Below are 57,671 nucleotides of genomic sequence, written 5' to 3' on the forward strand. Positions count from 1 at the left end.
CTTGCAACTGATGCTGGTATACATCTCGACAATGCGGCCATGCCAGTTGTAAGAAGGTTCATCTGGATTGTTGCCAGCCACCTTGTCACCAACTCTGAAGGCTTTGAGCGGGTCAGAGCAAGGGACGCCTGTGAGTAGTTCCACCAGTTTTTGCTTGTCCGAGAGGGTGAGTTTTGCGATTCCATTGCACAATTCCAAAACAGTTGGGTTTTCATCCGCAGAATCCGCAGTCGCCCTCAGTGTAAGGATTGTTGCCACAGAGGCATCCGCAGAAAAAGTTGTTTTCTGCGGATGTTCTGCGGATGTTTTAACGACAGAACAAGGTTCTGCGGATTCTGCGGATGATTTCTCACTGTGTCGCTTGCGGATACCTAAATAATAGGCATTACCCATTTCTCGCCCATTTAGTTGCGCTTCCGTGTGCCGGTGCTTCTCCAGTTTAGGGAAAATCTCACAAAGCCGAGCGTACAACTGGTTTATAGCCTTCACCGGCTTATCCCACTGGTTAGGTAGCTCGTTCCAGACTAATTTCTCCTTGCCCTTCTCGTTCCACTCAAGCTCAAGTATCCCCGCTTCTTGATACCACTCTTGTAACTCGCTCCATAAGTCTTTGGCATAAACCCGCTCACCCTTACCAGCTTCATACCCCAAGTCTCTGACAAACTGCCAAAGGTGCCGGCTCTCTTCCTGAGCTTCCCGCATCGCCTCACGAGTCGCCTTGTAGTCAATACCCTCCGCCAACAGCTTCGGCATCCGCTCCAACATCTTGTTAAGCATCGCCGGCGCAATCCGCTCAAGGATAAAGTTCTCATCATCCTTAAAGCGCGGGTCAGCCTCTAGCTCACCCTGAGACGCATCAGCGCTGTGTTTGTAGGTTTTCTTAAAGCTCAAGATGCCGTAGCGGTCATCAATTGCAGCCGTTCCCCCGGTGATAGAGGGTAGTTTGTTGCAGTTGGCAAAAAAGATAGCAGCAGGCTTGTACTCATAGCTGTCCTTACCCTTGCGTTCAATGTCTACCGGGTCGCCCGTAATTAGCTGCTTGAGGCTCTGGATGGTATCTAAGTCTACTTTTGCGGTATTTTCCGAAGCCCAATTACAGATACTTCCTTCAATCCCAGCCAGAGAAAACTTGCGGCCGTTATCGTAGGACTTGAAATCTGACAGCGACTTGCCAGTCATACCCCGCCCGAACACAGCGGCCAACACAGCCCGCAGCGTATCCTTGCCATTAGACCCCTCGCCGTAGCACAGCAAGCCTTTGACACCCCGTCCCGTCAGCTTCGAGCGAACCAGTTTCAAATTCAACGCAGCAGCAGCAGTTCTCAGAAATATCTCGCGCTGTGACGGCTCAAGACACTCCAACAGGCGATCGCAATCCGTCGCGTCAATATCGGGGTCATACGTGCAGCCGACATAGGTATAGACCTGCTTGGGGTCATGTGGCACAAGCGAATGAGAGCCATCAGGATTGATTTTCAGCACCCCTTTAGTAGTGTTCAACCCATCAGGGTTGATGGTGTTGGGGTCTACGGCCACCGCTAAGAGTTCATAGCTGTAAACCTCGTTGACACTAGCAGGGTTGGCACGGTTGCAGCGATATTTCCCTTTCACCAATTCAGAGTAGGTGCTCAACCACTCAAGAATGCGCCGCTTCTCGGGAGCTTCCGGTCGCAACTCATAATGAGTCCCGGTGAACTCAAAAAGCTGTCCTGCTATTGAAGCCCAAGGTGTTCCAGAATACAGCGCATCGACAGCCTTTTGTACGTAGTTTCGCTCTGGAGTCGGCGCTGTGTCTGGGATGTAGTCGTTGTAATACTGTCATACTTCTGGCATACTACTTCTTCTCGCGTGCGCGGGTGAGGAGTAATAGAATTTATTAGATTTTCGGCGGTTAATTTTTTACTCGAAATCCAGTCAGCAATGTCTAACCCCTGACTCTTTGGTAGGTTGTCCCAAGCGGGTGATTCCGGGTAGGGGTACAGCCATTGAGCGTCAGGGAAGTCTTGGGCAATTTGTTCGGCGTGTTTGATTCCTGGTACGTCGCGGTCGGGGCAAATTATTACCTTGCCACCGCACAAATCCATGCTGTTTGTTTTGTCCCATTTCCCAGAACCGCCGATATTGCATGTGGCGGTAAAGCCTAGGTTCCGCAGTACATCCGCACAAGGCTCGCCCTCAACTATGAAGATGAGCTCATTTTTGGCGATCGCCTTTTGCACGTCGGCGTAGCGGTAAACGGGGATGCGTCCGCGCTTGATTTCCCCAAGTCCTGAAACCCACTTGCTACCATCCCAGTGCTGTTGGGTAATTTTTTTATTGCCGTTGCCATCGTCAACTCGCTTGACCCGAACTAGCGGCGAACCGTCACGCGCTGGATACTCCCAGTAGCGAGTTTGCGCCGGGCGAATTTCCTTTTGCTCTTGAATCGGAGCGTAGTAGAGCTTGCCCTCGCCGTCTGTCTTGGTGGTAGCTGTCCAGCCTTCTGCCGGGGGGTTCTCACGATTGCAGACTGACAGTTCCCCAATGCTGTAGCACCAGTCGTGTTTACCGCAGTGCGGACAAGGGTTTTCTTTGGAAACGGTGACAAGTCTGGAGTTTAAGGGGTATGATGGTGTGTACATAAGACAAGTTGCCCGTCCTCTGGACAGGCTGCGAGTTTACAAAAAGCCGTTGCAGTCAGGTCTCAATTGAGTAGCAGCGGTTTTTTCGTGTTTAGTTTTTAGAAAATTCAGAGCATAGAAGAGACCGCTCGCTAGAAAATTAGCGAGCGGACAAGTGAGTCGCTGCGTGCACAGCCACCCGTTTCAATCTTGGGGATAGGGATAAAAGATTTAGGAGGCCCACGAGTGGCGTGGGACTGTTCTGATTCTCCAGCAATAACTTTGCAGACATAGACAGTCATGGCGCATGGGATGCTCCAAGAATATATCAACGCCATAGTCTCATCTTGAAGCCAGGGTATGCCCATCACGGCGGCGATTATTTTGCTCTCTTCCTCTTCGGTCTCCCCTCTTGCAGGTAAACCCATGAGCCGTCTTAGTCTGTCCAGATATGCTTTGATCTCCATTTTTAAATGCTATCCCAAGACCCGCTCACTGAATACGTCGTCGAACGCTTTTACCTTTAAATCCGACGAGTGATTTTCTGGACGTAAACGCCACGAAAATCACCCGTCTTTTTCGGCTGCAGCTCACTCCCCAGTCAGTCGCCGATACTCAGCCTCAGCAGCCTTGTATTTCTCTGAGCCACCTTTGGAAACCTGCCAGATTTCGCTGATGATTTTGCCCTTACCGTACCCCCGAGCCTGCAATTGCAGAATCCGTTCCAGAAGTTCTGAATCGGCGTTCTGAGCTAGTTGAACGTTCTCTGGTTCCTCTTCTTCAGAATTCAGTGCTAGAGCGCGTTCTAGAAGTTCTCTGTCACCGTTGGATGCGATGAGAAGTTCTGCCTCGTTCCGTCGCTGTTGTTCGGACACGTAAACCGACGTGCTGATTTCATCCACCAAATCAGCAGCCACGGCGGCATCTTTCATAGCCTCGAATTCTTCAGCTTTGGCTACCTTCAGAGCACAGCGCCGCGCTTCAAAGCAGCAAGCAAAGCCGGACACCAGGGCAACACCTTGCATGAAATTGTGCAGGGGGATTTTCCGGGAAAAGATGAACGGCGGCGCCAGCCACAAACAAACCCCAGAGATGGATAAAGCCGAAACTTTCAAGAGCGACACAGCATCACCCCCAGTCCGACTAAGGCCCCGACTGTACTTGCGATTAGCCGAAAGCGAAACTGTAGCAGGTCTATTTTCAAGATTGCGATGATGGCATCATCCAGTAGCCACGCGGTAGCGCTGACGATGAGTTTAAGGACAAAGAGTGCCTGCACGAGCAGCAGCAGGTTTGGGTGAAGCGATGCCATCCAGCAGAGGAAGCTGGAGGCAATCGCAGTCAGCAAAAAGTTGTTACCAAGTGCGATCGCCTTTATCATTCTGCTGCCTCCGGCTCCCACAGGCAATTATCTATGTACTCCTGTGCCGAGCGATGCGCTGCACATAGAGATTCACACAGCCCGCCATCAATCAAAGCCACAAATCGCCCGCCACGGTGGACAAACTTGTTATCGCGGTAAACTTGCCAAGCTACGCCGTATTCTTCTCTGAAAATTCGGATAAAGTATCCGCTGTGCCAGTATCGCTCGTCTTTCATTCCAGGCAGTCGCTTGCCTTTTTCTTCAGGCAGTGGCATCAATGCTTCCAGCAATTGCAGAATCACTTTTCAGTACCCCCTAAAAGCTTGGTTTTGATGGCTTCAATCCGCGCGGTAGCATCGGTTTCAGCTTTCTCTAATCCAAAACCCAATCGGGCATAACCAGGGCGCAACCCTTGCAAATGTTTGCCTAGACCTGCATCAGCGCGCTTCTTTTTTAACTCGTTGTCGGCGACACTTTTTTCGTAGCCCCGGTGCAATTTGTGGACTTTTGCATCGGCTTCTTCAATCTTGGTCATGGCGCTGTAGGCTCGCTTTGATTGGCGCGCGCCGTCGGTCTTTTCCTTTGCTAATTCCTTCATGGCGTCCGCTTCCTCGGCGGTGAAGTAGCGCGGGGTATCGCATACCGGAACAGAGCGGATGGAGCTAAACTTGCCGGGATTTAGCGGCGTGATGACGCTGGCATCGGTTGGTTTGCTAATCGCTTCTGATTTGTGGCTGATGGCATCGCTACTGCCACCGCCGAATAGGGTTGTCATTACTCCCATGGTTATTTGGCTCCTATTTGAATGTTGATGCGGATAGGGGGGAATAGATTTAAGGGATTGATTTGTTGCCACATAGACATAGCCAGCACAAACACCCCCGCCGATGCGAGTACAAGTGCGAGGAGTTGTCCGAAGTCAACCCAGTCTAAAAAGTTGGTGGAATTTTGGCGGGTGAAACACACAGGGAATGAACCGTCGTTAGTCCAGTCAATGGTGTCTACACTGTCTACAGCTTGTAAATCAAGCGGTTTAGGTGTTGTGTCTACAGTGTCTAGCGCTATGTCTAGCGGTGTGTCTAGCGATTCACCGTCAATAAGGTGCAACTCTAGCAGCGCTTCCCATGTGGCAGTTTTGCTGAGTTTTCCGAACTGTCTGGCGTCTTCATTTGTGAAGCCACGGTTAAAAGCGATCGCTCTAAGTTGGTCTATGCGACGGAAACTGACAGCGGGCTTAGTCATGGCTAATTCCCGCCTCAAACGTAAAGAGTTGCGATCGTCCCATAGGAAAATCGTCTAAAAATGTCATAATTATTCGGCTCCAAACGTTGTTAGATAACGGTTTGGGGAAGTCGTGACTTGGTTAGCGGTGGTACGCTAGTCAGTCGCGCATCAATCTTCCTTAGTTACTCACGATTGCAGGTTTGCAGCCACTTGTCAACAGGTGCGACTGTAAAGTTTTGTTTCGCAAAAGTTGCCCGTAGAATCAACATATTAACAGCATCAAAGCGGGCGCAGTTGTTCTAAAAGTCTGCCGTCCAAATACGTGGAATTAATTATTTTTTCCGACGTATCGCACCACTTAGCTATCACCGCACTCGGCACACCTTTTGAAATTTGCTCAGTCATAAAAGTATCCCGACACGAGTAAGGAGTAGTCTTTTTGTAGCCCCGCTCATTTTCGCGAGTGCGGTCAGTAATCGGGTCAACCAGTGTATCCCAAACCCGCCGACTGAAATTGTTGTAATTAATAGCTTTCCCCCTCGGTGATGGAAACACCAACTCACCTTTGTCGGTCAGATTTTGAGGTTTTATACTTTGTAACAACTGGCTGAGTTCTTGGTTGCAGGGGAACTTGCGCCGCTTGTTGTTCTTGCTACCCTCAACTCTTGTCTCCTTCCCGGCTGGATGCTGCACGCTCCCGTTAAAAACAATGTGAGAGAAGTCATTTGCAATATCGCACCATCTTATTCCAATCGCCTCAGAAGGACGACACCCAGTTGAAAACCAGAACTGAACCATAGGGTAATAAAAGCAGAACTTTTGCCCGCTTTCTCCCCTGCCGTTCCAAGTGCCTTTGTGACTTTTGAAAGCTTCCAATACCAGAACCTTTTCTCGGGCTGTAAAAGCGTTTGGTTCTGGGTCACTTTCCCAGTTGTGCTTTGGCAATTCCGCTGCCATTTCCTCAAACGGGGATACAGCTAAACCGCTAACTATTTTAAACTTAATTCCCCACCTTACCGCTGCATTCAAATGGGTAATAATGCGCTTAGTCATACTGTTAGTAGTATTCTCTAGCAGCCACGCACGTATTTGTAGAGCGCTATCCTCGGACAAAACTTGGCAGGGGCAACGGTCAACGTAAGCTTGAACGCTTGCCACCATGTAATTCAAAGTCGTTGGCTTCCAAGTTGGCGTCTTAAAATCCAAATACCTAGAAAACAACTGGGAAAGGGTTAAGCCTGGGGCTGGCTTGATAATGTCAACGACAGTCAAGTGGGTTTGTGGTTTGTACTTTTTGAGCGTGGGGTCAAACCTCTCAAACTTGATATCGGATTCTATCAATTGTGCTTTAGCTTCCGCTAGTTCGCGATTATGGGGAGTATCCGGCATTCCGAGGGATAAGTATTTTTGCTCTCCTCCATAGAGTTGTCTCGGCATTTGCAAGCGCAATCTGCCCTTAATTGTCCCAACGACAACAGAACCTTTGGAAGCTTTGTTGCTAAATCTAGGGGTCTCACTCATGTCCTGCTACCAAAAATCAATCTCTAAATTTTACTCGAATGACTATGGAATGACTATCAACACAGTCCAAAGGTTAAAAAACTACTCTTACAACCCTTACAGGGCAAGCGTTATACCAAAATAACCTTTTAGCTTCCCATGCTGAACGTCGTGGGTTCGAGTCCCACCGTCCGCTTGCGAAAAAAGTATTTAAACCCTTGAGAAATCAAGGGTTTTGGCGTTTCTAGGGCTTGACCTCTGTGGTTGCACAGGATGTTTTTGGAGACAAACACAGGGTTTTTGAGGGCTGTTTGGAGACAATTTCGAGACAATTTGGAGACAATAACAGCCGAAACCGCTGTTATGAGGTACAATCAATAATAATGAAATATCATTGTGTAATCAAACCTAATGAAAGCATATTCACTCCCTCTTATAGAAAAAATAGTGACAGCATATTTAGTAGGAAAAATGTCCATCAGGAAAGTAGCAACCCAATTTGGTGTCACTAAAAGTCTAGTTCAAAAACAGGTCAAGCAACAACTCTCCTGAGGGGAATTTACAACCTAAACAAAGAGGAAAACCGCAATTGGGTAATCTGACTTCTTCAGATGTAGAAATCAAAGCGCTGGTGGCAGAACATCCCGATGCAACTTTGGTTGAGTTATGTGAATTATTTGCAGAAAAGACCGGAAATTGGGTGAGCCGGGCAGCAATGTGTCGGTATTTACAAAAATTAGAGCTAAATCGCAAAAAAACCTGGTACAGTAGCCAAGCTACGACAGAAAGAGTCCAAAAATTGACAGTAGAGTATTGGGAAAAAATCAAGGATATCGAGCCAGAAAACAAGCGTGTTTTTGGATGAAACAGGTATTCTATTGGTTTAGCCAGAAGTCATTCTCGTTCTCCGTCTGGAACAAGAGTTGCCGATATTACACCATTTTATCGAGGGGCAAATGTCACAGCTATTGGCGCAATTAGTATTAATACAGTGCTAGCCTTGATGACAATAAATGATTCAATGGACGGATAAGCATTTGCCGTATTTTTTGAGAAATTTTATGTCCTGAATTAGGGAAAGGATCGGTAGTAGTTATGGATAATTTACCCGCCCATAAATTAGCATCAATTGTGCAAATGATTGAAGCTTGCGGTGCGAGTGTTATTTGCTTATCTCCGTATTCTCGCCTATTTTAACCCCATTGAACTGTGGTGGTCACAACTCAATTTTTTTTTACGAAGTTTCGCTCCAACTACCACATCAATGATTGATAAAATCATTGCAGTTGCCCTCAAGCTAATGAACCCTAAACATTTAAGAAATTGGGAAAGCTAATTGCTGCTACTGTACCTCATAACAGCGGGAACCGCTGTAAATAAGGAATGAAAATTTAATAACATCAGCGATGTATAATAAATGAGTGAATATGAATAGGTTTATGTTTCGGTAGAGATGTCAAATATTATACCTACCTGGTTCTTCTTAGGTCGCCCAAGATTTTTTGATTTAAATCATTTATTACTAACTTAATTTATGTGTTACTCAGACGAAATTACTGATTTAATGCGAAAATATCATCAGTCTTTATCTGAAAAAGAGCCAAGAAAATATGCAGCTTTCTTAAGCCGTAAAACTTGGTCGTGGTGGAATTATTTACATAGCCAGAGTTTTGGGAGTAGACAGGAATACAATAGCCAAGGGAATTAAGGAATTAAAAACTGAATCAGACACTACTTTTAATCAACAGAGAATTCGCCGACGTGGAGGAGAAAGAAAAACTAGGGAGTCTGAGATACCTGATTTAAATGAGCGTTTTTTAGAAGTCTTAAAAAACCACACAGCCGCAGCTCCCATGTCGGAAAAAATTAAATGGACAAATCTTACCCAGCAACAAATAGTTGAAGGTCTGAAGGCTCAGGAAACAATAGTCAGTACAACAGTTGTTAAAAAACTGTTAAAAAAACATGAATATGTGAAACGTCAAGCTCAAAAAAAACAAACAACCGGAGTAACAAAAAGTCGTAATGAACAATTTGAAAATCGGGTCTGAATTACGGCAGAGTATGAGTTACAGGGAAATCCAATTGTTAGTATCGACACGAAAAAGAAGGAATTTATTGGAAATCTATATCGAGCAGGAAGTCTATATACTACGGAAGCTATTACGACATTTGACCATGATTTTTGGAGTTTAGCTGACGGAAAAGTAGTACCTCATGGAATTTACGATCTGCAACATAACCGAGGATATTTAAATTTGGGAATCAGTAAAGACACGAGTGAATTTGCTTGTGAATCGATTAAATTATGGTGGGTTAATTACGGAAAATTTATCTACCATCAAGCCGATTCAATTTTGATAAAATGCGATAGCGGTGGCAGTAATAATTCCAATCATCATATCTTTAAATCGGATTTACAAAAATTAGTTGACGAGCTAGGAATAGAAATTAGGATCGCACACTATCCTCCCTATACATCGAAGTATAATCCGATTGAACATCGTTTGTTTCCTCACGTAACCAGAGCCTGTCAAGGAGTAATTTTTACTTCTCTTGAGTTAGTGAAAAAACTCATGGCAAAAACTCATACTAAAACCGGGATTTCTGTGGTTGTAAATGTGAACGATAAAATTTATGAAAGTGGTCGAAAAGTAGCTAAGAGATTTAAAGAAACAATGAAAATTATTTTTGATTAATATCTACCAAAATGGAATTATCATGCAGTTCCGACTATTTAGCAGACGCTAAAGTTATTAAATTTTCATTCCTTATTAACCTAGGGTGCTTGTGGCGTATCTAACCCAACTTTGAACTCTGGGTGTCCACTGTGCACCTGATTTATGCTGGGAAAGAGCGATCGCCCAACTGCTATTTTGAGCCACATACACAGTATTGCGGAAGAATTCTCTCATCTCCGAAAAGAAGGCTTCCAATAAAATTGGTTCGCAGCATCGGAATGCGAGTCCGCATCATCCGAGGACTCACATTCCGATGCTGCAAACACGTTTTATTACGTTAATACAACAGGCATGAGATGAGTTATTGCAACTAATCTACACAAATATGACTTTTATGAACTCAATGACATGACTTTTATGAGTTTATCCAATGACTTTATGAATTGACTTTTAAAAAGCTTTTATTGATAATCATCATATGAACCTAGGACAGGACCGAGTAAATGTCACCCAAGCCTAGCAGCTAATATTGCGCTCGTCGATCTAAATCAAATATATGTAGATATTTCTACAGGTTGCAAGCCGGAGCATTTTCTGGTCAGTAACAGATTTATTATACTGTGCTAGAAAATGCTGACAGAAATCAAAGTATCTAAACAAAATCTAGTCTAGGAGAACTAATCATGTATCAAGAACCTCAAAAAAGAAAAGGCCCGCCGCCAATTGTTTTTATTGCATTTCCTTTGATTGCCTGGGGTGCATTCACGTTTATTCCACAGATGTTAAATGGCGGAACTTCACTTAGATTAGTTTCTGGCAATAGTCGCCTCAGTTTGGGAGATAAGATATTGATGCAATCTCAAACAACAGCAGGAAAACAAGCAGGTGTCAAAGCTTTTGCTGAGGGTAATTACAAAGAAGCTGTCAAAAACTTTCAGGCATCGCTGCAACAAAATCGCAACGATCCAGAGACTGTAATTTATTTAAATAATGCCAAAGTAAACAATGATAATTCTCTGAAAATTGGCGTCAGGGTTCCGATTGGTAGTAACCCGAATGTAGCCCAAGAAATGCTCCGAGGAGTTGCCCAAGCTCAAGAGGAAGTCAATGCTGGGGGAGGGATTAATGGTGCGAGTTTGCAAGTTTTGATTGCCAACGATGATAACAGTCCAGATTTTGCCAAAGAAGTTGCAACCGAATTCGTAAATGACCCGAAAATTTTAGCAGTCGTCGGACACAATGCTAGCAATGCTTCTCTAGCTGCTGCTCCCATTTATCAAGAAAAAAAACTGGTGATGGTTACGCCAACTAGCTTTGCTAACAATTTATCAGGTTTTGGTAGCTACATTTTTCGGACAGTCCCCCCGATTCAATCGATGGCGGCTCCTTTAGCAGAATATATGGTTAAGAAAGCTGGCAAAACTAATGTTGCTATTTGCTATGACTCTCAAGCTCCCGATAACGTATCGTTTAAGGATGAATTTGTTTCGTCATTTTCGGCTTTGGGTGGCAAGGTGGTGCCTGCGGTTTGTGACTTTTCAACGCCAACTTTTAATTCTAGTGCTAGCATTGCTGATGCTGTTAGCAAAGGTGCACAAGCGTTAATGTTAGCGCCTCATATCGATCGCATCGATCGCGCGATCGACCTAGCTCGCCTCAATAGTGGCAAATTAGCGCTCTACGGCAGTACGACACTGTACACCTTTCAAACGGTAAAAGAGGGGAACAAAGACGTTGACGGGCTTATTTTGTCCGTTCCGTGGCACCCTGACACTAATCCCAACAACCCATTTTCTAAGAATGGAATTCAAAAGTGGGGAGGTGTCGTGAATTGGCGCACCGCCACGAGTTTTGATGCGACTAAAGCTATTATCAGCGGTTTGCAGCGCAGCAATACGCGAGAAGGATTGCAACAAGCACTTAGGACTCCGAATTTCGTTACCTCCGGTGCGAGTGAAGATGTGAGGTTTTTGCCAACGGGCGATCGGTGGAACAAACCGATTTTAGTACAGGTTCAACGCCAAGGCAACGATTACAGGTTTGTGGCGCTGCCTTAGAGTTATTGCGTAAATCTTTGATTGAGATAGCAACCGCAGATGTGAGGCTCCTTAACACAGATTAACGCCGATAATTTCCAGAATTGAGAGCGAATGCTTGGAATTCGAGTTTATTTGGAGCGCTGTCAACGGAAATGCCCGATCGCCCTATAATGAGAATTGTTATTATTCGCAAATTAGCAATTTTCCATGCAAGGGAACTCAGCAAAGATACCGCCCCAAATTGATTTAGCTGTCATTGGCGCCGGGCCCCACGCCCTGACTCTGATTGCACACATTTTGAATAAACGCAAGAGTCTGCGGGATAAAATTTTTGCATTCGATCCGAGCGGCGAATGGCTGACTCAGTGGCGGAGGCAATTTGCAGCTTTAGAAATTGGGCATTTGCGATCGCCCGCAGTGCACCACCCAGATCCCAACCCTTACGAATTGCGGAGGTTTGCTGAAAATCGCTCCTCCGAATTGTTTCCACCCTACGATTTGCCGGGAAGTCGGTTATTTGAGGAATTTTGCGCTGATACAGTTAAACGGTGGGATTTGGGCGATCGAGTTATCAAAGCAAAAGTAACTCGCATTCAGCCTAAATCCGGCTGTTTTCGCCTGTGGTTTGAAGATGGAAAAAGTGCGATCGCCCGCCGAGTAATTGTCGCCGCCGGGAGTGGGAAACCGCATTTACCAGCGTGGGTAAATCAAATTCAAACACAGCATCCCGCCGAAAGAATTCGCCACTCCCATCAAGTAGATTTGCGAAATTTGGAATTATCAGGAGAACAAATATTAATTATCGGTGGCGGGCTAACTAGCGGACATTTAGCAGTAGGAGCAATTGCTAGGGGAGCAAAAGTCCTGTTAATGACTAGGCGCTATTTCCAAGAAAAACTATTTGATGCCGAACCCGGTTGGTTGGGGCCAAAATACCTGAAAGGATTCGCTGCCGAGCCTGATTGTCAGAAGCGTTGGGAAGCTATTCAACAAGCTCGCAACGGCGGCTCGATGACACCGGAAATTATGACGCAGTTGCGCCGGTTGTCCTACAGCAAACAACTGACATTTCATGAAGAGTGCGAAGTTGTTGGCGTTCGGTGGGAAAATAACAGATGGACTGTTGATTGCAGCGATGGGGAGATGTTATTTGTCGATCGCATTTGGCTAGCAACCGGCACTAAATTAGATATTACAGCCGAGCCTTTGTTCAAGGAAACGCTAGAAACCCATCCTATTGAAATAGTTAAAGGTTTGCCAGTTTTAGACAAACACCTGCGTTGGCCCGGATGCGAATTATTTTTGACTGGTGGTTTAGCAGCGCTGCAAGTTGGCCCAGTGGCGAGAAACCTTTCAGGGGCGAGAATGGCGTGCGATCGCATTGTACCGGCGATCGTCAAATCCAGCGTTGCACTCTCGCCCGCAATAATTAGAGCAACAGCTTAACTATTGCAACTTAACCGCAGCGCGTTGAATTGGCAAAACTTCATCTAATGTCAATTCGCGATCGGCTGTTAGGTGACTGGAACAGCAAATTGTGCTGAAATAAAGAGGACGACCGACAACTTGAGAAAAATGCTGTTCCAAAAGTAAGCGAGAAGTGATATCGCCCAAAAGTTCAGAGATATCTTTTGTCAATTGTTCAGTATCGTCGCGGTGAGTAATTCTGAACCCAAAAGGCGTTTTGCCGATCGACTTTTTAATCTCTGCATCAAAAGTATCATCTTTACCGGCCACAAAAGCCGCAGACTGATCTGTCAAAAATTGCCAAGCTTCGGGAAATATCTTGCGAATGTTTTCCAGGGGATTTCCTGTTTCGTAAACTAAAGTAGCAGTTTTGCAATCCATGAATCCGACCTCGGGTAGTTAGTAGTGTGTCTCAACTATTTTGAGTTTTTGACCTTGATTATTATCTTCCATAGCGGTAACTGAATCAAGGCTTTTTGATAAAAGTTGATAAAACTTTATAACTTTAAAAAAGTAATGTATCTCTGTTGACCAATTACCAATTACCAATGATGTCATGTGCGATCGATTACCATCATAAAAACGGTTTGTAGTGCGGACTTCAGTCCGCAGTCCGAAAGCGGACTGAAGTCCGCACTACGAGACAATCTTACACGGTTTGTAGTGGAGGATTTTGCGGACTGAAGTCCGCACTACGAACTAATCTTACTGCGGTTAATTGATTGATCGGACACGATATGACCAATGACTAACGATCAATTTGTTCATTTCCAATATCTGCGCCAGTGAAATAAATTTTCCCACAAATTCTGCATAAAAGTATTGCTGCGGAGACGCTGCGACTCCCAAACAGCAGCAGTTTGACCGTTAATTGCCGAAAAACTCGACCAAATATAAGGAAGTTCGGCGATCGCCTCAACCTTCATTCCGTGACGCACAGCAAAGGCGATCGCCTGAATCAACTCCGCAGCTTGCGGGCCGACAATAGTCGCTCCCAAAATCTCCCCGTTGCGGCGCCCGACAATCTTACAAAAACCCGTTGTTTCACCAGACATTTGAGCTCTTTCAACATTCTTGAAATATTCCCGAGCCACAATCAGATCGTCTCCAAAACGGCGCCTTGCTTGCGCTTCTGTCAAGCCAACCCTCGCCAACTGCGGATCGGAAAAAATTACCCAAGGAATGCCGCGATAATCTATGTGAAACAGCGGCAAAAACAAAGCATTTTTCACAGCCACCGCAGCTTCGCAATTGGCGATGTGAGGGAACGAATAACCGCCAGCAACATCGCCGATCGCATAAATTCGAGAATTAGTTGTTTGCAGCTTTTCATTTAAAATCAACCCGCGATCGCCAAATTTAACCCTAACAGCTTCTAGATTTAACCATGCAAAATTGTGTCCGCGGCCAGCGGCGAGAAAAATCTCCTCAGCTTCGATCGCCCTTGGCCCACCTTGAATCCACTTTTTACCGTCAATCATCCTAGCTTGTGTCACCTCAGTCGCAGTCAGAATCCGTACTCCTTCAGCTTCCATTCCAGCTTGCACCAAACCAGCAGCCTCGCGGTCTTCTTTAGCCAAAATCTGCGAACTTTTTACCACCAAAGTCACAGCACAGCCCAGCCGAGAAAAAGTCTGAGCAACTTCAACACCGCTGGGATCTGCACCGATTACAGCCAAACTTTTCGGCAACACTGGCAGTTTTGTTAATTCTCCGACTGTTTCGGAAGTAAAAAAGCCGACTGATGAAAGTCCTTCAATATTGGGAATTGCAGGCATTGTTGGACAAGCTAGCAAATAACAGCGCGATCGCAATGGACGATCGCCCGCAATCAAAGCCAAATCGGGTTTGGCAACAAACTCGCTGTCACCAAAAATAATATCAACCCCGCGAGCAGCTAAAACGGCGAGATCGTCAATTTCTGACAAATTAGAAACAACGCCGTCAGCCCACTTTTTAACCCCGTTAAACTGCAATGCGATCGGCATTTCGGAATTAGCCACATCTGGGCGAAGTCCGAACTGTGGGAGGCTCATCTGGTGAGCAAAACGAGCAGCCTCTCTCAAAGTTTGGCTGTATTTCAAGCCCAGGGCGATCGACTCTTTCCCCCCCGCCGGCAAATCTTGCGAATCACTTAGCGGTTCCACCAAAGCAACGCGGGCCGGGAAATTAGTTGCAGTCAAAGCAGCATAGCGTCCGGCCGCAGTTCCACCAATAATCACTAAATCATAATCAAGCATAAATAAAGAAGTCAGTAGTCAGTAGTCAGCAGTCATTAGTCATTAGTCAGTAGTCATTAGTCAGTAGTCAGTAGTCATTAGTCATTAGTCATTAGCGCGAGCGTCCCCGCTCGCGAACGTCAGCAGTCAGTAGTCAGTAGTCATTAGTCATTAGTCATTAGTCATTAGTCAGCAGCAGTGGAAGCATCCCGATGAGTATAAAAAGCGTTTTTTAGGAGTGGTCTGGCACAGCGATTTATGCAATAAGTCTAATAAAATTGGTTCGTAGTGAGGACTTTAGTCCTCATAAAAATCAGAGGACTAAAGTCCGAACGATCAAACACTTTTTACGATCCGTAATTTCCGAGTTAACGGCTAATGACATCAGCAAGTCCAGCAATCAGCCGCAGATTGTCCGCCCTCTCGCGCACGGCGACTCGGAAAAATCGATCGCCCAACTCAGGAAAACTCAAACAATCCCGAATCAAAATCCGGTGTTGTTGCAACAGACTTTTTTGAATTGCAGCCACCGACACCGACGACTCAACTAACAAGAAATTAGCCGCCCCAGCCATTGGGCGCAAACCGGGTAAATCAGCCAAACCCTCAAATAGCTCTCGGCGAGCCCCAGGCAGCCAATCCCAAGTTTGCTGCTCAAAAGCGGTATCTCGCACCGCAGCAGCAGCAGCCGCCGCAGCTAAGGCATTCACAGGCCAAGGATCGCGCAGCAACTGCCAGCGGCGGAGGATGTCGGGATGCCCGATCGCACATCCCATCCGCAGTCCCGGCAGAGAATAGAATTTGGTGAGCGATCGTAAAATCACCAAATTCGGAAATTCCTCAACTTGAGCGATCGAACTTTGCTGCTCTGCAGGCGGTAGAAAGTCCATAAAGGCCTCATCCACCACCACCATACCCAACTGCTCAAAATAAGGCCGAATCGCCTCCCTCGCGAACAACAAACCCGTAGGATTGTGCGGGTTGTTTAGCAGCAAAGCTCGATCGGCCTCTAGAGCAAGAGGAACCGGGAGAGCGAAAGAAGGAGAGACAAGGGAACCGTTAGAAACCGATAAATCATCCCTTACTAACCCGTTACCAGTCTCCGCGTTCAACGATTTCAGATCCAAAGGACAATCCAGCACCTGCGCGCCGAAAGCCTTCAGAGCCCGCCAGTAATCGCCAAAAGCCGGAGTCACCAAATAAGTGCCCTCCAGCTCCGACAAATCCCAAGCCGCCCAAGTCAACAATTCCGCCGAACCATTCCCCGGCAAAATCCAATCCGGGTCAACATTCAAAGCCTCACCCAAAGCAGTCCGGAGCTCCCCATAATCCGGGTCTGGGTAAGCCGTAAGACTGCTCAAATGAGCTTGAATCGCAGCCAGGGAAGACTCAGGAGGGCCCAAAGGACTGATACTGGCAGAAAAATCGAGAATAGCAGAGGGAGGGCAGCCAGCCAGTGCGGCTGCCCAAGCTAAATTCCCACCGTGTACAGGTCTAATCAAGACTCAGTTTGCCAGTTATTGGGGGTTTTTCGGCGGTGCAACTCTGTCCTTGAACAACTTACCTGCGGAAAATGCAGGAACTTTAGTTGCCGGGATTTCCATCTTGTCGCCAGTTTTGGGATTGCGACCCTCCCGGGCCTTGCGTTCCCGCGACTCAAACGAGCCAAAACCGACCAATGTCACCTTGTCGCCGTCGGAGACAGCTTTCATGATTGCTTCCAAGGCTGCACTCAAAACGGCATCTGCCTGTTTTTTCGTGACACTAGCATTTTCGGCCACTACATCAACCAATTCACCTTTGTTCATTCCGAACTCCTTCTGGGATTTGCAAAATACGTTAAACAGAGTTCAACTATTAGCTGTGAGTTGTAACTGTATTGGAGTTTGGGTTGGGAGGTTTGGGTTGTCCCCTATTGCTCCAGCCCGCTTCCCAATTAAGAACTCCTGCTGAATACTAATTACCCTAGGATAATTGGTCAGAAAAGGAATTTTTGTTTTTAGTTGCTGAAAACCCGACAGCATCTAATTTTCACTGCATTATTCTAAAGTCTTGCCGACCGTTATGGATCGGTGGAACCTTTAATTTATATGGAACTTGCCCATTTTTAGAATTAATACCTAAATTTTGGTAAAAAAATACCTCTTTGGAGAGAAGATTTCTCACCGGGAGTGGATTTGCAATTTGAAAACAAGTAAAAATGGAAGGAATAAAATGTCATTTGTCAAGAGTTAAACATTTTTTTTTCCTGAGTTCTTCTTGCTTGTGAGAGAAAGAAGGTGAATTAAAAGGAATAAAGTCTGAATTGTCAAGGGTCAAAGAAAAATTTCTTTCCCTCGAACCTCTTCTCTCTTCCCATTCGTGTCACCAATCGCCTAAAAACCTTTGTATCTCTATCTCTCGTTTATAGCCGAGGCCCGATCCCCCTCTCATCCCCCTTCTTAAGGGGGACGAAAGAGAAGAATCCTGTCCCTCTCCCCGGATAGTCGGGGGACTTGGACGACGCTCTTCTCTCCCGGATAGTCGGGGGACTTGGACGACGCTCTTCTCTCCCGGATAGTCGGGGGACTTGGACGACGCTCTTGTCCCCCCCGACTATCCGGGGGGTTAGGGGGGATCTAGACTCGGCAAATCGTCAGACAGCAGACCGGCACGACTTTTGACCTTAAGTTGACACCTCTTCCTTCATCCCTCTTTGCCCTCTTTGCCCTCTTTGCCCTCTTTGCCCTCTTTGCCCCATGCCTACTGTCTGGGCTGGACGGGTTGACTGCGCTGCAACATTTGGCGGGCGTCGGGACTGATGTTGTTTTGGTAGCCAAAGTTCGATCGATCGCTATCGTCCAAAATCTGCGGAGTCAGCAATAAAATCACCTCTGCCCGCTCGTTGGTCTTAGTGGTTTTCCTGAACAGCGAACCGATAATCGGCAAATCTCCCAAAATAGGGATTTTGTTCGCTTCAACCCGTTCTTGGTCGCGGATAATCCCCGAAACAATCAAAGTCTGACCGTCCCGCAGGCGAATTAACCCCGATTGCAACGATCGCTCCGCCAGCAGCCTGATAATATTCGCATTCCCCCCGTCAGTGTTCAGGGTTTGATCCCCACTGATCGCCCTGATAGTCGGGTTCACCCGCAGAGAGACAAAGCCATTATCGTCAATTCTGTCAACTGCTACCGCCAACTGCAAACCCGCCTTATCCTTCACAGCCGTTACCGTTCTGGTACTTGAATTTCCCGTGGTTTGAGTTTGTGACGTGATGTTAGCGATCACCTCTTCAGTAAGATTCACATTCGCCGTTTCCCCTTCTTGAACCACCAGAGTCGGATCGGTCAGGATTTTGGCATTCCGAGTGCTAATTGTTGCCCGCAACGCCGACAAGAACCTCCTTGGATATTGCAACAACGGGAACAGGCCGAAGGTCGCAGGTCCGCCCCCAGGCTCGTAACTGTCAAGCCCAACTCGTGAGGGGTCACCAGTAATTGCTGTCGGCCGGAGGAACACCCCGCCACTGTTACCCACGATTAAATTGCCATTCCGATCGTAGCTAGCAGTCCCTGTCAGAGGCACGTTGATTAAATTGGCATTCCGATCGTAGACAGGATCTATGTTTCCTATGGGGTTGGTGACAATCGGCGGAGTCGATCGATTGTTGGCACTGTTGACATCAGTCTCTGTAGCCGGCCGCAAGCCACCAAAATTCAGGCTTGCGACTCCGTTGTCATTGACAAAGAAATTGTTATTAATTCCGAAAGAGAAACTGCTGCTACTGTTGTTGGCTCCGGTCAAGTTGACATCGATCACCTTGACGTTGACAGCCACTTGACGGCGGCGCAAATCTAGCTGAGTCAAGAAAGCCACGGCAATATCAACTTTGCGCGGATCGCCCACCAAAGTGATCGAATTGAGCCTCGCATCCGCCAGCACCGACAGTCCCCTCAGCAAGAGCGGCCCATTGCCATCCTTTGCGCCAATTGCCTTAATGTCCGGTTCCCGAATTTCCACATCCCGGGCCGTATTTCCCTGGCCCACGGTTTGAATAGTTACCCGAGTAATGGGGAGTTGAGTTTCCGCACCTTGAGCGCTCAAAAAGTTAGCTGCATCCGTAGATCTGACTTGATTGAGCCGCAGCGTCCGAACAATGATATTGCGCGAGTCTAGAGGCAAATTAGAACCCACAAAAATCGTGCGCCCGACACGGTTGGCTTGCAGTCCGCTGATCCGCAGTACGTAGTTAAAAACATCTTGCACCGACTCATTTTCGATGTCCAAGGAAATCTTCGGCCCTTCCTCGGCGACGCCTGCCGCTCCCGGTGCGGCCGCCGGAGCGGCTTGGCCCGGCTGACCGGGGGCCCCGCCGCCTGTAAAAGCAATGTTCAATCCGGCAGCCCTTGCCAGCAGAGCTAAAACGTCGCGGACTGGGGCATCGCGCAGCACCAAGCGGGGGATGCGTTCTGCCGAACTCAGTTCAATATTTGCCCCAGCCGGCGCGATGTTAGATACTGCGATATCTCCCAAGGGTGGCGCTACAGCCCGCGGCTGGAAAGGCGGAGCTTGATTGTTCTGAGATTGTATTTCGCTGGGGAGGGGCGGGCGATCGTTCCTAGTGACAGTAACTTCGGGATTTGGCAGCATCACGTCCGGGTTTTGCGACGTGCGAATCTGGGGTGCCGGCCGGGAAGTTGTTGGGCTCAGCGGCAGTCCCGGAGGCGGCGGAGGGGCAGCTTGGGCTTGGTTGAGCGAGGGCAATGCAGCCTGTGTTGCTGGGGTAGACTGCGCTGTCCCGCCCTGTCCGGCAACGCTGAGGACGATGCTTTGCCCTTGTCCGGGCATAAATTGTCCGTTGGGAATTCCGTTGGTTCCTGCCACTACAACGCGGATGCTGTTGGCTTCTACCTGGGTGATTTCTACTGAGGAAATGCCCGGAGCTGGGTTATCTTGCCGGAAGCTGTTGCCTTGGCGCAGGCGGAGCTGGGTGTTGGTAATTGTGGCTTGATAGGTATTGCCGCTGTTGATGCCAAAAACTTGCGGGCGATCGCCCTTTTCGGTAGCCATGACAATATTTACGCCATTATTAGCTTGACTTACTTGCACTCCTGTGACTTTAGTCGGCGCGGCCGAGACCGGCGCTTGGGCGATCAGAACTCCGGCAACGCTGCTCAAGAGTCCTCCACTTAACCGTAGATGCTGTTTCACGTTCTCTCCTCTACACTTTGTTATTTATGGGCATGGGGCCTAAAAGCATGGGGCCTAAAAGCATGGGGCCTAAAAGCATGCGTACCTCATCTTACTGAAACGAACGCTATATCTTCTCGATTCGAACCTGTTTTGGAAGGAAGAAGTTAGAATGAATTCGGCCAAAAGCCTAATTTTAGATTGCCCTATATTTTTGTTCGCGGCATTCATATTTTGGCTTCTACCTTCTACCTTCTGCTGAAATAGCGACTGAGAATACCTAATATCCGCCCGAAAACCGCTATTTAGCAGCAGGACTTGGAGCCGGAGTTGGCGGTTTTTCTTCTTGCTTTAACGGCAGCAGCGCGTGCAAGTCAAAAGCCGTTTTAATTTTAGTTTGCGGCTGCTCCACAGGCACTATTCTTCCTTTCAAAAAATCAATTTGAATTGGCTGAGTTGAGGATAGCAATTCAGACTTCAAATTCCGCACTACCAACAGCGACTGCATCAACTCCAAATTACGCATAAAATTGCGGGTTTGAGCGAAACTGCCTTCAAACTCTACCTTATATTTTTTGCGTCTGAGCTTGCCAGCCAGGGACTGCCCGAAGGACGTATCGCTGAGAATATCAGGGTCAGGGGCTCCTGGCACGGGTGCTGGTGCTCCTGCTGGCGGGACATCCGGCTCAAATTTGGTAATTTTAGCCTTGAGGTCGTCCCCTTGCACGCCGGCGTTGATGCGATTAACCAGTTGGTTCATGTCAAGCAACAGCGTGTTGGAGCCTGCGTCGCTGGCAAACATTGCCGTCACGTTGGCGCGGCGCTGTTTGGCTTCATCTTGCCTTGCTTGTGCTTCTGACTTTTTGAGAATTAGAGTTTGCAATTCGACTTGCGTTTTCTTGCTGGCGGCAATTTTTTGCTTGATGTCGTCGCTTTTTTGAAATTCGGGCAGTACGAACTGGGAAACGAGGTAGCCTGCTACTCCGAGGCCGAGAACCGCGATGCCTATTGCTTGGACTTGGGGTGTCAGCTTAATGCCGAATATTTCCTGAGTCCCTGCTTCTTCTGCTTGTGCGCCGCTGGGAATAAACTCTGCTGTCATGGTTTTTTCACCTCTGTTTTTTCTGGTTCTAGCACTCCTTTTTCTTGAAGTGTTTCTATCCGTATTGCTAGCCCGTCTGCTTGCTTGCTCCGCAGCTCGGGGAGCAACTCGGAGGCGCCAGTCGGGCTGAGCGTTGTTTCAATTTTATATTCCACCACGGGCCGCAGTTTGGGAAGTTCTGCTGCTGCTGCGTTTGGGTTGCGGACTTGTAATTGTGTGGGGTTGCTTTTTAATGTGGCCGCTACCAGTTTGGTATCGGTGTTGAGGAAGAAAGGAGAGCGCTGGACTAGGAGCATAAAGTCGTTAACTTGAGCAAAGGTACTGGCTATCCCTGAAATTTGTACTTTTGGCGCCTGCGGCGGGGCGACTGGGACGGGAGCAGCCACCGGCGTGGGGCTGGCTGGGGATGGACTCGCCCCCGCAGCAGGACTCGCCCCGGGGGAAGCGGCGGGAGTTGCTGCGGGGGGAGGCGGTGCTGCTGCAACTGGGGATGGACTGGGGTCGATTTGCTCGATTTTGGCAATTTGCACTCCGGCGGGAGTGCGGGCGCTGAGGTCTTGCAGCATCGCCGACCAAGGTTTAATTTGGTCGAATACTCCGGCTAATGCTTTGTATTCGGCGGTAACTTTGTCGGTTTCGGCGTTGATGGCTTTGATGGCGTTGGCTTGAGTGGTTAACTTTGCCACTTCTTGCTCGATGTTTGCTTGTTCTGTAGCCAAGCTGCTATTTTGGTTGGTCGCCCACCACCAGGCGCCCATGACGGCGGCATTGATGCCCAAGGCAAACAGCCCCGCCCCAATTAGGGGCAGTTGGTCTTTGGCTCCCCCGGAACTTTTTCTAGCTGAGCTTTTGGCTGCTGTGACTGGTTTGTAGTCCGGGCGGTCGTTGAGAAAATTAATATCTAGGCTGTACATGGCTTCACTGGATTTTATAGCAGAAGGAAGTTCGGCAACGGATTATGTAACGGATGTAACGGATGTAACGGATATCAGGAAGAAGGTTTTAGTTATTTAGGAGAGAAGGAAGAAGGAAGAAATTCTCTGGAAGGTGCAATCTGCCGCTTGGTTTCAGCAATTAAGAACGTCCCAACTGTCTTGGCTGTTGCTATAGCCTTTCTCAAAAAGATGAGGTATGACCGACAGCTTTTCTAACCACTAAACTAGGGATGCTCAAGCCCAACAACGTACCTCATTTTTCTGAAAACCGCTATATGGATTTTAATTTGAAATTTTAGATTTTAGACAGGTCGCCAGATTGCCGGTATAAGTGAAGGATTTATTTATGGAAGAAAGAAACAACTTTCTGCCTTCTACCGAAGGAAGTGGTTGCTTCTACCTTTGATATTCTACCTTTTACCTTTTACCTTTTACCTCCAATATTCTACCTTCTGCATCAGGGGCATTCTTTTTGCGGAAGAAGCTTTTTTCTAAAATTCTCAAATCTGTTTTTGTATTATCTAAAACTTTTGGGTCACATAACCTCCCTGAGTCCTAAACCTAAGGCGACTCCTAAGCCTGCTCGCTGTTCTGGGCTAATTTCTTCGCTGATTTCTAGTCCTAGGGTTTCGATTGGGTCTACTTGAGATGCCGGCAAGCTTAATCTTTGCATGAAAAATTCGTCGAGTTTGCCGATCGCAGCTCCTGGCCCTGCTAGCAGCAGTTGCGCTACTTCGAGTTCTTCGCTCTGGTTGAGGTAAAAGTCTACTGAACGGCGCAGTTCGTCTGCTAGTTCTCCCAATACTTTAATCATCGCATTGGTGCCGGGATTGGTGTCTCCCGAGGCGCCCATTGTGTCTGTGACTGGCAGGGTCATGCCTTGCAGTTCGCTGGTGTCTCTGGTGGGAGGCAGGTTCATGGCTTGGTTGAGGGCGGTCTGGATTTGGTAGGTGCCGATCGGGATGGTACGGTTAAATTGCGGTATGCCGTCCACTACTATAGCTAACTCGGTACTGTCAAATTCTATGTCGGTGAGGACTGCTGCTTCTTGGGAGGAAAATTGTTGCAGTTGGTCTTTGAGGGTGCGGATCAGAGCAAAGCTGGTTACTTCTAACACGTCTATATCCAGTCCGGCTTCTTTGAAGGTTTCGATGTATGTATCGGTAACTTCTCTGCGGGTTGCAACTAATACGACTTGCACTTTTTCTACGCCGTCGTCATCTACAAATAGGCCTATTTTTTGATAGTCTACGTCGGCGTCTTCTCTGGGAAACGGCAAGTACAGCCCTGCTTCTGCGTTCATGTAATCCCGGAGTTCTTCTTCGTTGAGCTCTGCGGGAACTGGAATTAGCCTGATCACGGCTTCGCGGCCGGGAATGGCGGTGGCTACTTTCTTGGCTTTGATTTTGTTTTCAGCCATCAGGGTGCGTATTAGTTCTGCCATTCCCGGCGGATCGACTATTTGCCCTTCTTGTATGATGTCTTCTGGTACTTCTGTGGAGGCTAGGAGGCCCAATTTTAATGCTTGAGCTTTCTTTTCGAGCTGAATGATGTTGATGCGGTCTGGGGCTATTTCGATCCCGATTCCAGGCTGGCGTTGGGAAAGTAGACCTTTGAAAAAGTTAACCATAGGATTGGGTCGCCGGTAGTTGCTATTTTTTTATGTTGTAGTTGGCCAGCCTGATTCAGCCGTTGGCTGTTGGAGGTTCGGTTTCCAACTGCCACCCATACTGTAATCTGGGTATCCCGCCTGCTTGGGCGCTGCACAGTCTTTGTGGCGCGATCGCCAGTTCCGATTTTATGCTATCCAATTTACTTGACAATAGCTATTCTGCGGCGAATGTCAACAAATTTAAGCTCGATCGACCGAAAACCTGGGTTTGATCCTTCGGACTTTAGTCCTCAGGAAGAAGGACTCGCATTCCTCACTACGAACCTGCCGATTGTGCAGCAAAACCGACTCTCTCCCTCTGAAAGCCCGCATACCAAACTCTCGCGGTTGAGCCCTGGAGGGCTGTCAGAGAGCGATGCTTCTTTTCTCCCTAGCTAACCCTGATTCTCAAATTAAATTCTATGAAACGTAAATCTTGGCAACTGTTCGCTGTGTTTGGGCTGGTGGGGCTGATGCTAGCTGCGGTGGTCAGTTGCAACAAGCCGGCCGTGAATTCCCAGACCAATAATGCGAACGCGATCGAGTTTTGGACTATGCAACTTCAACCTCAGTTTACTGAGTATTTCAACAAGACGATCGCCGGTTTTGAAGCGGAAAATCCGGGCGTGAAGGTGCGCTGGGTGGACGTGCCTTGGTCGGCGATGGAAAGCAAGATTTTGGGGGCTGTATCGGCAAAAACTGCGCCGGATGTGGTGAACCTGAATCCGGATTTTGCTTCGCTGTTGGCGGGGCGCAATGCTTGGCTGGATTTGGACTCTCGGATTTCGCAGCAAGTGCGATCGAGCTATCTGCCAAATATCTGGAAAGCTAGCGTGCTCGATGGCAAGACTTTTGGCATTCCTTGGTATCTTACAACTCCTGTAACTATTTACAATACGGAATTGTTTAAAAAAGCTGGAATTACCAAGCCTCCGGCTACCTATGCCGAGTTGGCAACTGTTGCAAAACAGGTAAAAGAGAAAACTGGTAAGTTTGCTTTTTTTGCGACTTTTGTACCGGAAGATTCGGCGGAAGTGTTGCAATCTTTCGTGCAGATGGGCGTGCCTTTGGTGGATGCTCAAGGCAAGGCTGCTTTTAATACAGCTAAGGGCAAAGCTGTTTTTCAGTATTGGGTTGATTTGTACAAGGGCGGGCTGTTACCGCAGGATGTTTTGGTGCAGGGACACCGCAGGGCGATCGAGCTTTATCAAGCTGGAGAAACTGCTTTGTTGGGTTCCGGGCCTCAGTTTTTAAAGGCAATTTCTGAGAATGCTCCGAGTATAGGTGCTGTTTCAACTGCTGCACCTCAAATTACCGGAGAAACTGGCAAGAAAACTGTGGCAGTAATGAATTTAGTTGTGCCCCGCGACAGCAAGCGCCCTGATGATGCTGTCAAGTTTGCTTTGTACGTAACTAATTCTCAAAATCAGTTGGCTTTTGCGAAGGCTGCTAATGTTTTGCCTTCCACGGTTGAGACTTTGCAGGACGGTTATTTTAAGAGCGCTCCTGCCGATGCTGCTTCGAGCGATCGAGCTAGGATTATCAGCGCTTCTGGGTTGGACAAAGCTGAGTTGTTGATTCCGCCTCTCAAGGATGTTAAGAAGTTGCAAAAGGCAATTTATGACAATTTGCAAGCGGCAATGTTAGGCGAAAAACCAGTAGAGCAAGCTGTGGCTGATGCGGCTACGGCTTGGAATCAAAGATAGTTTTTTATTAAAGCTGGGGCAACTTTTTTTTAGTTCGCCCCTTGCTTTTTTTTGCAACTTGACATATCATTAAATAATGGAAATCCGTGCCGCCATATATATAAGTAAATATCAGCATTAAAATTATTATCTTAGGTTCGTAGTGAGGACTTTAGTCCTTCTTCATGCGGACTAAAGTCCTCACTACGAACCTGTGCGATCGCTCCGCATATAAGTTATAATTAAAGTAGGTAATACTCCGCCGCTACCGCAGGAGGCAACTATGCAAATTCAAAGCAACAATCAAATGGGAAAAGTTTTTGCCACTCTGACAATCATTAATCGAGCCGACCAAATCTTGGCAGAAGCGGGGGTGAGATCGGAAGAAGAAATTCGGTCGATCGTCCTCAAAAACGTATTGGTGGACACAGGGGCTACTACCTTGTGTCTGCCAAAAGAGGCGATCGCCAAACTGGGACTAAAACTGCTCAAAGAAGTAGACGTAGCAACAGCAATGGGTATTGGCAAAGCCCGCATTTTTCAAGATGCCAAAATATCAATGTTTGACCGGGAAGGCACTTTCGAGTGCTTGGAGTTACCGGGAGGCAATGATGCACTTTTGGGTGTCATACCTTTAGAATCATTGGGATTGGAAATAGACTTGCAAAATCAAATCTTGAAACCTTTACCCATCAGTCCCACCGAAACCTATTTAACGATTTTGTAGCGCTAATACCATTTTTCTAAAGTTCTGATAGAGATAAAGGACGACAAGACGTTGTAATTAGGAATGAGAATTAAATAAGTTCCACTCTTGAAAGTAGGATGGGCGTCCCGCCCGTCCCACAATAACAATTAAAATTGTAAGTTATTTAATTTGTAATACTGAAAGCGATGAGTACAGGATTATTGGATCGTGGCTGGCGTCAAAATGCAGGTGATTGGTGGTGTGATGAGGAAGTTGGTGCATTTGGCTTTTGGGGTTTTCAAGTCCCAAAAGCCTTTCGACCCCAATTATGCGATCGCCCTTCTTGACTTGTCAAGACAGTATCTACAGAATTTTGGGATTGTTTTTGTGCAGCGAACCCCAACCTACGACCAATTAATATGAGGATATTTCCATTCGTAATAATTGGGAAACACAAAATTAGTAAACGAAACTGAAATACTCACATCCAGCGACTTTACGTGATGCCACCAACCCACAGGAATAAAGATAACCTCTCCCGGTTCCAAAATCACCTCAATGATTTTCGCATTTCTGTAAAGCGGATATTTGTCATAGTCAGGATTTTCACCGTCAACCTTGCTGAAAACTCCGACATGATTGTAAAGCAGAGGTGTTTGCTGCGGACAAATCAACTTAATCAGTTTGCGTCCAGAGACCTGTGCTAAAACCAAGTTAACTGGGTCGTGATGTAGCGGTGTAATTGTACCTTTCGGGCCAAACCAAAAGAAAACTCTGCCTTTGGTATCGTCGGGAGTCAGATATTCTGGAAAAATTTCAAAGTCGTTGAATAGTGGTTTAAATTCCTCTCTTTCCAGAGTTTGGTTGTTAGCAACCATGTAGCAGTCGTTGCTAGGGCCGCCGTTGACGACCATATCTATATATTCGCGGAACTGAACAGTTTTTTTGTGGTTGTGTATCTTAATTTCATAATCCGGGTCAGAATTGCGGTTGGCTTGAATTTCCACCTCTGCATCGCCGTATTTTTCCTGCAAATACTCCGGCGTCCACAACTGCAATGCTTTCCAGTTGTGCATGATGTTGGTAATAATTACCGGAGTATTTTTAGCGTAATAATTTTCTAAAAAATACTCTCTAGAAAGGCTGCTTTTGCGTTCGATTGTGCCAAACTTGGAAGAAAGGGCTGCTAATTGATTGTTGATGGTGAGTTGCGATTCCAGTTTCTGCAATAACTGCGCGTAATGGCTGCCTGCTTGGAAGTACGGATGAGAGGATATGGCCGTAACTTCTGCGGTTGCTGTTTCAGCATCAATGCCTGTATTTATCAAGCCTTGAATGATGTCTGCATCTGGTAGATTTAATAATTTGTTGGCCGCCACCCACTGTTTCAGGTAGTCGGGGACTTCTGGTTTGCTTGGCGCTGCTGCGAGTAGATTGGGCAAGTTTTGCGTCAGCCATTCTAGATTAACCTGTTGTTGTTCGGTTAGGGTAATCCGCAAAGGGGGAAGTGTGATGGTTAGGGGTTGGGTGTCAGGCATGATTGGAGTGTTTTGTTTTGGGGTGGTTTTGTTTTGCTTGAAGTTGCTTAACTAATATAGCAATCTGGTTGGATTTGTGAATTTTTTTTGCGAACCGCGAAGACGCAAAGGGCGCGAAGGAAGAGAGGAGAGGAGTTTACAAATTTTGAAAGGGTTGCTGTGACTATTTTAGCTTAATGAGTGTTGGCTATTTGAGTTTTCGGGGTGCGATCGCTTTTGTCCGGATTTTTTTGTTAATTTAAAGTTAAGGTTGCAGATTTTTTATCCATTGGCGGGTTCCGAAATATTTGCAGGAATGGGAAGCTACTTTAGCTGCGGCGGTTAGGGCATTTGTAAAGTTTTTTTGTAAAATGTAGTGACAGAAAGCACCGTGAAAGATGTCGCCGCCGCCTAAAGTGTCTGCGGCTTGAATTTGAGGCACTTCTAAACTGCCGAAACAACCGTTGCTGAAGTATTGAATCGGTTTTTCGCCGCGGGTGATGGCTATGTTGGGAATTCCGGCTGCTGAGAGATAAGCAAAGATTTGCTGGGAATTGTGGCAGTCTGGTGGATGAAAGTTTTCCGAACATACAACCCATTCAACGCAGGGCAATATTTTTTCTAATCCGGGTTTCCAACTGCCGCCATCAAGGACGATTGGAATGTTTTTTGATTGGGCGAGTTGAGCGATTTCTTGGCTGACTGGGATTTGATGTCCGTCAAAGAGTATGATATTAACTGATGTTAAAATATCGGGGTTAATTGCTTGGCTGTCAACCTGGGATTTAGTAGCATTGACTGAGATTACTGCCCGATCGCCCGTTTGTTGAGTTACGATAATCGAGGAGACTGGCGGCGAGTGCGATCGCCCGGGCTGCAAATCAATTATCCTGACATTGTACTCCGCTAAGTCTGCACGGATTAATTGGGCGATCGCGTGAGTACCCAAAACCCCCGCCAACACCGCCGCATTCCCCAAACCGCTAAAAGCCACAGCAGCATTTGTCGCCGGCCCGCCCGCAGCAATGGTAGAATCAACAGCGACAACCTTCTGATTTTCCCCCGGAGGCTTGGAGGCTAAATAAACTAAATCCAAAGTCGCCAATCCCAAAAACAATCCAGTCTTCATAATCTCTCTGACATTTTTTCTTGTGATATTGGTTCTTAAATCTGTGGCATGGGCGTCCCGCCCGTGTTCTATCTGCGGTTAAAAATAAAAAATATCAAAAAAATGCAGCCAAATCCCAATACAGGAACACTGTACATTGTCGGAACGCCGATCGGCAACCTCGAAGACATGACATATCGCGCCATCCGAATTTTGCAAACAGCAGACTTCATCGCCGCCGAAGACACGCGCCACACAGGCAAACTTTTGCACCACTTTCAAATCAAAACGCCCCAAATCAGCTATCACGAACACAACCAACAGCAACGACTCCCGGAATTAATCGACAAACTGCTGTTAGGAAAAAGTATCGCCCTCGTCACCGACGCCGGAATGCCGGGAATTTCTGACCCCGGATACGAATTAGTCAAAGCCTGCGCCGATGCTAATATTAACATTATTCCGATTCCCGGCCCGAGCGCTTGTATAGTTGGGATAAGTGCATCGGGATTACCTACAGACAGATTTGTGTTTGAAGGATTTTTACCCACCAAAGGTCAAGAACGCCAGCGGAGTTTAGAAAGTTTGCAAATAGAATCGCGCACTATTATCTTATACGAATCTCCGCACCGATTGCGGCAAACTTTACAAGATTTAGCAAACACCTTGGGAAGCGACAGACAGATTGTACTGGCGCGGGAGTTGACGAAAATGCACGAAGAGTTTTGGCGCGGTAGTATGGAAAGTGCGATCGAACTTTACACCACACGCGAACCCCAGGGAGAATTTACCCTAGTGATTTCCGGCATCCAAACAGACGCACCAATTTTTTCAGAAGACGCCATCAAAGCAGAATTGCAAACATTAATCGCAGAAGGAGTAAGTCGTTCCCAAGCCAGCCGCCAACTAGCCCAACAAACATCCCTCCCCCGCCGCCAAATCTACCAACTAGCCCTCACAATAGGCGACAATGAATTACCAGAACAACCCGCTTGATGACTTTTGAATATCAAATTGGTTCGTAGTGAGGACTTTAGTCCTCATCAAAATTAGAGGACTAAAGTCCTCACTACCAACACCTTTAACATTGCTATAAAATTATACCAAAAAAAATCTATGGTACGCGGAAACTACGATCGCCAAAAACCCTATTTACGCAACCCCCACATCAACAAACCAATCGCCGAAATCTATGCAGACTTAGACGCCTTTAGCTGGGAGATATTTGAAGACCAACCCCACCGCTTCGATACAGTCAGTTTCTACGTCTTGCTTCCCCCACTGTCTTACGAAGGAAAATTCATCAAAGGGATATACTTCAGCGAAGGAGTCGAACTCATCAACAAACTCTTTCCCCAACTTTCCTCAGTATTTCATTCCTTCACCTATTCCCCCGGAACCTCCTACTCCTGGGCACCAATAGCCGACGCCTACTCCAGCTTATACAAAAACCCGCAGCGAGCAAAGTGGTTTCGCGAAACATATCCCGATCGCGCCAACAAACCAATTATACCGCTGCAAGACACAGACTTCATCAACGAATACTTAATTTCCCCTCGAAACGTCCCCGCCAAAGACATCGAACTCCTCGCCGTCGCCCGAATTTCCGAAGAAAAAAACTTGCCAACGATTGCCAAAGCCTTAAAAGTTTACCGCCAGAAGTATCCGCAAAAACCAATAAAATTAACAGTTGTCAGCGGTCACGAATTTGATGTTAACAACCTGAAAACTCTCGACGAGTACGCCTTAAAAGAATGGCATCAAGTAGAGGAAATTTTAGGCAATCCCTCCGACTACATCAACTTACTGCCGCGAGTTGACTACTACCAAGAAATCCCTAACTATTATTCGCGGGCGCAAGCATTCGTTCTCGGTTCCCTCCTCGAAGGCAAAAACCGGGGAATTACCGAAGCAATGAGTTGCAACGTACCAGTAATTTGTTTTGAAGAATTCAATCAATACGCCCGAGGAAACTCGCCTGTTTTCCCGGAAGGTGCGGGTCTTTACGCCAAATTCGATCCGGAATCCTTAGCCGATACGATTTATACAGTCTTGCAAAATCAAACTGAATTCAAACCGCGATATCAGTATTTAAAGCATTGCGGACGCAAGAACTTCTTTAACACTTGCATTGACAGTTTTCCCTACTACCAGCATAACATTCCCGACTACAAACCGGGAGCAGCATTTAAGAATTTGTGGCTGGATTTGGCGGTACAGCAAAATTATCAAGTTAGTTTGGATAGTTTTTTGTACGGAGGTTCTCCCCTGTCTCACATTCGCGGGACAAATGCGATTCAGCAAAATCTCGGCGAATTAACAAAATTTTTAGGATAATTGCAAATTAATATGTAGGGTGTGTGAGTTGGTTTTTTTTCAGGTTCGTAGTACGGACTTTAGTCCGAATCCAAGAAGGACTAAAGTCCTCACTAGAAACCTGTTTGTATTACGGGTGATTGACTGGCCCCGATATAAATGCAATCTGATGCACCGACTTCAGATGTAATTCTTGATACGAAAATCTCAACTCTAAAATCTAAAAGGGTATTAGGATGTCATTCAGCAGGAGAAACACAGAATGCACGACTTAAAAGTTGTCATCATCGGTGCCGGAATTGGCGGCTTAACTGCGGGTATCGCCCTACAACAAGCAGGTTATGAAGTTGAAATTTACGATCGCGTAAAACAACTGCGTCCAGTAGGGGCTGGCATCTCCCTGTGGTCGAACGGTGTCAAAGTGCTCAACCGCCTCGGTTTAGGCGAAAACATGGCGAAAATAGGCGGAAAAATGGAGCGCATGGAATACCGCACCAAAATCGGCCAACTGCTAAATGACATCGATTTAATGCCGCTAATTCAACAAGTCGGTCAGCGTCCTTATCCGGTTGCCCGCCGCGATTTACAACAAATGTTATTAGCAGCTTTTAAGGGAGAAGTCAAGCTCGATCGCAAATGTATTGCCGTCGAAGAAGACGCAACCGGAGTAACTGCAATCTTTGAGAACGGAGACAAAGCGCGCGGCGATTTGCTGGTGGCTGCTGACGGCGTTCGCTCAATTTTACGCACCTATGTATTGGGCCGCGAAGTACAGCCGAAATACGGCGGTTATATCAACTGGAACGGGCTAGTTTCCGCAGATGAAGCACTAGCGCCGCAAAATACTTGGGCGATTTATGTCGGCGACTGCAAGCGCGCCTCATTGATGCCCGTAGCGGGCGATCGATTTTACTTTTTCTTCGATGTTCCCTTACCCACAGGAACTCCCGCCAATCCCGACAATTACAAAGCCGAACTTAAAGAACATTTTAAAGGTTGGGCCGAACCAGTGCAATTGTTGATAGAAAGATTCGATCCCGCAGCAGTCGCCCGCCCGGAAATTCACGACGTAGGGCCGATCGACTCCTACGTTCGCGGTAGAGTTGCTTTGCTGGGAGATTCCGCCCACGCTACCTGCCCGGATTTGGGCCAGGGAGGCTGTCAAGCCATGGAAGATGGACTCGTACTCAGCAACTACCTTTCTACCACGAATTTAGGCGTAGAATACGGGCTCAAACGCTACGAAACCGAGCGCAAGCAGCGGGCGAATGCAGTTGTCGAAAAAGCTCGCCAGCGTGCCGAACAAATTCACGGTAAAGATCCGCAGGTGACACAACAGTGGTACGAACAACTGGCGAAGGAACAGCCAACCGATGTGACAGATGCGATCGCCAAAGTCATCATGGCAGGCCCATTACACTAAGTTGAATTGCATTCATTTGCTCTCAATTCTTAAAATTATCTGCGTCCCTCTGTGTTTATCTGCCTTGCATCTGCGGTCGATCGCTCCAGTGATTTACGCAATTCAAGTTTCCTAGCACAATCTCGCACAAAAATCAATCAAAAATCAGCATTTAACCTTACAATAATGTCAGGCAAACTTACTACTCACGTTCTCGACACAGCCCGCGGCTTTCCGGCGGCAAATATGTCGATCGCCCTGCAATCAATTGACCCCAACTCCGGCGCAAGAATCCTGCTAAAAACTGTAACAACTAATGCTGACGGCCGCACCGCTACTCCGTTACTATCAGAAAACGATCTCAAACCGGGAGTTTATGAATTAGTCTTTGCAGTTGGCGAATACTTCGCCCAATCTGGTGAAAATTTGCCAGATCCGCCTTTTTTAAACAGCGTTCCAATTCAATTCGGCATCGCCGATCCAAGCTCGCACTATCACGTACCGCTGTTAGTTTCGCCTTGGTCGTACAGCACCTATCGCGGTAGCTGAAACGCGGTAAGGTGCGGAATGCGCTAGATAATTAAATACGCTTGGGTTAGCGCTGTTTATTGCCCGGATCTCCCCCTCGCATCCCCCTGATTGTTGGGGAGTAGCCAGGGCTGTTTTATTGTCAGGAGAAAAATAGGTACGTAGTTGAGCTTGAGCCTCCTTTATACCAAGAAAGCCAAATAAATGCAACATTATTCGTAGGGTGCGGATCCATCAACTATCCCCCAAAAAAGACAGAAAATCTCATAGCGACGCACCAGCCACAATATTCGATCAAACAAGCTCAACATTTGCTTGGTAGTAAGAATTTTGAAAATTGGTATTATGTACAGGTTTAAAGGAGGCTCAAGCCCAACTACGTACCTTGATTAAGTAGTTTCAGATTTCTTTTCCGACAATAAAACCACCCTGCTTTTTTAAGGGGGGTTAGGGGGGATCTAGCCCCTGATTTTGCGATGGGCCCTCGGCGGTTGAAACCGATCCTATACAAACGAAGTCCGCCGACGCGGACTGAAGATCGGACGGCGGTTGAAACCGCGGCTGTACAAACAATGTCCGCCGACGCGGACTGAAGATCGGACGGCGGTTGAAACCGCGGCTATACAAACAATGTCGGCCTGGGCCGACGGTCGAAAAAAACGCAATTTTAACCGCCTATTCTTCAACCTGCGTCCGGCTTGTTTTGTCTTTATCGACGCGAATGACCTTCGCCGGGTTTTCTTTACATTAATCCAAAACTCCCTGCGGTAATACTGCCAGGAGAAACTCCACTGATAGAAGCTAAAATCTCCCCTGTTTGGGCAAACCGGATTAATGTTATACCGCTATCTTGACTAATCATCAATTGTGAAGAAGTCAGCCCGTTACCCAATACTAAGAAGTCTTTACCCAATTCAAAGTCGGTAATAGTATCAGTCCCGGAATTGGTGGAAATTAGGAATTTATCAACTCCCTTTCCTCCAGTCAAAGTATCATCTCCCAAACCGCCATTCAGCAAATCATCTCCTTTGCCGCCAAACAAGATGTCATTACCATCATCGCCGTTCAAGATATCAGCACCGCGGCCGCCAAATAAGATATCATCACCGCTAGCGCCCAGCAAAGTATCGCTACCTTTGCCGCCGTAAAGAGTGTCATCCCCAAGGCCGCCGGAGAGCGAATCATTGCCTCGGAAGCCGTTGATTGCATCATTTCCGGTGGTGCCGGTGAGGATGTCGTCGCCCTGAGTGCCGTTGATTTGACTGGGGGAATTGCTGCCCAAATCGGCGTCGCCGGTGACAAGAGGAGTTGCAATCCCAGCAGGCAATGTTACTGCTTGAATTTTGCTATCTAATGCAGCACCAGTATTGTCAGTAACTAGCTGGGAAATTGGCTTGCTTCCGGCACCGACTGCTTTGAAGTCTTGAGTGGTTGTTCCCAAAGATACTTGTTGGACGCGGGCAACGGCTTGGGGAATTGATGTTGCTGTTGGGTTGGTGACGGCGGCATCAATGCGCTGATTTGCTGTTGCCATTACTGTCGCGGATTGCGAGGTAATTTGGGTGACTTTCTGAATGTTGAAACTGGGGTCAATCTGCTGGATTTTAGCAGCGGATTGCTTAATTATTGGTTCTAAGGCTGCCCCGTTGCTGAGATTTAAGATTGTACCGCCTTGAATTTTATCGCCCATTGAACTGACAACTGCTTTGACAAGATCGCGATCGGCTGCACTGGATGCACCGTCAATCAAAGCGACTGTTTGAGTGATGACGTTTTGGACTTTCACCATTGCTGCTAAAGTTGCGACGCCCCCTGGCTGGTTGTTGTTGGTAGCCAAGATCGGATCTAAGCTAGTCAGGTCAACATCAGCCGGGAGTCCAAGGGCGGCTTTGACTAAAGATTGGGCTTCTTCTGGTGCAATTCCCTTGTCGATTAAGTCGGCGACTAAGCTGGTTAAGAGGGTGACTACACTGGAATCGGGAGGTGCGGTGACTGGTGTTTCTAGGGGTAATCCGGTGGCGGTGTCTGTGCCTCCAATTGCGACTAAATTGCCTTCTGATGGGTCGATTTCTCCGTTTTTGTTGGTATCGAAAGTCTCGAAGGGGATGTTGAGATTGAATTTACCGCCTGAATCGGTTGTGGTGGATGGTTCGTTGGTATCTTTGATGCCGTTTTTGTTGGCGTCTAGGAAGACAGTTGCACCAGAGATGTAGCCGTCGATTACCCAGCGCCCCTCTTTTGTTGTTACCTTGAAAGTCTGTTCGCTACTGGCACCGTAAGAGTCTGTAGCTATTAACTTTGCCTGAAAAGATGGCGCACCGCTTGGGGGAGTTCCGATGAACCGGATCTCGTTTGTCGGGGAGTAAAATTGAAGTCCGAGCCAATTGATGTTTGAGTTATTACTAAGTTCTAAAGGACTGCCATCAGTTAGAGTTAACCGATAGGAAATCAAGTCGCCATCGGGGTCAGTGTATACATCTTTGATGGCTTTGTTAAATTCAGTGTACCTCCCGCCTAAATTAATCTTCTGTTCTGGAGGAAGATTGCTGGCTGTAAAACTCTCTTCTGTGGCAAACTCTGAACCAGCCCAAGCAGTGTCGATCGCCTGTACACTCCAGTAATATGTCTTATCTGGAGACAAGTCTTTGAGTTGCCACTGGGTGTTTTGACTGACATTTCCTAGCCCTACAACTTGCCGAGTTCCATTGGCTAGAGACATCGGGGAAAGAATATCTTGACCCCCTGGTGTCGTCCCAACTCGCAGGTTGTAGCTTAAACCATCAGGACGAGTTTGAGCGTCAGTTGCTTTGTTCCACTTAAGAGTCACATTTCGGCCAGAAGGTAAATCTGATAGCCCTGTGGGTGCTGTGGGGGGAGTGTTCGCTTTAGAGTTGTTGCGGAAGACTTTGGTAAAGAAGTCGTTTTTGTTCAGTCCTTGATAGACATCATTGTTTGGTGCATTGCCTGTGAATAGGATATCTAATTTGTCATCCTTGTCGTAGTCTCCCCAAACAGCCTGGGAATAGCTACGATTAATCAGTTCCTGCGTGCGACTTTCGCCACTGTCGATTAGTAGGCCACTGTCGATAAAGCTGTTTGGGCCAGTAAAGCTGTTTAGGTTAGAAAAATTACCTTTGTTTTGATAGACTTTGGCGACGATTGTTGCTGAATTTTCGCCATTTTGTCGATCGACACCAGTGCCTAGGATATCCAGAAGCCCGTCATTGTCGTAATCTCCCCAAGCAGGGCGACCTAAATAAGGTATCTGTGCGCCGATGTCTTCAAAGCTGGCAGACTTATTTTTATTTTCACGGGTTTTGTTGCGGTAGACTTTGGTGAAGGACGACTGCAAAGAACTATCGCGACCTGCGAGCAAAATATCCAGTTGACCGTCGTTGTTGTAGTCTCCCCATGCCATATCACCAGCGTCACCACTAGAACCAGGCAAATTTACACCAGTGTCTTCAAAAACGCCATCGCCCAAATTCCGGTAAAGTTTGGCAATGTACCTTGAATTAATGTCTTTGGAGTCCTTTACCTGGACTAGGATATCGAGTTTGCCATCGTTATCGTAATCTGCCCAAACCCCCGATTTGGTAGCGCCAGCTATTGTGTCATCAGAAAATAGCTGTCCGGCACCTACAAAGTTGGGATCTTGTGTCTTGAGACGTGCTTTGCTGTCTTCAAAGCGGTTTTGACCGCTTGCGCCCGTGTTCCGGTAGAGCGTGGTGTTCAAGTCTCTGAACCCATAACCTCCGTTATTTGCCTTACTGAGCAACAGATCGGGACGCCCGTCATTGTTGTAATCTCCCCAACTTGACCAAGATCTATATGGGTATGGGGGATTCCCAGGTAAACTTGTCTCAAAGGTAAAGCCAGAACTCCCACCACTATAGATCTGTTGGCTGGAATCGCCACCATTCTGCCCAAGCAGTGCAGCATCCAGCCACCCATCATTGTTGTAATCTCCCCAGGTTGGAACCTGGCCTGGTAAGTCTCTTCGATTAGCTTCGCTAAAGCCTTGACCGATGTTGTCGTAGATTCGGGGAACTGTGGTGATCGGGCCGTAATTGTTGGTTTGAATTACAGAGCCACCAAGAATATCCAGTTTTCCGTCATTGTTGTAGTCTCCCAAAATACCTGAATCCAAAGCAGATATCGGAGCGTTCGTGTCCGTGAAAAGTGAGTCAGCATCCAAAATTTGCAAGGTGGTAGAGCCTTGAGTGCCAATATTGGCATTACCCCGATCGGTGATCCGAAACTCAATTTTTTCTGTTCTCTCAGCTTGACTATCCGATAATATGTCAATTTTGAAAGTTTTAGTATCTTCGTCTGGGTTAAAGGTGATTTCACGAGAGAAATTGGGGGAAAAGTTCCAATCTGTTCCCAAAGTCGCTGAACCAGTAGTAGGTTCTATGTACACCTTGGAAATTTTGTTTAGATCATCCCCAGTCCGAGTGAGAGTAATTTCTGCCTGAACGACTCCTGTGCGACTTTCATTGACTTTGTAAGTAGCTTGGGAAAAACTTACCGTGGGGGGAGCACTTTGAATTCGATCGACATTTCCATTACCTAGCGGCAGATTAATCGATAAGGGTCGATCGCTACGTTTCCCAGAGTCGTCAAATATCCGAGATATCGGCGTCGGAGTTGGCGTTGGTGTCGGTGGTGTTGGTGTCGGTGGCTGCGGATCGACGCTAGGCGTTGGTGTCGGCGGCTGCGGATCGACGCTAGGCGTTGGTGTCGGCGGCTGCGGATCGACGCTAGGCGTTGGTGTTGGCGGCGTCGGCGTAACAGGTGTCGGTGTCGGCGGCTGTGGCTCGACAGGTATTGGTGTCGGCGGCTGTGGCTCGACAGGTATTGGTGTCGGCGGCTGCGGCTCGACAGGCGTTGGTGTCGGTGGCTGCGGCTCGACAGGCGTCGGTGTAGGTGGCTGCGGTGTCGGCGTCGGCGCTACATCGTTATCTGTAATCGCCACCGCGACATTCGGAATCCCGACAATCCCGTTATACTTAGTGTCAGCACTCTGGGCCGTATGAGAAATAGTCCCTGTATGATTTCCTTCTACAACCGCATCGTCTGTAGCCGTTACTGTGACTGGTTTCGCCACATTCCAGTTAGTAGAGTCAAAAGTAACAGCAGCGATCGCACTTATTTGATCCCCTGTACCGAAACTAATCGTCACAGGCGCCGTGGGCTGGGATGTTAACTGAACGCTGTACTTCCCTGTAGCACCACCTTCCGTAGCAGTTGTACTCGTCGGTGAAATAGTCACGCCTGCCGTATCGTTGTCAGCAATCGTGGCAGTTACAGGAGAAATCGTCAGGTTGTTATACTTGGTATCGGTGCTGACCGATTTGTGAGTAATCGTGCCGCTGTGGGTTCCTTCGGCTATGCTGTCCTCGATCGCACTCACAGTCACATTTTGCACAACATTCCAATTATTCGGCGTGAAAGTCAGAGGTGCGATCGCACTAATTTGACTGCCCGCGTCAAAATTAATCGTAACGTTTGCAGTAGGTGCGCTAGTCAGAAGCACGCCGTAGGTAGCCGTTGCACCGCCTTCAGCAATATTTGTACTTCCTGCCGATTGCACGATCGACACACCCGGACTATCGTTATCTGTAATTGATGCCGTAACATCGGGAATCGGTTTGGCGTTATAACTCGCATCGGTGCTGCTAGCTGTGTGTGCGATCGTGCCTGCGTGCGTTCCTTGTGCTACAGTATCGTCGATCGCAGTAGCAGTCACAGTCTTCTCAACATTCCAGTTAGTGCTGTCAAATGTAATTTGGGCGATCGGGCTAATTGCATTGCCAGTATTGAAGCTAATGTTAACTGGTGCAGAAGGTTCCGAAGTTAGCTTGACTTTGTAACTGCCCTTTGCGCCGCCTTCTGTAGCAGTGATGCTCGTAGGTGCAACGGTGAAGCCGGCAGTGTCATCATTTGCGATCGTCATGGTAGCAGTTGCCGTCGGAATTGTCGGCGCGCCACCCGGTGAAACAGGATTTGATAGAGTAACCGTAACTGTTTCGTCCGGTTCAACCAATCCGTCACCCAACACATCCAAAGTAATAGTTTTGGATGTTTCGCCCGCTGCAAAAGTAATTTTGCCAGTAGCAGTCGTTGCGCCAGAAGTGCCACCAATATTGTTGTAGTCGCTGCCGTTAGTCGCAGTTCCGGCCATACTATAATCTACCGTACTGAAAAGTTCCGTGCTGCCATTGCGAGCGATCGTAAATGTGGCGGGAGTCTTGCCAGAATTGCCTTCGAGAATACTAGGAGTATTGGAGGCAATAGTATAAGAACTATTCCGATCCAAAATAAAGACTTTAGCTTGACTGCTGGCACCAGTAACGGCAGTGCCACCTGTTATTTTGCCAAAGTTTAGAACAATTTGTTCGTTGCTGTCAACGATATTGTCAGCTTTGATGGTGACTGCAACATTCTGAGTGAGAGTAGTAGTTCCGGCAGGAAAAGTCAGCGATGTAGTTGAAAGAGTGTAATCAGCACCTAGAGTAGCTGTGCTGCTGGGGTCGATGACAATTGGTACAACTACATCGCCGAAAGAACTGCTGTTGCTGATAGTAACGGGGACATTAACTACTGTGTCGGTAGTGCCTTCATTGACATTGTAACTACCACTATTTTTGGCGCCGACAAAACTTACCTTACTGGGTGTATTGAGGAGCATTGATACTTCGCTAGAAGCACCATTCGTTATCATTACTCCCAAATCTGGCAAAGAGTCATTGTTAAAATCGTTGACTGAGATTCGGCCGGCATTTGTCCCTACCAAAGCAAAGTTAATTGCTGGGTTAAAGCCTCCCGCGCCATTTCCAGTCAAAATTGATACGTTATTAGAGTCATAGTTAGATACTGCTACATCAAGGCTGCCGTCACTGTTAAAGTCGGCTGTTGCAAGTCCGTTGGGCTTGGTGCCGACGTTAAAGTTGGTAGCAGCAGCAAAACCTCCAGTACCATTTCCTAACAAAATTGAAATGTTATTAGAACCATTATTGGCTGTCGCTAAGTCAACGCTGCCATCTCCGTTAAAGTCTGCTGCGATAATAGTATTGGGATTTTGCCCCGTACCGAAATTGGTAGCGGCACTAAAACCGCCAGTGCTGTTCCCCAATAAAATAGAAACGTTGTTGGAAATACTATTAGCTATGGCTAAATCGTCAAAGTTATCAGCATTAAATCTCCCGACAACAACGCCAGCAGCACCAGATACTCCAAGGTTAATATTAGTAGAGCCGGTAAAGCCGCCGGTGCCATTTCCCAAAAGAATAGAAACGTTGCCAGTGGGACTGCCAGAGTTAAAGTTTGTTACCGCTAAGTCAGGGAAGGTATCGGTGTTAAAGTTACCAATAGCAACTCCAATAGCCTGAAATCCTGCCCCAAAGGTATTGGGCGCATTGAAACCATCATTACCGTTACCCAAGCGAATTCCAACAGCATTAGCGCCACTGGCACCGCTGACTGTTGCTAAGTCAAAAATGCTACCGCTATCAAAGTTGCCCAGAGCACTCATGGCACTTCCATTACTAATAGGAAGTCTAAAACTGCCGGTGCCATTGGCTAAGTAAATTACGCCGCCTACAACTAAGTCAAAAATGCCATCGCCGTTGTAGTCTACTGAGGGAACGAAGGCATCAGATGCCATTGGAAAATTAGTGGCAGCGCTGAATGAAGAGAGAATTCCTTCATAATTTGCTAAAATTTCTGCTGAAAAAGCTAACGATGTTTTAATTTGCCCAGTTGTTGTTTCTAATTCCCAGTCCCCCCCTTTTTGAGCGCTTCCGGTGAGGTTTTTGGAAGCTGCAACATTGGTATTTGTGAGTTGGGCGATGCGCTGGATGAAGGCGAAACCATCTATTTCTAAATCTACATCTAAATCTCTCGTTTGTTCCCCGATACCGCCGGGGAATAAATTCCCCGTCTCATAGCACAAGTCATCTAAAGATGACTGAATAAATGAATTATTCCCAGTCGGTTGAAACCGACTTTCGCTATGAGACGGGGGTTTCAACCCCGGTTGGACTTGCGGGCAATCGCGAGGCCCCGATGCCACATTACAACCATAAATTAGAATTTCTGCGCTCAGAGACAAAGCATTCTGCCATTCCTGCAATTGCTGGGAATAAGTTTCTAGGTTATCGACAGACAATCGGGTTTTTCCCAGTTTCAAGCTTCCGGGAGTGCCGTGAGAAATGATGTGGATGCTCTCAATATTCGTGCGAAGAGCTAAGATTTGAGTAATTTGTGCGATCGCATCCTCGTTCCCATTTAACACCACAACTTCCGTACCGGGTGTTACCCCAGCCACCAAACTTTGATAATCTGGTACTTGACTGTCGATAAAGGCGATCGCTCTTACTGAAACTGGAAAATTTAAATTTGACATACTACACCTACTTTGGGGTAAAAAAGACAACAATTCCCCTATTTCGTGACTTGCGTCAGAAACTCTCTATCAATTTTGATTTACACAGACACAGCAGTTCTGCGTAAAAATTCGGTTATTTCTCATCTGTTGTAGCTACAATAACAGTTTTCTTACATAAGCTATATAAAGTTTTCTTTAAAAAGAGGTGGTTAATTTAAAGTACCGATAAAGAGCTAGAAAATACTTAAGTACAATGACTGCGATGAAGGCACATTGCGCTTACCACAAATATTTTTGAAACGTAAGTGTGATATTACGGGCATTTAAATGTATTAATTAATACTTGTTCTAGGTTAATAATGTGATGTGCAATGAAAAAACAGGTTCGTAGTGAGGACTTCAGTCCGCATTCATTCCGAGGAATGAAATCCTCACTACCAACCAACGTGATTACCACAAACCGGAATCTATCTCCGCCAAAATCCCCTCAGCATTCCCGCACAAATCATCGTGACAGCAACCGTTACTCGCCAATAAACCCCCCCACTGACTGACATCTCCCCGGTTATATTGCAAAGCAGAACCATCAAAACGAGTAAATCTGCCGCCCGCCTCCGTCAAAATCAATTCCGGGGCAGCCAAATCCCAATCCTTCGGCGCAGACTTCCCCGAAAGCGCAATATAAACATCAGCTTTTTGTTCGACAATCGTCGCAATCTTGCAGCCGATGCTACCCACAGCCAGTTGATTTTGGCAGGGAAATTTGTGCAATAGTCGATTTAGGCGATCGTCCCGGTGACTGCGACTGGTTACTATAGATAAATCTCCCACTATACTGCGCGCAGAAACCTGCAATTTCACCGCAGAATCCCCGCGACTTTCCACAAAAGCGCCCGCATCCCGGATGGCATAATAAATCTTTTGCTTTTCCGGCCAAGCCACCACTGCTAATACGGGTTTTCCCTCGAAGGCCAAAGCAATATGAACGGCAAATTCACCAGTCTTGTCAATAAAATCGCGCGTCCCATCCAAAGGATCAATAATCCAAACCCAAGATTGAGGTAAAGGAACTTTGCCGCAACTTTCTAAATAAGACTTGTAAGTTTCTTCGCTGAGATAGCCAAATTCTGAATTCCCTAAAACCGACTGCAATTCATCGAGAATGTAAGAATTGACAGCGACATCGGCTGCGGTAACCGGGCCGTCTTTTTGTTCTTTGATGTCTAGGTTCGGAGTATTCGCATCAGGGCGATAATAAGATTGTAAAATATCTGCGGCACCCCAAGCGGCGGCCTGGGCAATTTCGCTTAATTGTTCGAGATTTTTCATCTTTGATTGATTTAAGTAAAGTGCCTCAGATGGCATCTACTTTATGATAATCGAAAAAACCCCGACTGACCCACCCTACAACTCTATGCCCTAGGCCCTATGAACACCGAACTGTTACGCTCGAAAGGCTATAGCTAACAAAAACTACATCTACTAATTGTAGCACTAATTTATGAAATTAGGATAAGGACAATAAATCTCAGGAGTTGCCAAAAATTGTGTCACCATCTGTACTTGTTTAGACAGCGGGGAAGCCAAACTAAAATCAACAGCAACCGGGCCGCACGGAACTAAGATATTATTGTCATGGGCGTAAACAATTCCGAAATACGATCGCACACCTAAATTTTTAGACACAGCTACTTGGGCAGCAATTGGATAGCTATTGTGAGTCGCAACTTTAATGCCATACAAATAATTCTTGCTTTCACGCACAGAAAAACCCAAACTTTTCAAGATAGCAGCAGCAGAAGTTGCTGTTTGCTCTGGGGAAAATGATAAGCTACCGAAAGAGTTGGTAAATCCCGTTGCTTCTATATATTGCGCGGTTTGGTGTTTGTTCAAATAGCTAATATATTGTGTGGCTTCACTTTCTTTAGCTTTACCGATTAACCTGAAGAAAGTAGGCAGGGCGATCGCAGATAAAATCCCGATAATAAAAATCACAACCAGCAACTCAATTAAAGTGAATCCGCTGGCATCTATATTGCGAGGGCGATTCCCTAGCGAATAGCTGCGCTTCTCGATATTTTTTTGGAAAAAATACAGCAACAACTTGCAATCGACCACAACCAACATCCCCCCTGTTTTCATGTCAATAAAATCACCCAAAAAATCGATGCCCCTAATCTGAAAGTTTTTGCCATTTTTGCGGCATTTCCGCTGAGTTTTGCCAGAGCACTGGCATCCAACTAGCACAGGGAAATCTGCTTTCAATATTTTGCAACTTTTGCCGCGCTTCTCGCACTGAAAAATACAAAGACTTACCGCGAGAATAATAGCTAAAAAAAACTTTTAAAAACTCTTGGGCGGCGCGATCGGGCACTCGTTCCCGCATGACAATAATTTGAGGTAAGTGCAGATCGGCTAATTGTCTCGCCAATCCCAAACCGTCACAGGAATTGAAAATTGCTAAGTGCAAATTGCGGGCGATCGCCCCTGATAAAACATCTTTTAAATCGGCAATTGTTAGCGTTTCTTGTGAATTGATATGAATAAAACCTTTAGTGCGATCGGCTTCGCTGTAACTGTGGCCGGAAAAACACAAAATGTCCCAACCTCGATCGTCTCCAAGATATCGATCGCACTCCTCCCTCGTAGGCTGTTCTAAAATTTTAACCTCAGCGGGCAAACTTTTCAACGTCCTCCTATCTGCCTCCAAATCGATGCCCGTACTGTCGCCCAAAATAGCTAAAATTCTCAATCTATTTCTGGTAAAAACTTTGCTAACTCTGTCGCTATTCGGCCCGCTAAAACTAACTTCAGCCTTCGGGTAATCTTGCAAAAAATCCCAACAATGCCAGGGGATGCGCCACAACAAATCATTTTCCGTTTGAATCACGATTCGCACTTCGTCTTTCGGATTGAAATTTTGACGCAATTTCTGCTCGATCGGGCGAAATGATTCAGCTTTCAGCCAATTATTGAAGCTGGTTTTCAAGTTGTCTGATGACTCTGTTAAATCCTTAATTGAAAAATTGGTGATTTGATTTTTGTTGACTTTAATGCGGTAGGAATTGGGGCGATCGACCTGAAAATAATCATGCACGTCACGCAGGGTGAGAAAATGTTTCACATCTTTTTTGACACTAAAATTTCCCCTGCTTGTCTGAGAATCAACTCCTGATTTATCAGAATTATCTGCCTTATAGCGTGTCTCCCACTGGCGGTAAAGCGCAAAAACTTCTGCTGCTGCTGGCAACTTTCCCTCACAACTTTTAGGTAAAGAATGATCGTCAGACCAAATAAGCACTCTAACTGGCACAGATTGAGTTTCCGGACTGTTTTCTATAGTAATAAAAACTACTTTATCTGGTTTTTTAGCCGTTAATTGTTGGATCAGGGCTAGGTTGTCAGTATTTTGCTGTTCGATGCGTTGGATAATTGCTGATTGGGTTTTTATAAGTGCTGTTTGGCTGTCTGAGTTGGCTTGATATTTGTCAAATTGTGCTTGATATTTGGCATCTAAAGCCGCTAACTTTTCATCGTAAGCTTGTACTAAATCCTGATGAATTTTAACTTTATCGGCATCATCAGGAACGCTGACTTTGACAACTACTACGCTGTCTCCTTTATTTTCGATCGCTTGAATCAGCAATTGGGTGCCTTCATTTTGAACCTGCACTTGTCTGAAAGATTCCTTGAAAGCCGTAGCATCCAAACCTTGACGAAAAATTAAATCGACTGTATTTGTTACCTCTTGAAAAAACTTAGTGAATTCGCCCGGTGCAAATTCTCCGTTGTGGGGGCGGCGTTCTCGATCGTCCGTTCCCGGCTTGCAGTCTTCTAACAGATAAATCCACAAACTGTCTGCCCATTCTAAGTTGGTGGTACTGTCAATATTCCAGCTTCCCAAACCGCAAACACCTGTCATTTGCGCCTCGCTAAAATCAGCACCAATTGCTTGAACTTGAGTTAAATTTGTTTCTTCTAAATTAGCAGCTTCTAATGTGGCATCGGTGAGATCGGCATTTCTGAGATTGGCAGCATAAAGGTCGGTATCGCTTAAATTTGCGCCTCTAAGATTGACTGCTTCGTAGGATTTTTCCCGACCGTTTCTGCTGACTAACAAGTCTCGAACTTTGGGATTGTTTAAGATGGTTTCGCCCGGTATTGCCCAGTCTAGCATTAAGCTTTTGTGCCACAGGGTGCGGGTGATATTGCTTTGCGTGAAATTAGTGTTTTTTAGAGTAGCGTGACTGAAATTGGCGTTGGTTAAATTGGCGCGGCGAAAGCTGGTGCCGCCGATTGCTGCAATGGCAACAGCTAACTGGCGAATTAAGGTGTATTTATCGTCTTCTGCTAACACTCTGGTAGCAATGTACGTTCCCAATCCAACCCAAGCTAAAGCTAAAATGACAGTCGCAGCGATGATGGCAATAACTAAAGGCGGATCGGGAAATTCGTTGGTACATTTTTCTATAACATAGAAGCATTTAGTTCCTTGACTGTCAACCGCTTCTGCTTCAATTAACAGAAATCTTTTCAAATATTCTGATGAATTGTGGACAGTAATACCTGTGGCGATCGCACTTATAGCTGCCGCCTCAAATATCACTAAATATGCGAGAATTTTTACCGCAACAACCGCAGCTAAAGCAATGGCTAAAGACAAAGCTATTACTACTGTCATGCTTCCGGTCGCAATTATAATTAAATTTGCAATTAAAGATGAAATAGGATTAGTCTCTGCGGTAAGTTTACCATTTAAAGCATCAACCACCCACTCAACTCTAAAATTTCTCAGCCAAGATAATATCGGGTGCTTTTCACTTGATATGCCACCCAAAATACTAATTAAAGCTACCACTACAGCAGCAGTAACAGCTAAATATCCCAAAACTTTTTGGATGCCTTGACGAACAATTACAAATGAGATAATTGCAATTATTAAAATGGCGATCGCAGTCGGAATAATACCCCATGCAGGAGGAGCTTGTGACAATAGCGATCCGAATGTTGCATCCGCAGCCATTGCAGTAGCTGCGCCCGACATACCTGAGAGTGCTGCTGCAATTATTACTACTACCAATACTTGGCGCGGTGCTAATCCGGCGGTGGCATTTTTAAAGTTAGCACCTGCGAGATTTGCTCCTGTAAAATCTGCACCTCGAATATCAGAACCGGAAAAGTCTGCATTGATGAGGTTTTTATTTTTGAAAGATTTTCCCTGAAGATTTTGGTTGATGAAGTTTTGAAACATAAATTTAAGTAGAGCTTAAAGTAATGAGATGTCTAATACCAAATCCGGGTCGATCGTATCCGATTGTAGGGACACGGCAGTGCCCAAGGCGTGTCAACTTAAGCTTTTAGTCCATCAGTCCTTTCGTCTACCCGATAGTCCGCCAGGGGTTAAAAACCCCTGTCTAATAGCTAAAGTCCTCTTGCATAGGACTAATGAGTTGAAAATTCTTCTCTTGAGTCCTCTTTGAGAGGACTTGCGCTATGAGACAGGGAATTAATTCCCTGTCGGACCCTCGGGCTGACCCAAGATTTTTGGTACTCAAGAGTTTTTGCATTCATCGAAAATTTTAGGTATTCAAGAGTTTTTGCATTCGCCCGTAATTGGGCCGGGAATTAATTCCCCGTCTCATAGCGAAAGTCGGTTAAAAACCGACTGGCAAATCTCAATTAAATCGTGGCAATCTTAGTCCTCTTTGAGAGGACTTTCGCTATGAGACAGGGAATTAATTCCCTGTCGGACCCTCGGGCTGACCCAAGATTTTTGGTACTCAAGAGTTTTTGCATTCATCGAAAATTTTGGGTATTCAAGAATTTTTGCATTCGCCCGTAATTGGGCCGGGAATTAATTCCCTGTCGGATTGCGGAACAAACGCAAAAATCACAAACAAAACTTTTCCGTCACACTTGCTTCTCCAATGGTAACATTAATGCCAAAACATTCTCCCAATTCAGCACTAAATTGCAACTGAATGAAGTTATCTGCATCCCTAGATTCAGCGTGTAAAACAGTCTCTCCCGATTCATCTTGCACCATCAATTGCAATCCTGCTGGCAAGTAAACGGAATTTGCGATCGGATGTACTTGCACCGTAACATCTACTTCAGAATCCGATTGTGGCGGTAGCGTAACTAGCAGCGCTACTGACTCGCCCGCGAGTTCCATTCCCAAGTCAATTTGTTGACCTCTAACAATTGGAACTGCACTTTTGAAACGAAACATCATTTCAACTTGCCGGGGATTTAACAACTGTTCTACGGTTAGCCAAGCTTCGTCAATTATTCCCTCAAACCATTTTTTTAAGTTGACCACTTCCGGCTGATTGGTTTCACTATTTGCAGTGTTTGTTTGCTTGATTTGACTCAAATATCCGAGGAAATTATCTAATTGACTTAGATGAGCAACGGGAATTTCTGCGACTGCTGCACGAGTAAATCCTAATAGCGTTGCTTCTTTCAAAGATTGGTTTAATTGTACAGCAACGTAACCGATACGATTTTCCCAAGCATCGGAGGGAATGTTACAAGTTTGGGAATCTGGCAATACGGGACGGCATTCAATTTTGCCAACGCCGACGATATCTAAATCGGCGACATCTACAAATTTCAGCATGAGTGAATCGCGACTTTCGCTCTTTTCCAAGTTAGTCTCAAATCCCATGCAGCGCAGGTAAGAATCTACTGCATAGACTGCTAGGGTATTGAGATAAACTTGTTTGAATCTTGTCGGTATGGATTTTTCAGCGCACTGTTGAGCGATGTCGTGGGCTTCAAAGGATAGCGGTACGGTGAAAGTTATTGGTTCGATCATTTTACTCATCATTAGTTTCTCTGCTCTCTTGCTTGATTGTTACTGCAATTTATTACGAATGTAATCAGAAAAATTCCGCAAATTTCGGTTAAATAAACTGTCAATAGTTGTAGGGGGAACTCCCAACCTTTTAGAGATACTCTTCGATGTTTCATCATCCAATTTAGCTAAAGCTATATCTTGCCAAGTAATATCCGGGCTATCTCTAAGTGATACACTTCTAAAAAGGTTGTCTGGATCTTCTTCGATAAGTTCACGTAGCATTATCGCCTCTTCGGACAATTCTGATTCTGGTGATGGGTAATTATCTAGGTCGTTTAAATTGCGTGTTTGAGGTGTTCTGTTTGTTTCATTCATATATCGTTTAACAACCTCGCTGAATCTCCACTTCAATATCTGATTAACCCAAGCCATCACTGGTTTTTCTAGATAGTAGTTGTCAATGTTTTGACAAATATACTCAAGTGTTTTCCCATAGGCTTCGTTATAAAGATCCTGGTAAATGAGACCTTGCAAGTCGGCTCTGTAAGGACGAGCAAGTCTATGACAACGCCCAACTACTTCGATTAGTTTGGTTAGCGCTCTGTTTCGCTGACGGCTCTGGGCTGGGTGCTGTTGAGCTTCGAGAGCTAGCTGTCTGAGTTGCAAATCAATTTCGTCCTCCATCTCAATCTCCTCACTCCTCTGGGGATTTTTGTACACTCTTGGGGAATCTCTATATTGTTTTTCGGTAGAGTCCCAATTTTTTACGCATTTGTGCGGGGATTGTTACAAAACTTTACGTTTGAGGTGGTTTAGGAAAAAAGTTTTGAGGTTTGCGTAAAAAGTCTGGGGTGGTTCCGTAATTAGGGTTGAGGGGGCGATCGCACTTTCATCGAGAGCGTTGGAGGCAGAAACCGGGTTTTTTACGATAATACTGGTTTCTAGCCTTTAATCTCGATAAAAAACCCGGTTTCTTAGGTCTAGTGCGCCAGTCATTATCGGAAAAAAAGTTTTGAGGTTTGCGTAAAAAGTTTGGGGTGGTTCCGTAATTAGGGTTGAGGGGGCGATCGCACTGACAATGCGGGGCGATCGCACTTCATAAATTTGGCTATTACAAGACTCACGGGAGGCGAGAAACCGGGTTTCTTCGTATATTTCTCGTGACGGGAGAGCAAAACTCATAGAAACCCGGTTTCTGAGGTTGTGTATGTCCGGGAATAGATTATCAACTTTTACTTTTTCGGGGAGATCGTTTCCATGACTACTGTGAAGAAATTATCGATGGTGGCGATCGGAGCAACAATTTGGGCTGGAATTACCAATCCAGTGAGTGCGATTATGGTGTCTTTGGGAGGTACATCAGTTCCCGGACAAGGGCAATTCTCTAGCGTACCTGGGGCAAAAACAATTGATTTCGAGTCAGGTGCGCCAACATCTGGCCCTGTTATTTACTCGGCTCCTGGTATCGGCCCTACTGTTGTTTCAGGCACTATCAATTATCTTTTTTGGACACCCAAAGATGACTACACGAAATACCTTACAGTTGCGCCATTTGGTGACGAACGAGGAAATAATAATCTCAGCATTAGCTTTGCTGAAAAAATTGATTACTTTGGTATGTACTTAGGTTCCTTTGATAGTTATAATAGCATTGCTTTTTACCAAGACAATGTTCTTCTAAAATTGTTGAATGGCCTTAATGATTCCGTTAATATCTATGTGAATTTCTTTGCAGAAAAAAACGAGTCATTTAACAAAGTAGTTCTAGCTTCGAGTGTTCCTGCATTTGAGACTGATAATCATGCTTATCGGATTGCGGAACCCGTTCCCGAACCGACTACTATTTTAGGTAGTTTGGCCTTTGGCGCTGTGGTTTCCTACTGGCACAGGAAGCGAAACAACTACAGAAATTCGTGAATTCAATACTGACAAAACAGCGGCAAGCAATACCAATTGTATAAAATAGGGCTACAGATCAGTAGGGCTATCCGATACCTGATAAGAAATCTGGGTTACTTATTTTCTGTATAAATGGGCGGTTGAAACCGCTACTATACAACCAAAACCCGCCTTCGCGGGTTTCAGGATCGAGGGGCGGATCGTACCCGGATTTGGTATGACGTGACAAAGCAGCAAGCAGCCCTGAAAAAAGTTTTGAGATTTGCGTAAAAAGTTTGGGGTTCCTCCGTAATAAGGATTGGAGGGGCAATTCGCTACGGGATAGTAGCGCTTAACGGACTTTTCTGATGAAGGGCGATCGTCCTCCGCAAATGTTGTTGTTTTGATTTAAGGGAGATCGGGTTCTATGTCTGTTATTCAAACAGGGGTAAAACTAATGCCGTCAATTTCAATTTGGGTTATCCGAGGAGCTTTCTGGAGCTTAGGATTAGGATTGAGTTTGGGAATAGCTGCGCCGGGGTTAGCAGCAAAAACGATCGCGCTTCCCGCTCAATATTCTTCACTGATTTCTGGTGGAGCAATCGAGGTGGCAGAGCTAGAAAATTTTGTAAATACCGGGAATGTCCCCTCGAATTTTAGTGTTTTGGCTGGCTCCTTATCATCAATAGCTCAAATCAATGGCGACGAGCAATCTTTAGTGCAAAAGATTCGCGAACAGCTAAGCCAACCTATAAGTATCGACAAAAACAATCCCAAATCGGTGGATGAGTTATCAAACTTAGTCAAAATTTTATTGCCACCAGATTCCACAGAAGCAGAACAGCAAGAAGCCAAGACATTACTTACCCAGAAAGCCAATAACTTGACTTTAATCGATTTTTTGAAGAAATTGCCAGTAGATAACCTTACGCAAGACAATTTTCTTGATGTACTGAGAAAAATGCCTCCTCCCGCCCAGGCTCGATCGACAACAAACATTCTTTACCTAAATTCAACTCGCGGCTTCGGTACTCTAAATTTAGAAAATTTTCGCGGGGCGATCGCTAATGCCTTAGAAAATTATCAGGGCGGAACAGTATTCGATGTTGATTTCGTTCAGACTCAGGTTCCTGGCAGCCTTGGATTATCGCTCAATTCTAAGCCTGTTGGGTTTTACAACCAAATTTGGTTCGACACGAGTATTTATCAAACATCGATTCTCAACACAGTAGATTTTGCCGCGATTAATGCTTGGGCAGCCAACAAGCAGCCAGAATTCATTCTAGACAGTTCCTTCGCTTTCCGCAACAAAGAAACTACGACCCTCACTCCTTCAGCGGCAGCAGCAACAATCAACCAAGCTTTAGCTCTTAAAAATGCAGGTGGCGGTATTCTAATTGGTACGGATCATAATGATTTTGCTTACACTGCCAACCAAATTTTGACTAACTTCGGTTTCGATGGTTTATTTACTGGTGTTACGGAAATTACCGCTAACGGTTCTTTTGTTGGCGATTTAATGCTGAATCCATACAAGGTGAAGTCGGACTTTTTTGTCAACAACTTGCAGGGACTTTCGACATCAAATGTGCCGATCGGGACTCATACTCTCAATGCGAATGGTGGCGATCGAACTATCAAAATTATCGAAAACCTATTTTCTTATAGTCCTAATAAAGTTGTCCATGTCGGTGCTAGTTTTGATACGGGAAACAACATGACTCCGATTGACGATCCGGAGTCCGTTCCCGAACCGACTACTGTGTTGGGTACTTTAGCGTTTGGTGCTGTCATTTCCCGCTGGCGGATGAAGCGCAAACAGCAACAGAAAGTTTTGAATTCAACAGTTAGCTGATTTAGGGGAGAAAAGTGCGATCGCCCTTCCAGAGCACAAAAAGGGCGATCGCCCTTCCATCCTATTCGCAGCATCAAAAACCTACTCCCTAAACAATTGAGCAAAACGCTTTAACACCTTCAGCACCCTGTACAAGCCATCCTCGCTCCTCAGCGTGAAAGAATACGATGTAGCATACTGCGGCGTTCCTTGTTTCGTCAATTTTAAGAAGATAAAATCAATCCCATTCGTGACAAATCCCAAAGTAGGTTTGTCAGGATTAGGACTCCCCAGCATATACGCCAAAGCTTTAGGAATACCAGCTTCTAGCGAATATTGCGATTTTTTTGCCTCAATTACCAACACCCAAAACTCAGGCGTAAAAACCAATAAATCCAGGCGTCCCGTAACAATAGTTCCATCATCTTCGGAAACAATTCTCACCTCTTTCTCGCCAGTCAAGTAAAATGGTGCGCGATAAAAACCTGCCATTCTCAACAAGGGAGAAAGCACCACTAACTTAACCACAGGTTCCAGAATCTCGTACTCGGACAAGTGGATATAGTCGCCCTTGACTTCATCTAAAGCTTGCTTTTCTAAATCCGTTAGTTCGGGTAAATTATCTTGCCACTCTCGAAAAAATTGAGCGTCGTCAGTGCGCTGCAATCCAAACTTTTCTATTAAGTCGCGCAGCTTGATATTTTTGGCTTGGATTGTTTCTACCATAGCTTTACATTCTGTTACATCGTCAGGTTTATTTGTGCGTAGCTAATTAGATCGGAAAAAAAGTTTTGAGATTTGCGTAAAAACTTGGGGCTGCTTCCGTAATTAGAGTATACAGGGCGATCGCACTTCCATCTGCTGTCCAGGAGGCAGAAACCGGGTTTTTGCGAAAATATTGGTCGATCGCCTTCTCGGTCAAAAACCCGGTTTCTTAGGTCGGAGTGCGTCAGTCCTAATCTAAAAAAAAGTTTTGAGATTTGCGTAAAAACTTGGGCTTGCTTCCGTAATTAGAGTATAGAAGCCAATTCAACGTTTTGGCGATCGCTTGATTTCATTGTATCACTTTTCATTTAATCCAAGATTAGGAGTGTAATCTCAATGGCAACCGTAAATGAAGGTCAAAGTAACGTTCTGCTGAAAGATGTTCTAATCGCCGACACTTTGCCGGGAAGTGCAGCTAACAATTCTATCCTCAACCCTTTAAGCAGCAGCAACAAGCAAAATATCGGCGAAAGTTCCTTGATGATTGACAGCAAAAATCCAATAGCGATCGAACCCGATAAACCATCAGTTACGACTAATTTGCTGAAATCAAACGATGCTATTTCCGAGTCAAGCAGCAATAAATCTGATGATTCCTTAATTGTTCCAGACCCTCTCAAGAGCAGTTTAAACACGTCAGTCAGCCGCAGTACCGGACTCGACACCTTATCCGGTTCCCAGTCAGGCGCAAGTGTCAAAGATACCCTGACTGGAAGCAGCAAAGATGCACCGTTAATTGCAATTAAAGATGACACTTTGACAGCCACTGACTCCTTGACTAACAATCAAAGTGCCAAGAAAATATCACCTGACAAAACAATCGATCCCTTAGCAGAAAAAGAAAATAAACCGGAAACACAGGTCACTAAAAACAACCTGATTTCCGCAGAAAAAGAATCCCCAATTCAAGCACCGACTAATCCTGATAAATTGACGGCGGAAAAACCAGTCGCCACTATCCCTGAAGCGGCCAAGGATGCCACTGACAAACAAACCTCGACAGCTACTACTCAACTTGTTGAAACTTCCCCATCACCAGCCACAATTCAAACACCGAATAATACTGATAAATTGACGGCGGAAAAACCTGTCGATACTGTCGCTGAAGCGGCCAAGGATGCCACTGACCAACAAACCTCGACAGCTACTACTCAACTACTAATACTGATAAATTGACGGCGGAAAAACCTGTCGATACTGTCGCTGAAGTTGGCAGAGATAGCAAGCAACAAAACTCGACAGCTACTAGCGGAGACCCGGACAAAAAAGTTGCGGACAATAGTCAAGTTGTTGCAGTTGAAACCCCAAAAGAACTCAACTCAACTAATCCTAAATCAGAGCTAGTTGCGGATAATTCGTTTACATCGGGGAAATTTATTGTTGATTCGACTGGTCAAGTCGGCATCGATTTCTTGTTTGACGGCGGACTGTATAAGGGTCAATTAGCTATCGTCAGCCTGAAAGGGATGGAGAAGTTTGTACCTGGTTCAGCAGAATTTATAAAAGAAGTGGCTTCAAGGGCATTAAGCAATTCTGTAAAAGGTCATGTAGTCATTAATGATTTGAGCGAAGGTGCGAGATTTACGGGTAATTTACCTGAAGGGAATTATAACGAAGGAACTTATTTGGGAGTCAAGAGTTTTGCAATGACTTCGGGGGATGAATTTGGCGTTATGTTGGTGCCGAATGGAACTGTGCAAGAGGTTCTGAATAATCCTGTTGTTGGAGGGGATAAACGTCCTTTGTTTTCAATGGTGACGGCGAATCCTGCTGAGGGATTTCATGTGGGGCAAATTGCTGATGTGACGGGTAGCGGCAAGACTTTTGCAATGGAGGATATGCGGGTTGATTTGGGGAGCGATCGCGATTACAATGATGTGATATTTCAGGTGCGGGGTGCGACGGGTACTGCGGTGAATTTGGATGCAGTGATTAATGCTGAGAAAGATTGGCGTAAAGCTGATATTGGTAAGGCTTTGCTTGCTTACGCTCAACCATATGTTGAACCGAAGGTAGTGGCTGTTCAAGAGGAGAAAAAACCTGCAAATAATACTGATTCTGCTTCACTTTTAGATGTTCCAATTCCTGAAAATGCAAGTATTTCAAAAGAGAAGGTAACTTCTCCAACTAATACTGACTCTCTCTCGAAAACGGAGGTTGTTACTTCAGATATAACTGTAACGCCAGCGGTGAAGAGTGAAGATGAGAAACAGGCGATCGCCAATTCGAGCGCGATTCCTACCAAGGATATGCCGGCTTCTGAATTGGCTGTAGTTTCTGAGGTGGAAACTGTAGAGGATAAACAGGCGATCGCCAATTCGAGCGCGATTCCTACCAAGGATATGCCGGCTTCTGAATTGGCTGTAGTTTCTGAGGTGGAAGCTGTAGAGGATAAGCAGGCGATCGCCAATTCGAGCGCGATTCCTACCAAGGAGCTCCCAATTTCTGACAAGCCTGTCTTGTCTGAGGTGAAGACTGAAGATGAGAAACTTGCGATCGCCAATTCGAGCGCGATTCCTACCAAGGAGCTCCCAATTTCTGACAAGCCTGTCGTGTCTGAGGTGAAGAGTGAAGATGAGAAACTTGCGATCGCCAATTCGAGCGCGATTCCTACCAAGGAGCTCCCAATTTCTGACAAGCCTGTCTTGTCTGAGGTGAAGAGTGAAGATGAGAAACTTGCGATCGTACTGACTTCCACTCCGAATGAGTCTGTCAAAACCGATGCAGTGACTTCATCTCCTACAGTCATTTATCCGTTGAAAATAAAAGAAGAAAAAGAGGCGATCGCAACCCCTATTTCTACTCCCACAAAAGATGCACCAGCTTCAGATAACACTGTAACGAAATCAGTTGAAATCGAATCTCAAGCTGCACCTCAACCTGCACCTAAAAACATTTCAACCGTTGAGACAGAAACCAACATCAATCGACCACAACCTGCTGTTACTCTCAGCCCCACAACCGATGAAAAACCAGAAATTTATACTCAAGAATCTGCTAAAACTTTTCAGCCGATAGTCCACGAAAGCAAGCCAAATATTTATCCTCAACAAGTTTCGACTGTCAATCAGTCAATTGCAACAGATAGCAAGCCAGTAACTACGATCTCAGAATTAGCAAAACCAGCCATTTCTACTAACAGCCAGCCAGCAATTTCTATTCAAGAAGTTGCTCCTGTCACTCAACCTGTCGCACCAAATGCCACCAGCATAGTAGCCACAAATAGTCAAGACACAACCAATACAGCACCCACAAATTCTACACAAAATATCGGATCGAATCCGGTCACAACCACTACCTCATTCCATTCTCCAAAAGCATCTCAACCCTTGGTCGGTATTATTAGTACAGGATTTAATGCCAACAACTTCGATATAGACTACAGCCGCATTACTCTCGGAAAAGACCGCATTGCTAATGACGACAATCCCTTAATTAAATCCGGTGAAGGCAGCGAACAAGGAACTCACGTTTTAGGCTTAATTGCCGCCACTCAAAATAATAGCAAAGGCATCGACGGCATTAACAGCGAAGCACCGATTTGGTTGGGTCGGGCTAGTGGCAATAACAGTTGGGCAGAATCCTTAATTGAGTTTGCAGATGCCGCCAAAAAATCCGGTCAACCCAACGCAGTTGTTAACATCAGTTTTGAACTAACTCAAGTTGATGATAGCGGGAAAATAGTTCCCCGCTACGAACTCACAGAAGCCGAAAATAAAGCCCTAGAATATGCTCGCGAAAATCAAATAGTTGTTGTTGTTCCTGTGGGCAACAATCCCCAACAAATATCGGCTCTAGGGCAAGCATCTCTTCAGTTTGATAATATCATCAGCGTCGGTGCATCATCGGGCGGTCAAGTCACAGATTATTCCGGCACTGGCAAAGGTTTAGATATTTTAACAGAAGGAGGAACGCTGAACAATCCAGTGCGATCCACCGTCGGAGAAAGTACAGGATTGATGGCAGGAACTTCTGTAGCAGCAGCCCAAGTTACGGGTGCAATTTCTCAAGTTTGGGCGGCAAATCCCAAACTAAATTATCAGCAAGTTATCGATATTGTCAAACGCACTGCAACTGATATCGCTTTGCCAAATTGGGATGCTAAAACAGGTGCGGGATTGCTGAATATGGCAGCAGCAGTACCTTTGGCAAAAGCAACCCAACCTAAACCTTTGCCACCAGAACCTACTGTTCAAGATGTAGTCAGTCAACTCAATAACTTAGCTCCAGAACTCGATAAACTTCTAGAGCAATTTAAGGCTGAATCTGACAAAATTTCTGCCAATCCCGACAGTGCTTTAGTCGAGCCGAAACCTGAAGATGAGAAAAAAGCTGCGGAAGAATTGGATGCTTTGATCGCTGATTTGCAAAAAGAAATTGATGGCTTGCAAACCGATCCGTATGCTGATATTGATGGCATTGCTACCACCTATCAATTTGATCCGAAATTTCAGCCTTTAGTCGGTATCATCGATACTGGTTTTGCTGAAAATAATCCCGATATTGATTACACCCGAATTATCAAAGGTCGTGATTATAATGATAGCGATGATAATCCTTTACTTCCTGCTAACGATCCGAAGGCTGAACACGGTACTAAGATATTAGAAGTAATCGGGGCAAAACAGAACAATGATATTGGCATAAATGGTGTCAATGATGATGCACCGCTGTGGCTGGGACGTGCTGTTGGTTCTGGCAAATGGGCTCAATCTTTGCGGGAATTTGTGGATGCTGTGAAGGTATCTAAACAGCCGAATGCTATTGTCAATCTCAGCTTCGATTTGGTTGACAAAAATGGCA

42 protein-coding genes and 1 pseudogene (1 of these 43 running past the window's edge) are annotated in these 57,671 nt (G+C 46.0%); 15 read left to right on the plus strand and 28 right to left on the minus strand.

Annotation, left to right across the window (positions count from 1 at the left end; translation table 11 throughout):
• The 8 genes from JGK39_RS05805 to JGK39_RS05840 form a co-directional block, all read right to left on the minus strand.
• Window positions 1-1,674: DUF5906 domain-containing protein (locus tag JGK39_RS05805; protein WP_293261386.1), on the minus strand; the 1,674-nt coding region annotated here is incomplete at its 3' end.
• A 38-nt stretch (window positions 1,675-1,712) separates the two neighbouring features.
• Window positions 1,713-2,621, minus strand: coding sequence for a hypothetical protein (locus JGK39_RS05810; protein ID WP_293297097.1), 909 nt, complete (start codon window positions 2,619-2,621; stop codon window positions 1,713-1,715).
• 569 nt (window positions 2,622-3,190) lie between these two features.
• Window positions 3,191-3,724 carry a hypothetical protein gene (locus tag JGK39_RS05815; RefSeq protein WP_293261392.1) on the minus strand — a complete coding sequence of 178 codons (534 nt, stop codon included), beginning with the start codon at window positions 3,722-3,724 and terminating at the stop codon, window positions 3,191-3,193.
• Window positions 3,712-4,008 (minus strand): hypothetical protein, encoded by a 297-nt coding sequence (locus JGK39_RS05820; RefSeq protein ID WP_293261395.1) that lies wholly within the window; start codon window positions 4,006-4,008, stop codon window positions 3,712-3,714. Before JGK39_RS05820 ends, JGK39_RS05815 begins: the two co-directional genes overlap by 13 nt.
• A complete protein-coding gene (locus tag JGK39_RS05825; RefSeq protein ID WP_293261398.1) occupies window positions 3,978-4,265 on the minus strand; it encodes a hypothetical protein in 288 nt (95 codons plus the stop codon). The genes JGK39_RS05820 and JGK39_RS05825 overlap by 31 nt, the downstream gene beginning before the upstream one ends.
• Window positions 4,262-4,738, minus strand: coding sequence for a hypothetical protein (locus tag JGK39_RS05830; RefSeq protein ID WP_293261400.1), 477 nt, complete (start codon window positions 4,736-4,738; stop codon window positions 4,262-4,264). Before JGK39_RS05830 ends, JGK39_RS05825 begins: the two co-directional genes overlap by 4 nt.
• 11 nt (window positions 4,739-4,749) lie before the next feature.
• The gene (locus JGK39_RS05835; protein ID WP_293261403.1) at window positions 4,750-5,205 is read right to left on the minus strand and encodes a hypothetical protein; all 456 of its coding nucleotides are present in this window, start codon (window positions 5,203-5,205) and stop codon (window positions 4,750-4,752) included.
• Between the two features lie 261 nt (window positions 5,206-5,466).
• Window positions 5,467-6,708, minus strand: coding sequence for a tyrosine-type recombinase/integrase (locus JGK39_RS05840; protein WP_293261406.1), 1,242 nt, complete (start codon window positions 6,706-6,708; stop codon window positions 5,467-5,469).
• Window positions 6,709-7,276: 568 nt separating this feature from the next.
• Between JGK39_RS05840 and JGK39_RS05845 the strand changes: the two genes are divergently transcribed.
• From JGK39_RS05845 to JGK39_RS05860, 4 genes and pseudogenes are all read left to right on the plus strand, one after another.
• Window positions 7,277-7,552, plus strand: coding sequence for a hypothetical protein (locus JGK39_RS05845; RefSeq protein ID WP_293261409.1), 276 nt, complete (start codon window positions 7,277-7,279; stop codon window positions 7,550-7,552).
• 988 nt (window positions 7,553-8,540) lie between these two features.
• Window positions 8,541-9,386 (plus strand): annotated as a pseudogene (locus JGK39_RS05850) (ISAzo13 family transposase).
• A 665-nt stretch (window positions 9,387-10,051) separates the two neighbouring features.
• Entirely contained in the window at window positions 10,052-11,425 is a 1,374-nt protein-coding gene (locus JGK39_RS05855) for an ABC transporter substrate-binding protein (RefSeq protein WP_293297100.1), read from the plus strand.
• A 189-nt stretch (window positions 11,426-11,614) separates the two neighbouring features.
• Entirely contained in the window at window positions 11,615-12,853 is a 1,239-nt protein-coding gene (locus tag JGK39_RS05860; RefSeq protein ID WP_293297103.1) for an FAD/NAD(P)-binding protein, read from the plus strand.
• On the opposite strand, the gene JGK39_RS05865 is transcribed toward JGK39_RS05860, so the two are convergent.
• The 9 genes from JGK39_RS05865 to JGK39_RS05905 form a co-directional block, all read right to left on the minus strand.
• A complete protein-coding gene (locus JGK39_RS05865; protein ID WP_293252855.1) occupies window positions 12,854-13,255 on the minus strand; it encodes a hypothetical protein in 402 nt (133 codons plus the stop codon).
• Between the two features lie 383 nt (window positions 13,256-13,638).
• Complete coding sequence (locus tag JGK39_RS05870) at window positions 13,639-15,114, minus strand: NAD(P)/FAD-dependent oxidoreductase (RefSeq protein WP_293252856.1); 1,476 nt, start codon at window positions 15,112-15,114, stop codon at window positions 13,639-13,641.
• A 347-nt stretch (window positions 15,115-15,461) separates the two neighbouring features.
• Window positions 15,462-16,595: a threonine-phosphate decarboxylase CobD gene (gene cobD / locus JGK39_RS05875; protein ID WP_293297106.1), complete on the minus strand. Its 1,134-nt coding sequence runs from the start codon at window positions 16,593-16,595 to the stop codon at window positions 15,462-15,464.
• Window positions 16,596-16,610: 15 nt separating this feature from the next.
• Window positions 16,611-16,901, minus strand: a complete 291-nt coding sequence (locus JGK39_RS05880) for an HU family DNA-binding protein (RefSeq protein ID WP_293252860.1) — start codon at window positions 16,899-16,901, stop codon at window positions 16,611-16,613.
• A gap of 934 nt (window positions 16,902-17,835) precedes the next feature.
• Window positions 17,836-20,286 (minus strand): type IV pilus secretin family protein, encoded by a 2,451-nt coding sequence (locus tag JGK39_RS05885; protein ID WP_293252862.1) that lies wholly within the window; start codon window positions 20,284-20,286, stop codon window positions 17,836-17,838.
• Window positions 20,287-20,566: 280 nt separating this feature from the next.
• Window positions 20,567-21,367 (minus strand): pilus assembly protein PilO, encoded by an 801-nt coding sequence (locus JGK39_RS05890; RefSeq protein WP_293252864.1) that lies wholly within the window; start codon window positions 21,365-21,367, stop codon window positions 20,567-20,569.
• Window positions 21,364-22,281 (minus strand): PilN domain-containing protein, encoded by a 918-nt coding sequence (locus JGK39_RS05895; protein WP_293252865.1) that lies wholly within the window; start codon window positions 22,279-22,281, stop codon window positions 21,364-21,366. Before JGK39_RS05895 ends, JGK39_RS05890 begins: the two co-directional genes overlap by 4 nt.
• 556 nt (window positions 22,282-22,837) lie before the next feature.
• Entirely contained in the window at window positions 22,838-23,932 is a 1,095-nt protein-coding gene (gene pilM, locus JGK39_RS05900) for a type IV pilus assembly protein PilM (protein ID WP_293252867.1), read from the minus strand.
• Window positions 23,933-23,987: 55 nt separating this feature from the next.
• A complete protein-coding gene (locus JGK39_RS05905; RefSeq protein ID WP_293297109.1) occupies window positions 23,988-24,125 on the minus strand; it encodes a hypothetical protein in 138 nt (45 codons plus the stop codon).
• A gap of 250 nt (window positions 24,126-24,375) precedes the next feature.
• On the opposite strand from JGK39_RS05905, the gene JGK39_RS05910 reads away from it, so the two are divergent.
• From JGK39_RS05910 to JGK39_RS05920, 3 genes are all read left to right on the plus strand, one after another.
• Window positions 24,376-25,659, plus strand: coding sequence for a sugar ABC transporter substrate-binding protein (locus JGK39_RS05910; RefSeq protein WP_293252873.1), 1,284 nt, complete (start codon window positions 24,376-24,378; stop codon window positions 25,657-25,659).
• Between the two features lie 262 nt (window positions 25,660-25,921).
• Entirely contained in the window at window positions 25,922-26,365 is a 444-nt protein-coding gene (locus JGK39_RS05915; RefSeq protein ID WP_293252876.1) for a retroviral-like aspartic protease family protein, read from the plus strand.
• A gap of 189 nt (window positions 26,366-26,554) precedes the next feature.
• Window positions 26,555-26,749: a hypothetical protein gene (locus JGK39_RS05920; protein ID WP_293252879.1), complete on the plus strand. Its 195-nt coding sequence runs from the start codon at window positions 26,555-26,557 to the stop codon at window positions 26,747-26,749.
• Here the strand turns inward: JGK39_RS05920 and JGK39_RS05925 are convergent.
• Both JGK39_RS05925 and JGK39_RS05930 read right to left on the minus strand, forming a co-directional pair.
• Entirely contained in the window at window positions 26,731-27,864 is a 1,134-nt protein-coding gene (locus tag JGK39_RS05925) for a cupin-like domain-containing protein (RefSeq protein WP_293252882.1), read from the minus strand. The two genes, JGK39_RS05920 and JGK39_RS05925, sit on opposite strands and share 19 nt — an antisense overlap.
• A 244-nt stretch (window positions 27,865-28,108) precedes the next feature.
• Entirely contained in the window at window positions 28,109-28,972 is an 864-nt protein-coding gene (locus JGK39_RS05930) for a sugar kinase (RefSeq protein ID WP_293252885.1), read from the minus strand.
• Between the two features lie 102 nt (window positions 28,973-29,074).
• Here JGK39_RS05930 and rsmI point away from each other — a divergent pair, with 102 nt between their 5' ends.
• The 4 genes from rsmI (at window position 29,075) to uraH (ending at window position 33,218) form a co-directional block, all read left to right on the plus strand.
• Window positions 29,075-29,947 (plus strand): 16S rRNA (cytidine(1402)-2'-O)-methyltransferase, encoded by an 873-nt coding sequence (gene rsmI / locus JGK39_RS05935; RefSeq protein WP_293297112.1) that lies wholly within the window; start codon window positions 29,075-29,077, stop codon window positions 29,945-29,947.
• Between the two features lie 120 nt (window positions 29,948-30,067).
• On the plus strand, window positions 30,068-31,288 hold the full coding sequence (locus JGK39_RS05940; RefSeq protein ID WP_293252890.1) for a glycosyltransferase: 1,221 nt from the start codon (window positions 30,068-30,070) through the stop codon (window positions 31,286-31,288).
• Between the two features lie 241 nt (window positions 31,289-31,529).
• Window positions 31,530-32,690 carry an FAD-dependent urate hydroxylase HpxO gene (gene hpxO / locus JGK39_RS05945; RefSeq protein ID WP_293252892.1) on the plus strand — a complete coding sequence of 387 codons (1,161 nt, stop codon included), beginning with the start codon at window positions 31,530-31,532 and terminating at the stop codon, window positions 32,688-32,690.
• A gap of 165 nt (window positions 32,691-32,855) precedes the next feature.
• Window positions 32,856-33,218, plus strand: a complete 363-nt coding sequence (gene uraH, locus JGK39_RS05950) for a hydroxyisourate hydrolase (protein WP_293252895.1) — start codon at window positions 32,856-32,858, stop codon at window positions 33,216-33,218.
• A 721-nt stretch (window positions 33,219-33,939) separates the two neighbouring features.
• On the opposite strand, the gene JGK39_RS05955 is transcribed toward uraH, so the two are convergent.
• From JGK39_RS05955 to JGK39_RS05985, 7 genes are all read right to left on the minus strand, one after another.
• Window positions 33,940-41,607, minus strand: coding sequence for a DUF4347 domain-containing protein (locus JGK39_RS05955; protein ID WP_293252898.1), 7,668 nt, complete (start codon window positions 41,605-41,607; stop codon window positions 33,940-33,942).
• Between the two features lie 432 nt (window positions 41,608-42,039).
• Window positions 42,040-42,918: an inositol monophosphatase family protein gene (locus JGK39_RS05960; protein ID WP_293252901.1), complete on the minus strand. Its 879-nt coding sequence runs from the start codon at window positions 42,916-42,918 to the stop codon at window positions 42,040-42,042.
• Between the two features lie 165 nt (window positions 42,919-43,083).
• Entirely contained in the window at window positions 43,084-43,665 is a 582-nt protein-coding gene (locus JGK39_RS05965) for a type IV pilin-like G/H family protein (protein ID WP_293252938.1), read from the minus strand.
• A gap of 97 nt (window positions 43,666-43,762) precedes the next feature.
• On the minus strand, window positions 43,763-46,840 hold the full coding sequence (locus JGK39_RS05970; RefSeq protein ID WP_293252904.1) for a pentapeptide repeat-containing protein: 3,078 nt from the start codon (window positions 46,838-46,840) through the stop codon (window positions 43,763-43,765).
• 639 nt (window positions 46,841-47,479) lie between these two features.
• A complete protein-coding gene (locus tag JGK39_RS05975) occupies window positions 47,480-48,421 on the minus strand; it encodes a DUF1822 family protein (protein ID WP_293252907.1) in 942 nt (313 codons plus the stop codon).
• Window positions 48,422-48,448: 27 nt separating this feature from the next.
• A complete protein-coding gene (locus tag JGK39_RS05980; protein ID WP_293252910.1) occupies window positions 48,449-49,075 on the minus strand; it encodes a hypothetical protein in 627 nt (208 codons plus the stop codon).
• A 264-nt stretch (window positions 49,076-49,339) separates the two neighbouring features.
• Window positions 49,340-49,573: a hypothetical protein gene (locus JGK39_RS05985; RefSeq protein ID WP_293252913.1), complete on the minus strand. Its 234-nt coding sequence runs from the start codon at window positions 49,571-49,573 to the stop codon at window positions 49,340-49,342.
• Window positions 49,574-49,648: 75 nt separating this feature from the next.
• Between JGK39_RS05985 and JGK39_RS05990 the strand changes: the two genes are divergently transcribed.
• Both JGK39_RS05990 and JGK39_RS05995 read left to right on the plus strand, forming a co-directional pair.
• Entirely contained in the window at window positions 49,649-50,308 is a 660-nt protein-coding gene (locus JGK39_RS05990; protein ID WP_293252916.1) for a hypothetical protein, read from the plus strand.
• 388 nt (window positions 50,309-50,696) lie between these two features.
• A complete protein-coding gene (locus JGK39_RS05995; RefSeq protein ID WP_293252919.1) occupies window positions 50,697-52,124 on the plus strand; it encodes an alpha/beta hydrolase in 1,428 nt (475 codons plus the stop codon).
• 81 nt (window positions 52,125-52,205) lie between these two features.
• Here the strand turns inward: JGK39_RS05995 and JGK39_RS06000 are convergent, their stop codons facing one another.
• Both JGK39_RS06000 and JGK39_RS06005 read right to left on the minus strand, forming a co-directional pair.
• Window positions 52,206-52,829, minus strand: a complete 624-nt coding sequence (locus JGK39_RS06000) for a type I restriction endonuclease (protein ID WP_293252922.1) — start codon at window positions 52,827-52,829, stop codon at window positions 52,206-52,208.
• A 46-nt stretch (window positions 52,830-52,875) separates the two neighbouring features.
• Window positions 52,876-53,025 carry a hypothetical protein gene (locus JGK39_RS06005; RefSeq protein ID WP_293252924.1) on the minus strand — a complete coding sequence of 50 codons (150 nt, stop codon included), beginning with the start codon at window positions 53,023-53,025 and terminating at the stop codon, window positions 52,876-52,878.
• Window positions 53,026-53,204: 179 nt separating this feature from the next.
• Here JGK39_RS06005 and JGK39_RS06010 point away from each other — a divergent pair, with 179 nt between their 5' ends.
• Window positions 53,205-54,044: a hypothetical protein gene (locus tag JGK39_RS06010; RefSeq protein WP_293322041.1), complete on the plus strand. Its 840-nt coding sequence runs from the start codon at window positions 53,205-53,207 to the stop codon at window positions 54,042-54,044.
• On the plus strand, window positions 54,041-57,671 hold the 5' portion of the coding sequence (locus tag JGK39_RS06015; protein ID WP_293322044.1) for a S8 family serine peptidase. It continues 1,337 nt past the right edge of the window; 3,631 of the gene's 4,968 nt are visible here — the first part of the coding sequence; it begins with the start codon at window positions 54,041-54,043; its stop codon lies off the right edge, out of view. The genes JGK39_RS06010 and JGK39_RS06015 overlap by 4 nt, the downstream gene beginning before the upstream one ends.

The sequence above is a fragment of the Microcoleus sp. PH2017_12_PCY_D_A genome (assembly GCF_020738565.1).
In the GTDB taxonomy this organism is placed as follows: Bacteria; Cyanobacteriota; Cyanobacteriia; order Cyanobacteriales; family Microcoleaceae; genus Microcoleus.

Coding starts and splice junctions, on each gene's coding strand:
- JGK39_RS05810 (WP_293297097.1), bottom strand. CDS start 2,621: ATGTACACACCATCATACCCCTTAAACTCCAGACTTGTCACCGTTTCC.
- JGK39_RS05830 (WP_293261400.1), bottom strand. CDS start 4,738: ATGACAACCCTATTCGGCGGTGGCAGTAGCGATGCCATCAGCCACAAA.
- JGK39_RS05835 (WP_293261403.1), bottom strand. CDS start 5,205: ATGACTAAGCCCGCTGTCAGTTTCCGTCGCATAGACCAACTTAGAGCG.
- JGK39_RS05840 (WP_293261406.1), bottom strand. CDS start 6,708: ATGAGTGAGACCCCTAGATTTAGCAACAAAGCTTCCAAAGGTTCTGTT.
- JGK39_RS05855 (WP_293297100.1), top strand. CDS start 10,052: ATGTATCAAGAACCTCAAAAAAGAAAAGGCCCGCCGCCAATTGTTTTT.
- JGK39_RS05860 (WP_293297103.1), top strand. CDS start 11,615: ATGCAAGGGAACTCAGCAAAGATACCGCCCCAAATTGATTTAGCTGTC.
- JGK39_RS05865 (WP_293252855.1), bottom strand. CDS start 13,255: ATGGATTGCAAAACTGCTACTTTAGTTTACGAAACAGGAAATCCCCTG.
- JGK39_RS05870 (WP_293252856.1), bottom strand. CDS start 15,114: ATGCTTGATTATGATTTAGTGATTATTGGTGGAACTGCGGCCGGACGC.
- JGK39_RS05880 (WP_293252860.1), bottom strand. CDS start 16,901: ATGAACAAAGGTGAATTGGTTGATGTAGTGGCCGAAAATGCTAGTGTC.
- JGK39_RS05890 (WP_293252864.1), bottom strand. CDS start 21,367: ATGACAGCAGAGTTTATTCCCAGCGGCGCACAAGCAGAAGAAGCAGGG.
- JGK39_RS05895 (WP_293252865.1), bottom strand. CDS start 22,281: ATGTACAGCCTAGATATTAATTTTCTCAACGACCGCCCGGACTACAAA.
- pilM (WP_293252867.1), bottom strand. CDS start 23,932: ATGGTTAACTTTTTCAAAGGTCTACTTTCCCAACGCCAGCCTGGAATC.
- JGK39_RS05910 (WP_293252873.1), top strand. CDS start 24,376: ATGAAACGTAAATCTTGGCAACTGTTCGCTGTGTTTGGGCTGGTGGGG.
- JGK39_RS05915 (WP_293252876.1), top strand. CDS start 25,922: ATGCAAATTCAAAGCAACAATCAAATGGGAAAAGTTTTTGCCACTCTG.
- JGK39_RS05925 (WP_293252882.1), bottom strand. CDS start 27,864: ATGCCTGACACCCAACCCCTAACCATCACACTTCCCCCTTTGCGGATT.
- JGK39_RS05930 (WP_293252885.1), bottom strand. CDS start 28,972: ATGAAGACTGGATTGTTTTTGGGATTGGCGACTTTGGATTTAGTTTAT.
- rsmI (WP_293297112.1), top strand. CDS start 29,075: ATGCAGCCAAATCCCAATACAGGAACACTGTACATTGTCGGAACGCCG.
- JGK39_RS05940 (WP_293252890.1), top strand. CDS start 30,068: ATGGTACGCGGAAACTACGATCGCCAAAAACCCTATTTACGCAACCCC.
- hpxO (WP_293252892.1), top strand. CDS start 31,530: ATGCACGACTTAAAAGTTGTCATCATCGGTGCCGGAATTGGCGGCTTA.
- uraH (WP_293252895.1), top strand. CDS start 32,856: ATGTCAGGCAAACTTACTACTCACGTTCTCGACACAGCCCGCGGCTTT.
- JGK39_RS05955 (WP_293252898.1), bottom strand. CDS start 41,607: ATGTCAAATTTAAATTTTCCAGTTTCAGTAAGAGCGATCGCCTTTATC.
- JGK39_RS05960 (WP_293252901.1), bottom strand. CDS start 42,918: ATGAAAAATCTCGAACAATTAAGCGAAATTGCCCAGGCCGCCGCTTGG.
- JGK39_RS05970 (WP_293252904.1), bottom strand. CDS start 46,840: ATGTTTCAAAACTTCATCAACCAAAATCTTCAGGGAAAATCTTTCAAA.
- JGK39_RS05975 (WP_293252907.1), bottom strand. CDS start 48,421: ATGATGAGTAAAATGATCGAACCAATAACTTTCACCGTACCGCTATCC.
- JGK39_RS05980 (WP_293252910.1), bottom strand. CDS start 49,075: ATGGAGGACGAAATTGATTTGCAACTCAGACAGCTAGCTCTCGAAGCT.
- JGK39_RS05985 (WP_293252913.1), bottom strand. CDS start 49,573: ATGAGTTTTGCTCTCCCGTCACGAGAAATATACGAAGAAACCCGGTTT.
- JGK39_RS05990 (WP_293252916.1), top strand. CDS start 49,649: ATGACTACTGTGAAGAAATTATCGATGGTGGCGATCGGAGCAACAATT.
- JGK39_RS05995 (WP_293252919.1), top strand. CDS start 50,697: ATGTCTGTTATTCAAACAGGGGTAAAACTAATGCCGTCAATTTCAATT.
- JGK39_RS06000 (WP_293252922.1), bottom strand. CDS start 52,829: ATGGTAGAAACAATCCAAGCCAAAAATATCAAGCTGCGCGACTTAATA.
- JGK39_RS06010 (WP_293322041.1), top strand. CDS start 53,205: ATGGCAACCGTAAATGAAGGTCAAAGTAACGTTCTGCTGAAAGATGTT.